The 57,671-nt window shown below is 49.4% G+C and carries 37 protein-coding genes and 1 CRISPR repeat array (1 of these 38 running past the window's edge); of the genes, 17 read left to right on the forward strand and 20 right to left on the reverse strand.

Going from position 1 to position 57,671, the window contains the following annotated elements:
* A CRISPR array of direct repeats spans positions 1 to 10,353; the repeat unit is 37 nt; unit sequence GTATCTCCCGGCCAAACAGCCGGGAGCGGATTGAAAC (it extends 3,300 nt beyond the left edge of the window).
* A gap of 809 nt (positions 10,354 to 11,162) precedes the next feature.
* Positions 11,163 to 11,333 (reverse strand): hypothetical protein, encoded by a 171-nt coding sequence (locus WJM45_RS08350; protein WP_341328493.1) that lies wholly within the window; start codon positions 11,331 to 11,333, stop codon positions 11,163 to 11,165.
* 401 nt (positions 11,334 to 11,734) lie between these two features.
* Here WJM45_RS08350 and WJM45_RS08355 point away from each other — a divergent pair, with 401 nt between their 5' ends.
* The gene (locus WJM45_RS08355) at positions 11,735 to 12,748 is read left to right on the forward strand and encodes a L,D-transpeptidase family protein (RefSeq protein WP_341328494.1); all 1,014 of its coding nucleotides are present in this window, start codon (positions 11,735 to 11,737) and stop codon (positions 12,746 to 12,748) included.
* Positions 12,749 to 12,958: 210 nt separating this feature from the next.
* Here WJM45_RS08355 and WJM45_RS08360 read toward each other — a convergent pair whose 3' ends face one another.
* The 9 genes from WJM45_RS08360 to edd all read right to left on the reverse strand — a co-directional run bounded on the left by WJM45_RS08360 (position 12,959) and on the right by edd (position 25,888).
* Positions 12,959 to 13,153 (reverse strand): hypothetical protein, encoded by a 195-nt coding sequence (locus WJM45_RS08360; protein ID WP_341328495.1) that lies wholly within the window; start codon positions 13,151 to 13,153, stop codon positions 12,959 to 12,961.
* Positions 13,150 to 13,353, reverse strand: coding sequence for a hypothetical protein (locus WJM45_RS08365; protein ID WP_017840345.1), 204 nt, complete (start codon positions 13,351 to 13,353; stop codon positions 13,150 to 13,152). The genes WJM45_RS08360 and WJM45_RS08365 overlap by 4 nt, the downstream gene beginning before the upstream one ends.
* A 951-nt stretch (positions 13,354 to 14,304) precedes the next feature.
* Complete coding sequence (locus WJM45_RS08370) at positions 14,305 to 14,889, reverse strand: phosphoribosylglycinamide formyltransferase (protein WP_341328496.1); 585 nt, start codon at positions 14,887 to 14,889, stop codon at positions 14,305 to 14,307.
* A 390-nt stretch (positions 14,890 to 15,279) separates the two neighbouring features.
* Entirely contained in the window at positions 15,280 to 16,719 is a 1,440-nt protein-coding gene (lpdA, locus tag WJM45_RS08375) for a dihydrolipoyl dehydrogenase (RefSeq protein ID WP_341328497.1), read from the reverse strand.
* Between the two features lie 100 nt (positions 16,720 to 16,819).
* Positions 16,820 to 18,133 carry a dihydrolipoyllysine-residue acetyltransferase gene (aceF, locus tag WJM45_RS08380; protein ID WP_341328498.1) on the reverse strand — a complete coding sequence of 438 codons (1,314 nt, stop codon included), beginning with the start codon at positions 18,131 to 18,133 and terminating at the stop codon, positions 16,820 to 16,822.
* A 16-nt stretch (positions 18,134 to 18,149) separates the two neighbouring features.
* Complete coding sequence (gene aceE / locus WJM45_RS08385) at positions 18,150 to 20,828, reverse strand: pyruvate dehydrogenase (acetyl-transferring), homodimeric type (protein WP_341328499.1); 2,679 nt, start codon at positions 20,826 to 20,828, stop codon at positions 18,150 to 18,152.
* A gap of 901 nt (positions 20,829 to 21,729) precedes the next feature.
* Positions 21,730 to 23,028: a citrate synthase gene (gltA, locus tag WJM45_RS08390; protein WP_341328500.1), complete on the reverse strand. Its 1,299-nt coding sequence runs from the start codon at positions 23,026 to 23,028 to the stop codon at positions 21,730 to 21,732.
* Between the two features lie 333 nt (positions 23,029 to 23,361).
* Positions 23,362 to 24,012 (reverse strand): bifunctional 4-hydroxy-2-oxoglutarate aldolase/2-dehydro-3-deoxy-phosphogluconate aldolase, encoded by a 651-nt coding sequence (locus WJM45_RS08395; RefSeq protein WP_341328501.1) that lies wholly within the window; start codon positions 24,010 to 24,012, stop codon positions 23,362 to 23,364.
* Between the two features lie 55 nt (positions 24,013 to 24,067).
* On the reverse strand, positions 24,068 to 25,888 hold the full coding sequence (edd, locus tag WJM45_RS08400) for a phosphogluconate dehydratase (RefSeq protein WP_341328502.1): 1,821 nt from the start codon (positions 25,886 to 25,888) through the stop codon (positions 24,068 to 24,070).
* A gap of 528 nt (positions 25,889 to 26,416) precedes the next feature.
* Here edd and purE point away from each other — a divergent pair.
* From purE to WJM45_RS08415, 3 genes are all read left to right on the forward strand, one after another.
* Positions 26,417 to 26,911, forward strand: a complete 495-nt coding sequence (purE, locus tag WJM45_RS08405) for a 5-(carboxyamino)imidazole ribonucleotide mutase (RefSeq protein ID WP_341328503.1) — start codon at positions 26,417 to 26,419, stop codon at positions 26,909 to 26,911.
* A complete protein-coding gene (locus WJM45_RS08410; protein WP_341328504.1) occupies positions 26,911 to 28,005 on the forward strand; it encodes a 5-(carboxyamino)imidazole ribonucleotide synthase in 1,095 nt (364 codons plus the stop codon). The genes purE and WJM45_RS08410 overlap by 1 nt, the downstream gene beginning before the upstream one ends.
* A gap of 82 nt (positions 28,006 to 28,087) precedes the next feature.
* Complete coding sequence (locus WJM45_RS08415) at positions 28,088 to 28,843, forward strand: peptidase (protein ID WP_341328505.1); 756 nt, start codon at positions 28,088 to 28,090, stop codon at positions 28,841 to 28,843.
* Positions 28,844 to 29,032: 189 nt separating this feature from the next.
* On the opposite strand, the gene WJM45_RS08420 is transcribed toward WJM45_RS08415, so the two are convergent.
* The 3 genes from WJM45_RS08420 to WJM45_RS08430 all read right to left on the reverse strand — a co-directional run bounded on the left by WJM45_RS08420 (position 29,033) and on the right by WJM45_RS08430 (position 32,151).
* Positions 29,033 to 30,289, reverse strand: coding sequence for a hypothetical protein (locus tag WJM45_RS08420; protein WP_341328506.1), 1,257 nt, complete (start codon positions 30,287 to 30,289; stop codon positions 29,033 to 29,035).
* A 163-nt stretch (positions 30,290 to 30,452) separates the two neighbouring features.
* Entirely contained in the window at positions 30,453 to 31,331 is an 879-nt protein-coding gene (locus tag WJM45_RS08425; RefSeq protein WP_341328507.1) for an OmpA family protein, read from the reverse strand.
* On the reverse strand, positions 31,324 to 32,151 hold the full coding sequence (locus WJM45_RS08430; RefSeq protein ID WP_341328508.1) for a MotA/TolQ/ExbB proton channel family protein: 828 nt from the start codon (positions 32,149 to 32,151) through the stop codon (positions 31,324 to 31,326). The genes WJM45_RS08425 and WJM45_RS08430 overlap by 8 nt, the downstream gene beginning before the upstream one ends.
* A gap of 706 nt (positions 32,152 to 32,857) precedes the next feature.
* Here WJM45_RS08430 and WJM45_RS08435 point away from each other — a divergent pair.
* Positions 32,858 to 33,499, forward strand: a complete 642-nt coding sequence (locus WJM45_RS08435) for a response regulator (protein ID WP_341328509.1) — start codon at positions 32,858 to 32,860, stop codon at positions 33,497 to 33,499.
* 34 nt (positions 33,500 to 33,533) lie between these two features.
* Here WJM45_RS08435 and WJM45_RS08440 read toward each other — a convergent pair whose 3' ends face one another.
* Both WJM45_RS08440 and WJM45_RS08445 read right to left on the reverse strand, forming a co-directional pair.
* On the reverse strand, positions 33,534 to 34,430 hold the full coding sequence (locus WJM45_RS08440) for an NAD(P)-dependent methylenetetrahydromethanopterin dehydrogenase (protein WP_341328510.1): 897 nt from the start codon (positions 34,428 to 34,430) through the stop codon (positions 33,534 to 33,536).
* A 24-nt stretch (positions 34,431 to 34,454) separates the two neighbouring features.
* Positions 34,455 to 35,363, reverse strand: a complete 909-nt coding sequence (locus WJM45_RS08445; RefSeq protein ID WP_341328511.1) for an NAD(P)-dependent methylenetetrahydromethanopterin dehydrogenase — start codon at positions 35,361 to 35,363, stop codon at positions 34,455 to 34,457.
* A 221-nt stretch (positions 35,364 to 35,584) separates the two neighbouring features.
* Between WJM45_RS08445 and WJM45_RS08450 the strand changes: the two genes are divergently transcribed.
* From WJM45_RS08450 to WJM45_RS08460, 3 genes are read left to right on the forward strand one after another with little or no spacing between them, the layout of a single operon-like run.
* Positions 35,585 to 36,187, forward strand: coding sequence for a 5-formyltetrahydrofolate cyclo-ligase (locus WJM45_RS08450; protein ID WP_341328512.1), 603 nt, complete (start codon positions 35,585 to 35,587; stop codon positions 36,185 to 36,187).
* Between the two features lie 2 nt (positions 36,188 to 36,189).
* Complete coding sequence (locus WJM45_RS08455) at positions 36,190 to 37,341, forward strand: carboxynorspermidine decarboxylase (protein ID WP_341328513.1); 1,152 nt, start codon at positions 36,190 to 36,192, stop codon at positions 37,339 to 37,341.
* Positions 37,342 to 37,375: 34 nt separating this feature from the next.
* Positions 37,376 to 38,368, forward strand: coding sequence for a zinc-dependent alcohol dehydrogenase family protein (locus WJM45_RS08460; RefSeq protein WP_341328514.1), 993 nt, complete (start codon positions 37,376 to 37,378; stop codon positions 38,366 to 38,368).
* A 263-nt stretch (positions 38,369 to 38,631) separates the two neighbouring features.
* Here WJM45_RS08460 and WJM45_RS08465 read toward each other — a convergent pair whose 3' ends face one another.
* Positions 38,632 to 39,495, reverse strand: coding sequence for an HDOD domain-containing protein (locus tag WJM45_RS08465; protein WP_341328515.1), 864 nt, complete (start codon positions 39,493 to 39,495; stop codon positions 38,632 to 38,634).
* Positions 39,496 to 39,634: 139 nt separating this feature from the next.
* Between WJM45_RS08465 and WJM45_RS08470 the strand changes: the two genes are divergently transcribed.
* The 7 genes from WJM45_RS08470 (at position 39,635) to arsS (ending at position 51,719) form a co-directional block, all read left to right on the forward strand.
* The gene (locus WJM45_RS08470) at positions 39,635 to 41,464 is read left to right on the forward strand and encodes a bifunctional diguanylate cyclase/phosphodiesterase (protein ID WP_341328516.1); all 1,830 of its coding nucleotides are present in this window, start codon (positions 39,635 to 39,637) and stop codon (positions 41,462 to 41,464) included.
* 506 nt (positions 41,465 to 41,970) lie between these two features.
* Positions 41,971 to 44,340 carry a penicillin-binding protein 1B gene (gene mrcB / locus WJM45_RS08475; RefSeq protein WP_341328517.1) on the forward strand — a complete coding sequence of 790 codons (2,370 nt, stop codon included), beginning with the start codon at positions 41,971 to 41,973 and terminating at the stop codon, positions 44,338 to 44,340.
* A gap of 634 nt (positions 44,341 to 44,974) precedes the next feature.
* Positions 44,975 to 45,799 (forward strand): YbgA family protein, encoded by an 825-nt coding sequence (locus tag WJM45_RS08480; protein WP_341328518.1) that lies wholly within the window; start codon positions 44,975 to 44,977, stop codon positions 45,797 to 45,799.
* 827 nt (positions 45,800 to 46,626) lie between these two features.
* Entirely contained in the window at positions 46,627 to 48,777 is a 2,151-nt protein-coding gene (locus tag WJM45_RS08485; protein ID WP_341328519.1) for an FAD-dependent oxidoreductase, read from the forward strand.
* A 221-nt stretch (positions 48,778 to 48,998) separates the two neighbouring features.
* Positions 48,999 to 50,045, forward strand: coding sequence for a methyltransferase domain-containing protein (locus tag WJM45_RS08490; protein WP_341328520.1), 1,047 nt, complete (start codon positions 48,999 to 49,001; stop codon positions 50,043 to 50,045).
* The gene (locus WJM45_RS08495; RefSeq protein WP_341328521.1) at positions 50,045 to 50,749 is read left to right on the forward strand and encodes a TIGR04282 family arsenosugar biosynthesis glycosyltransferase; all 705 of its coding nucleotides are present in this window, start codon (positions 50,045 to 50,047) and stop codon (positions 50,747 to 50,749) included. The genes WJM45_RS08490 and WJM45_RS08495 overlap by 1 nt, the downstream gene beginning before the upstream one ends.
* A complete protein-coding gene (arsS, locus tag WJM45_RS08500; protein WP_341328522.1) occupies positions 50,742 to 51,719 on the forward strand; it encodes an arsenosugar biosynthesis radical SAM (seleno)protein ArsS in 978 nt (325 codons plus the stop codon). Before WJM45_RS08495 ends, arsS begins: the two co-directional genes overlap by 8 nt.
* Before the next feature lie 773 nt (positions 51,720 to 52,492).
* Here arsS and WJM45_RS08505 read toward each other — a convergent pair.
* The 4 genes from WJM45_RS08505 to WJM45_RS08520 all read right to left on the reverse strand — a co-directional run bounded on the left by WJM45_RS08505 (position 52,493) and on the right by WJM45_RS08520 (position 55,678).
* Positions 52,493 to 53,440, reverse strand: coding sequence for an MBL fold metallo-hydrolase (locus WJM45_RS08505; RefSeq protein WP_341328523.1), 948 nt, complete (start codon positions 53,438 to 53,440; stop codon positions 52,493 to 52,495).
* 343 nt (positions 53,441 to 53,783) lie between these two features.
* Entirely contained in the window at positions 53,784 to 54,665 is an 882-nt protein-coding gene (locus WJM45_RS08510; RefSeq protein ID WP_341328524.1) for a poly(3-hydroxybutyrate) depolymerase, read from the reverse strand.
* A gap of 43 nt (positions 54,666 to 54,708) precedes the next feature.
* A complete protein-coding gene (locus WJM45_RS08515) occupies positions 54,709 to 55,329 on the reverse strand; it encodes a hypothetical protein (protein WP_341328525.1) in 621 nt (206 codons plus the stop codon).
* Positions 55,330 to 55,351: 22 nt separating this feature from the next.
* A complete protein-coding gene (locus WJM45_RS08520) occupies positions 55,352 to 55,678 on the reverse strand; it encodes an EthD family reductase (RefSeq protein WP_014148296.1) in 327 nt (108 codons plus the stop codon).
* Positions 55,679 to 55,795: 117 nt separating this feature from the next.
* Between WJM45_RS08520 and WJM45_RS08525 the strand changes: the two genes are divergently transcribed.
* Positions 55,796 to 56,671 (forward strand): LysR family transcriptional regulator, encoded by an 876-nt coding sequence (locus WJM45_RS08525; protein WP_341328526.1) that lies wholly within the window; start codon positions 55,796 to 55,798, stop codon positions 56,669 to 56,671.
* Between the two features lie 53 nt (positions 56,672 to 56,724).
* The gene (gene def / locus WJM45_RS08530; protein ID WP_341328527.1) at positions 56,725 to 57,276 is read left to right on the forward strand and encodes a peptide deformylase; all 552 of its coding nucleotides are present in this window, start codon (positions 56,725 to 56,727) and stop codon (positions 57,274 to 57,276) included.
* The last annotated feature ends 395 nt before the right edge of the window (positions 57,277 to 57,671 follow it).

The raw sequence follows: 57,671 nt of genomic DNA on the forward strand, positions 1-57,671 counted from the left end.
CAAACAGCCGGGAGCGGATTGAAACCGGCTTACGGTTCACAGTCCGGTGAACTTATAGAAGGTATCTCCCGGCCAAACAGCCGGGAGCGGATTGAAACAGGTTCCATAAGGTTTATTTTGTCGATGTCGAAATGTATCTCCCGGCCAAACAGCCGGGAGCGGATTGAAACTCTTGGTGCGTTAATAGGTGTAGTCATGCAATATAGAGTATCTCCCGGCCAAACAGCCGGGAGCGGATTGAAACGCGAAGATTCAGGAAGGATTAGCCAAGATTACATTGTATCTCCCGGCCAAACAGCCGGGAGCGGATTGAAACTCGTCTTTTGCCTGTTCCGCTCAACAACCTTCCGGTATCTCCCGGCCAAACAGCCGGGAGCGGATTGAAACTTCAAGCAACCTTTAATGGCGAACCACACGGGCGAGTATCTCCCGGCCAAACAGCCGGGAGCGGATTGAAACCTCGCTACCAGCGAGATCCAGAGCGATTTTGTGAGTATCTCCCGGCCAAACAGCCGGGAGCGGATTGAAACTTCGTTGCTACGATGATAAGGCAATCACTAGCAATGTATCTCCCGGCCAAACAGCCGGGAGCGGATTGAAACATTTCGATTGAAACCGCCAAGAAAGCTGAGTCATGGTATCTCCCGGCCAAACAGCCGGGAGCGGATTGAAACACTAATACCGCTGCTACGGGTGTTTTTGCGCTCATGTATCTCCCGGCCAAACAGCCGGGAGCGGATTGAAACCTAGCGCCGACATGAAGAACGGTGCACCACCGATGTATCTCCCGGCCAAACAGCCGGGAGCGGATTGAAACTTGCCGCTGCACGTCCAGACGTTGGCCCAGTAAGTGTATCTCCCGGCCAAACAGCCGGGAGCGGATTGAAACCGTGTTGATGGTGCCGAATATGCTGCATCTTATGTGTATCTCCCGGCCAAACAGCCGGGAGCGGATTGAAACCGCCAGTAAAAACGGCCCTCAGTGTACGTTGAAGCGCGTATCTCCCGGCCAAACAGCCGGGAGCGGATTGAAACAGCTCGGCTTCTGCTTCGTCCGGTCTTGCTGCATGTATCTCCCGGCCAAACAGCCGGGAGCGGATTGAAACCTTTTCGGGTAAGCCTTTGCCTGAAAAGCCCTTAAGTATCTCCCGGCCAAACAGCCGGGAGCGGATTGAAACAAATCGGCAGCCGCCGGCGCATCACCGACATAATGTATCTCTCGGCCAAACAGCCGGGAGCGGATTGAAACAATCACTGGACGCTGTACAAGTGGATCGGCGAGGCCGTATCTCCCGGCCAAACAGCCGGGAGCGGATTGAAACATGCGCGGTGGCGGCATGGTCCTATCTAAAATACGTATCTCCCGGCCAAACAGCCGGGAGCGGATTGAAACCTTGCCTTACAATTTTTAAAACATCGGTAAACGTATCTCCCGGCCAAACAGCCGGGAGCGGATTGAAACAATCAGCGATTGATTAACGCCAAAATTGGCATAGGGTATCTCCCGGCCAAACAGCCGGGAGCGGATTGAAACCTGAACGACATGCACGGTTTCAATGCGCCGCAAGAGTATCTCCCGGCCAAACAGCCGGGAGCGGATTGAAACATGGTCGCACGATATGTCAATCTGTGCACCCGGGTATCTCCCGGCCAAACAGCCGGGAGCGGATTGAAACATGCACGGATACGGCGCTGGGGAATGAATGAAACGTATCTCCCGGCCAAACAGCCGGGAGCGGATTGAAACAAGTCGGCGCTAAAGCACAATGCCGCTGCCGTAAGTATCTCCCGGCCAAACAGCCGGGAGCGGATTGAAACACCAGCTGGATGTTTCGTCTTTTGCCGGTTCCGCTCGTATCTCCCGGCCAAACAGCCGGGAGCGGATTGAAACGATATTACCCCTGTCTACGCCTTTTCCGTGCGCGGTATCTCCCGGCCAAACAGCCGGGAGCGGATTGAAACATTGAGCCGGAAAACAAATCCGCAGTTCAGGCTGCGTATCTCCCGGCCAAACAGCCGGGAGCGGATTGAAACAAACATTTACAACAATAGGCTAAACCAATGAGCGGTATCTCCCGGCCAAACAGCCGGGAGCGGATTGAAACCTATTTTCCCTGTCGCTTGATTGCCCTTGTCAATGTATCTCCCGGCCAAACAGCCGGGAGCGGATTGAAACTTTCTCCGGACTGAAACATCACATCGACAATCCGCGTATCTCCCGGCCAAACAGCCGGGAGCGGATTGAAACACTAACACATTAATCAATGACGTGGTGGTCAGATTCGTATCTCCCGGCCAAACAGCCGGGAGCGGATTGAAACATGTTTAGCTCTCCGGGACCGGATAATAGGAACCTGTATCTCCCGGCCAAACAGCCGGGAGCGGATTGAAACTTGGAGCCGGTTAAGTTTGCCGTTATCGATCTCGGTATCTCCCGGCCAAACAGCCGGGAGCGGATTGAAACTTGTGAGCGTAGTTCTTTCGCCATGATTGCCGAGTATCTCCCGGCCAAACAGCCGGGAGCGGATTGAAACGCTTTAAAACCGTCGAGTTGATAATCAATGCCAGCGTATCTCCCGGCCAAACAGCCGGGAGCGGATTGAAACAGTTTACGCCGGTCGCAGACGGTACGATTCGCCAGCGTATCTCCCGGCCAAACAGCCGGGAGCGGATTGAAACAGTTGATTATACCGTAAAGTCAACGATTCATAAACCGTATCTCCCGGCCAAACAGCCGGGAGCGGATTGAAACGGCTTCGACAACGAGCAATGCGGAATTATAGCGATGTATCTCCCGGCCAAACAGCCGGGAGCGGATTGAAACATCCCTCAGCTTCGGTCCGCCGCGCGTTTTTAGGAGTATCTCCCGGCCAAACAGCCGGGAGCGGATTGAAACGTTGTTCTTGAGTGCTTGCGACAAGTCCAGGCAGAAGGTATCTCCCGGCCAAACAGCCGGGAGCGGATTGAAACAATGGCAATTGATCTACAAGATTGACACTCTCATGTATCTCCCGGCCAAACAGCCGGGAGCGGATTGAAACTTTAATTTCAATTACGTTTGTTACATGGTTTGGCAGTATCTCCCGGCCAAACAGCCGGGAGCGGATTGAAACGTAGAACCTGAAAACAAAGCCGCAGTTCAGGCTGCGTATCTCCCGGCCAAACAGCCGGGAGCGGATTGAAACTCCTCTTTGGTTAATTGATTTTAACTAATAGCAGTGTATCTCCCGGCCAAACAGCCGGGAGCGGATTGAAACTATAAGCCAGCGTAACCACGAAAGGGTCACAGAGGGTATCTCCCGGCCAAACAGCCGGGAGCGGATTGAAACTTGAAACGGCTTAACAGCGCACACGCCGCGCCGCGGTATCTCCCGGCCAAACAGCCGGGAGCGGATTGAAACACGCGCCTCTGCTTCACCGGCTAATCTTCTATATTGTATCTCCCGGCCAAACAGCCGGGAGCGGATTGAAACTACCCAGGCAAGATCATCTTCGGAAGCCATTTGAGGTATCTCCCGGCCAAACAGCCGGGAGCGGATTGAAACAAATTTCTTAAATGACGGGTATCTTGCATCTATCGTATCTCCCGGCCAAACAGCCGGGAGCGGATTGAAACTTAGCTTGCGTGTTAGCATCGTCGGTAATTTCATGTATCTCCCGGCCAAACAGCCGGGAGCGGATTGAAACATGATGATACCAATTCGGCGTGGCGAGTTTAACGGGTATCTCCCGGCCAAACAGCCGGGAGCGGATTGAAACATCAACGGGGCAGCTGTACTTAATGCGCTTAAAAAGTATCTCCCGGCCAAACAGCCGGGAGCGGATTGAAACACTGAGGGGTTTGATGCGGATCGACGCGCGGCAGTCGTATCTCCCGGCCAAACAGCCGGGAGCGGATTGAAACCTTAACCGGTATAGGCATGGAGCCAAAAAAGTCGGTATCTCCCGGCCAAACAGCCGGGAGCGGATTGAAACATACAGCGTTGCGCTATCGGCTAGAGCGATACGCGTATCTCCCGGCCAAACAGCCGGGAGCGGATTGAAACTTGTTGGGTAAAAAGATACGCTAACGTATTAAATGTATCTCCCGGCCAAACAGCCGGGAGCGGATTGAAACGTTTATCTGTGCGGAACATCAGCTATGATCTCCGCGTATCTCCCGGCCAAACAGCCGGGAGCGGATTGAAACGTCAATTTCATAAACAAAAAGTTTACAGGTTGACGTATCTCCCGGCCAAACAGCCGGGAGCGGATTGAAACCCTTCTCGCGTCGCAATAGCCGTGCTGGTATGCGGTATCTCCCGGCCAAACAGCCGGGAGCGGATTGAAACACATCGGGCATCGTTGCCAGTTGGGGGCCGGCTGTGTATCTCCCGGCCAAACAGCCGGGAGCGGATTGAAACACCGTAACCGATCACCCGGCCAATGCCAATAGTCGAGTATCTCCCGGCCAAACAGCCGGGAGCGGATTGAAACCCGGACGGCGATGCGCGATATACCGACGCGATGTTTGTATCTCCCGGCCAAACAGCCGGGAGCGGATTGAAACTTTGCTGAACGGGCAAGCAGCATCGGGCTTGGTGCGTATCTCCCGGCCAAACAGCCGGGAGCGGATTGAAACACAGTATGATTTCGACAACATTTCTAGCGCTGCCGTATCTCCCGGCCAAACAGCCGGGAGCGGATTGAAACTGAGCGTTTTGCGCAGTAGGATCAGCGTTATACGGTATCTCCCGGCCAAACAGCCGGGAGCGGATTGAAACTTTCATCTTCAAAACCTCTTAAATAACAACGGCCGTATCTCCCGGCCAAACAGCCGGGAGCGGATTGAAACATAAGCTCGATAATAGTTTGTTCCTTTATAAACTGTATCTCCCGGCCAAACAGCCGGGAGCGGATTGAAACCTAAAAGGTGAATCGCGAAAAACAAAAAGTAATAGTATCTCCCGGCCAAACAGCCGGGAGCGGATTGAAACTACGATAAGGCGTATGAAATGGAAAACGGTAAAGGGTATCTCCCGGCCAAACAGCCGGGAGCGGATTGAAACACTTCTATCTCTACACCGTTGATGGTTCCTGTATTGTATCTCCCGGCCAAACAGCCGGGAGCGGATTGAAACAGATCGTAACTGACAATCAGACATTGCACCGTTTGTATCTCCCGGCCAAACAGCCGGGAGCGGATTGAAACTATTGGTGCCGATGGCCGGCACTACCCGCCTCTTTCGTATCTCCCGGCCAAACAGCCGGGAGCGGATTGAAACATTCACAACCAAGGCCGAGTCGAGGCTGCTGAAAGTATCTCCCGGCCAAACAGCCGGGAGCGGATTGAAACTCATTCAGGTTGCCGATTCTGGAATGGTCACGATCGGGTATCTCCCGGCCAAACAGCCGGGAGCGGATTGAAACTTATGTCCGGGGGTAAGCTATGGTGACCGGATTTGTATCTCCCGGCCAAACAGCCGGGAGCGGATTGAAACATTCGCCTTGACTAACCCACCCAGGCCAACATCAAGTATCTCCCGGCCAAACAGCCGGGAGCGGATTGAAACAGCAATTAAATCGACAGCGCAGACCATCCGCGCCGAGTATCTCCCGGCCAAACAGCCGGGAGCGGATTGAAACATCAAATAAGGTAATAATACCCGTTATTTTACCAGTATCTCCCGGCCAAACAGCCGGGAGCGGATTGAAACATAATCGGGCAATCACGCAGACTTGAATACGATGGTATCTCCCGGCCAAACAGCCGGGAGCGGATTGAAACAGCAAACTTGGCACCGAAGCCGGAAGAACTCCACGGTATCTCCCGGCCAAACAGCCGGGAGCGGATTGAAACACATTGGTGCCATTGTTGCAGTCGAACAGGCGTGAGTATCTCCCGGCCAAACAGCCGGGAGCGGATTGAAACCTCAAAGGATGGAAGTTCGGTTGCACCAAGCATCGTATCTCCCGGCCAAACAGCCGGGAGCGGATTGAAACATTTCCGGTCGTGTGGTTCGTGATAATGAGATAACGTATCTCCCGGCCAAACAGCCGGGAGCGGATTGAAACTTGACTTCGAGCGGTTTGTTCTTATCGCCTTGCAATGTATCTCCCGGCCAAACAGCCGGGAGCGGATTGAAACCCTGAATGTGTTGCGGGCAAAACTAAAACACTACGTATCTCCCGGCCAAACAGCCGGGAGCGGATTGAAACACGGTCAAGAAGGCCAAAAAAGAAGAAATTCGACGGTATCTCCCGGCCAAACAGCCGGGAGCGGATTGAAACTCATCCGTCCGGAACGTATTTTCGCATCGGCGAAGTATCTCCCGGCCAAACAGCCGGGAGCGGATTGAAACTTTGATATCGCCCCAGGACGTGCGAATGCCGACAAGTATCTCCCGGCCAAACAGCCGGGAGCGGATTGAAACCTTAATGAGCATGTTGTCATAACCAGTACCGACGGTATCTCCCGGCCAAACAGCCGGGAGCGGATTGAAACCCGTATTCTCCCGCTGTACCAGACGTCGTATCCATGTATCTCCCGGCCAAACAGCCGGGAGCGGATTGAAACTTTTGGTGGTTGCGCCGCAAGGAGTATCGTGAACCGTATCTCCCGGCCAAACAGCCGGGAGCGGATTGAAACGTCCGTCAAGCCGGCTCGTAATTACAAGTTCCTGAGTATCTCCCGGCCAAACAGCCGGGAGCGGATTGAAACAGCAATAAAAAAATCCGTCAATTGATCCCGTTCCTGTATCTCCCGGCCAAACAGCCGGGAGCGGATTGAAACGTTGAAACTTCAACCCAAGAGGGCGATTTATATCGTATCTCCCGGCCAAACAGCCGGGAGCGGATTGAAACTCGAACATTCGCGGTCTTAACTCGATTGATCGAGTGTATCTCCCGGCCAAACAGCCGGGAGCGGATTGAAACAAGCGACTCAAGCTTGAAATCTCGACGATCAGGGGTATCTCCCGGCCAAACAGCCGGGAGCGGATTGAAACTTGAAATCCGTTGTCGACCGACTGGAAAATATGCGTATCTCCCGGCCAAACAGCCGGGAGCGGATTGAAACACAGAAGGCGGGTGTGTCTACACTATTGAACGAAGTATCTCCCGGCCAAACAGCCGGGAGCGGATTGAAACAATCAGGTACAACATTTCTTCCTGGATATTATCGAGTATCTCCCGGCCAAACAGCCGGGAGCGGATTGAAACTTTAACAATGATGGGCCTAGTTTTGAGCGCGTCAGTATCTCCCGGCCAAACAGCCGGGAGCGGATTGAAACGTCCATAGTCGCCCAATGTCGGACTTCCAGCCGGTGGTATCTCCCGGCCAAACAGCCGGGAGCGGATTGAAACACCAGTCGATTGAAATTTGTGATGTACTCATCAAGTATCTCCCGGCCAAACAGCCGGGAGCGGATTGAAACATTTCGCCGGTACTCTTGGTAATTCCAATTCAGAGTATCTCCCGGCCAAACAGCCGGGAGCGGATTGAAACCTATGATTTATAGTTATCTTTCACCTTGGCATTTGGTATCTCCCGGCCAAACAGCCGGGAGCGGATTGAAACAAATTCCGACGGCCTTTCCTTTGTTGTTGTCGTGCGTATCTCCCGGCCAAACAGCCGGGAGCGGATTGAAACATTTGTATTTGACTCATTAACCCAGCTCTTTGACGGTATCTCCCGGCCAAACAGCCGGGAGCGGATTGAAACGTGACACACGTCAATGACAAACCGCTCAAATCGTGTATCTCCCGGCCAAACAGCCGGGAGCGGATTGAAACGATTAAAGGAGTTGATATGTCTTATTTCATAGAAAGTATCTCCCGGCCAAACAGCCGGGAGCGGATTGAAACCCGCATTACGAGTTAATCAAGCACCTCGTCGGCGGTATCTCCCGGCCAAACAGCCGGGAGCGGATTGAAACGTCAGAAATTACAACGAAGGCAGGGGCGCAATGGATGTATCTCCCGGCCAAACAGCCGGGAGCGGATTGAAACTCTGATGCGTGTTTTATTCGTATAGCTATACGCGCGTATCTCCCGGCCAAACAGCCGGGAGCGGATTGAAACCCGGAACCGATCAAACCGGATCCGGAACCCGAGCGTATCTCCCGGCCAAACAGCCGGGAGCGGATTGAAACTCAATTCCGAGACGGAAAAAAGCCAGTCTTGACCGTATCTCCCGGCCAAACAGCCGGGAGCGGATTGAAACGAGTATCTGCTCGAATACAAGGCGCGTACGGTATCGTATCTCCCGGCCAAACAGCCGGGAGCGGATTGAAACGGTGTAGATCGTGCCGTTGCGGTCGTCGAAGGTTGTATCTCCCGGCCAAACAGCCGGGAGCGGATTGAAACCCAGATTGCGCAGCGCACGCGCGGCGGCCTGGCCGGTATCTCCCGGCCAAACAGCCGGGAGCGGATTGAAACCTTTTGTTCTGCTCATGTGCAAAAATCCGTAAAGTATCTCCCGGCCAAACAGCCGGGAGCGGATTGAAACACTCAGAACGCCGGCGGGGCTGAGCAAGCACTACAGTATCTCCCGGCCAAACAGCCGGGAGCGGATTGAAACACCGATGTCGATGTCGTCGAAACCGTTTTCAGCGGTATCTCCCGGCCAAACAGCCGGGAGCGGATTGAAACGAAGAATATTTACAAATGATTAACCCTATCGACCGGTATCTCCCGGCCAAACAGCCGGGAGCGGATTGAAACCGTCAAGGCAAGAAATACAAGGGGTTGCCTTATAGAGTATCTCCCGGCCAAACAGCCGGGAGCGGATTGAAACGTCAGCTCCATGGACGATCTCAACAAAGCAGTAAGCGTATCTCCCGGCCAAACAGCCGGGAGCGGATTGAAACGATAACGGCTACACCGCAGCTGATGCCGATTTCAGTATCTCCCGGCCAAACAGCCGGGAGCGGATTGAAACAATATACTCAGGTGTCCACAATGCCATGATTACAGTATCTCCCGGCCAAACAGCCGGGAGCGGATTGAAACAGCTTAGGCGTTATACGGATAACACCGTTTCCGGTGGTATCTCCCGGCCAAACAGCCGGGAGCGGATTGAAACGTTGAAGCGGCATACTTTAATGCCTGGATCGCCGGGTATCTCCCGGCCAAACAGCCGGGAGCGGATTGAAACGTTGATCTTCAGCAGTACGATTCAATTACAGAGTATGTATCTCCCGGCCAAACAGCCGGGAGCGGATTGAAACCACGTTGCTGCATCCTGAGTGCGGACGATTTTTTGTATCTCCCGGCCAAACAGCCGGGAGCGGATTGAAACATAGACGAACTTGGCCGAGATCAAGGAATAGAGATGTATCTCCCGGCCAAACAGCCGGGAGCGGATTGAAACTCAACGCCGCCAGCGGGTTTTCAAACCCTAGCATGTATCTCCCGGCCAAACAGCCGGGAGCGGATTGAAACAGTTCAACGTCTTGACGTAAACGCCCCAGAGCATCGTATCTCCCGGCCAAACAGCCGGGAGCGGATTGAAACAAATTCGGCTGCTGCCCTTCCCGTGCCCGTTTCAGTATCTCCCGGCCAAACAGCCGGGAGCGGATTGAAACATAGTCCAAATATGAGTTCCGACTTGAACCGGAGAGTATCTCCCGGCCAAAAAGCCGGGAGCGGATTGAAACCACAAAGTTTAGCCGCCGCGTACAGGTCGCCTTGGGTATTTCCCGGCCAAACAGCCGGGAGCGGATTGAAACTTTACGGCGCTGGACCATTGTTGGAATTTGGCCGATGTATCTCCCGGCCAAACAGCCGGGAGCGGATTGAAACATAAATCGACAGCAACTGGTCAGCATACTGAATCGGTATCTCCCGGCCAAACAGCCGGGAGCGGATTGAAACTCCAGTATGGTGCTGCGAATATTTCTGCGGCGGGGTATCTCCCGGCCAAACAGCCGGGAGCGGATTGAAACAGTTGTATTAGTCCGTCGATGTTTTTCCAGGCGTGTATCTCCCGGCCAAACAGCCGGGAGCGGATTGAAACAGTCGACAGAAAGCGCAGCTCGGCGCCGTTGGACGTATCTCCCGGCCAAACAGCCGGGAGCGGATTGAAACCCGAAATTCCCACTAACAGTCGAATGAACGCTTAAGTATCTCCCGGCCAAACAGCCGGGAGCGGATTGAAACTCGCTCAGTTGCGAGGAATCGATTACGCCACTGGTGTATCTCCCGGCCAAACAGCCGGGAGCGGATTGAAACCGCTTCGACTCACCGTTTGCCAGCGCAAGCTATGTATCTCCCGGCCAAACAGCCGGGAGCGGATTGAAACATCCGCGTAAAACGCCTTAACACCACGCAATAAAGTATCTCCCGGCCAAACAACCGGAAAAATATAGTTAATCAAAGAGTTGTCGAAAGTAGTCGATTCCACATAAAAAAATGGAAGAAAATAGTGCGAATCTAGTTGAAATAAAATGATTTTTTTGAATCCTTTGGTAGAATACGCGCCGATCGTCTTTGCGCCGTTATCGTTTCGAGTTAGATAGGCTGTTTGCGTTTTAAAACAGGTTCATTTAATGCGTTCGGTGTAATGATTGAGTTATTTCGCTGGGTGCTTAATTCGGCAATTTTGTAGATATACTTTGTAAGCTTTCAGCCCCACGGCCATTCTCGGTCCCATGCTCTGTGCTCATCGTTATACATAAGTCTTGAATTACGCTTTTGCAATCTTAACCAATGAGGCCTCGATACCATTGATTGTCGCTTAACACACTAGGCTTCGAAATCGCGATCTGGGGATCGCTCCCACAGAGCATCCGACCCTTTGTGGGAGCGACGCCTTCGTCGTCCCTCACCTAATGCTAGGCGAGAGAAAGCCATTGACTTTCAATATCCATTGATTTTTCAAACAGTAGCGTTCCCAGGTATTCGATAAACTCTGTTCAGCACCTTTACCGGTACTTGTGTATAACGGCGAGCTCCGGAGCGTGGGAACGATAGCCGGTAGTAATAGCGACTACGCGACACGCCGGTTAACGCGCACTGACAACTCAATGAGGGTCCCGGGACCGGTTCCAGCCACTGGCGCCGTTCGCTTACAGGGACAGCCCGGACTTTTTTTAAGCCAGTTCAACTCGACTTTCAACTGCCCGATTTGGCTATACAGCGCTTCCTGGTCGGCTTCATGTTGCCGGTTCTTTCGGCCTCGTTTAACGGTAAAGCACTCGACCAGCCCGGCTTGCGCTTCTTTTTTCCAGTTCGACACCTGTTTCGGTGTGGACCTGGTGCGCGCCGGCAATCTCATTGATGGTCTTATCGCCTTTTAAGGCTTCTAGCGCCACTTTGGCTTTAAATTGGGCACTGTGTTTCTTTCTATGCATGATTTTTTCCTCTACACTTTCTCGGGTTTATACATGCAGGTTACCACCTTAATTAGTTGTTCAGTTTTTGGGGTCCATTATAGGGATACACCCAATTTAGAATTTGGAAATTAGGGTTTTAATGCCAAAATCATTTCTGTAAATGACCCCGGCAATTTAGACGGGCAGGATAGACAATATTGGTTCGCGAATCTAGTTGAAATAAAATGATTTTTTTGAATCCTTTGGTAGAATACGCGCCGATCCTCTTTGCGCCGTTATCGTTTCGAGTTAGATAGGCTGTTTGCGTTTTAAAACAGGTTCATTTAATGCGTTCGGTGTAATGATTGAGTTATTTCGCCGGGTGCTTAATTCGGCAATTTTGTAGATATACTACTTTTGCTGTTGAGATAGTGAATTTGATGAATACGCGCGTATTATTCGCTTTGTTGGTGGTGGGTTTCTTGGGTAGCGCCCATGCTGTAACTTATTCTTGGCCGGATGATCCTAACGATAATTTGGTTACCGAGCATGCCGACGATTTTCCTTTTACTCGCGCTAACCAGGATGAGACTTTATTAGATATAGCTCGACGTTTTTCATTGGGTCAAGTCGAAATTGTGCGTCTGAATCAGGATGTGGATCGTTGGTCGGTCAAGCAAGATGAGGTTGTGCGTTTGCCTAATCGTCGTGTGCTTCCCGATACACCGCATGAAGGTATTGTGCTGAATATTGCCGAATATCGCATGTATTATTATCCGCCGGCTCAAGCCGGTATGCCGCGTACGGTAATGTCGTTTGCGCATGGCGTCGGGCGTCAGGATTGGCAGACGCCGTTGGGTTTAACCAAAGTCGTCAAAAAAGTTAAAGACCCGTCTTGGTATCCTCCGGAGTCGATTCGCCGGGAACATGCGGCGATGGGCGATCCGCTGCCGGCCGTGGTGCCTCCGGGGCCGCATAATCCTTTGGGCGCTTATGCCTTGCATTTGGCTTTAAAAGGGGAATATCGGATTCACGGTACCGATATCGATAAGATTTACGGTATCGGTATGCAAATTACTCATGGTTGTGTTCGCATGTATCCCGAAGATATCGAACAGTTATATCATTCGGTTTCAGTCGGTACGCCCGTGCGAATCGTGCAGCAACAGATTAAAACGGGCTGGCTCGATAATCAACTCTATATCGAGGCGCATCCGGATTTAGAGGGTGTTGAAACGACTTTCGAACAGCGTCTCGATATAGCAATGCAGCTCATTGCCAAAGCGAATAACGGGGTGATTCCTGAGTTGAATGAAGCGGTTTTGAAAAAAGCGCTTACCGTTCTCGATGGCGATCCTGTGCCGATTTTTGAACGTTTGCCGGATATGCCGGATTTTGAGGAGGAAATCGGTTTACGAGAAGCGGCGGTCGAATCGACTTATCGCTTGCAGTAATTTTTTGTTTTAGGTCTAAAACACATGCTGTCTGATCTTTTATGCGGTTACCCAAGCTGGAACTTGGCAAAGAGTATGATGCGGGTTGGCTGTTTTTAGCTTGATGCGCGTGGGTGCTAGGGGTAGTTTGAGATAATGATTTGGACCGTTTTTGCTTCGACTTGGTTCGGCACGAACGGTCTACAACACATGAAGTCTGCTTTTTTAGGTTTATAGGTCTTGTTTAACATCTTCTTTTAAGTTAGGCCAATGACAGAAAGCAAAAACCCATATCATGAAGATGTTAACGATCGGGATCAATAAGCATAAAACCCAAGCTTTGTGTAGTCCGGCTTTGTCCATGATTTTCGTGCCTAGCCACATAACCAAGAGCACCATTAGCGTGATTAGAAAAACTTCCATCATGAGCTCCTATCGTTTGTTTTTTGATTAGGCCATGGCAATAAGGCTAATTGTAAAAAAATCAGCAGCAAGCCGAATCCCGGTAAAAAAACCAGTAATGCCCAGGCAGGATGAAAGCCGGCTTTTCGGTAAATCAACATCACGGGAATGACAATCATTAGCGCGACAATGATGATGCGGCCCATTTCAGGAAATACGTACATAAGCGTCTCCTTTTCGATATATCGGCGATAGTACACCGACTTTTCGGTTAATGAAAGTCACTCGATTTACCCGATTGTAAGAATTCAGATCCTTTTTTCACCAAACCTGTGAAAGTGTTGTAGAACCTTCATGCTTCGACTTAGCTCAGCACGAACGGTCTACAATACACTCCAACTGTTCTTTTTCGGATAATCCTAAATTCGGCAGTTCAACCATGAAGCACATGAAGTATTTCAATAGATTACCTAAACATTGCAGCTAACCTTTCGGGTGAGCGAAAGTTGTTCATAAACGAATGACAAGTTATTGAGTTAACTTCTTATTCTTCATGATCTTCATGGTGAAATGCTTTTTCTAGGATAATGAAAGAGCTCTGGGTTTAGCATTACGCCGAATAGCGTACAGTAAGGCAAAGCAGGCGTACATGTAGCCCGTATGCAGCGTAGCGGAATACGGGACTGGCGTGGCTCCGAACTTCCCGGATTGCGCTACGCTGTTTAGGATCGCCGGAGGTTGGTAGTGGAAGTGGTCGGATAAATCACAGGGAAAAGTGCGATATCGAAGGCAATGAATCTGATGATAATGGGTGAGTTTTAATAAAACCACAAACGTTTAACAACGGCAGCCCTTGGAGCTGCTAACAACCGTCAAGCCCTCCGCTTTGCGGGGGCCATATGACTTGTTTTATACCCATCGCAGATCAAAATTCGGCACCAGGGTGTCCGTCAAAGGACGCCGTAAACCCAGCACCTAAATTAGCTATAATATTAAACATAGCTAAAGGGCTATGGAATTTAGGTGCTGGGTAAATACATCCCTGTAGGCTCTATGCCAGCTCCATGCTGGCAAAGCCTTTGCCGCACACCCTGGCGCCTCCTCAGGCACTGCCGAAATTTGAAGTGCGAAAGGTATAAATACAGGGCTGAACAATTACCATGGCGGCGTTTGCGTTAAGTATCGGCAGTCGTTGGGAGTCTTTTGAGAGCATTTATATATAAATCACCCTCGATCGCGCGGACTCTTTGACCGAGCGATTCGACCGTGTCGCCGGATAGCACAGGAACTTCCTCTTGTAAGAGCAAAGGCCCTTCGTCATAGGCGTCGGTGACGAAATGTACTGTGGCGCCTGATACGGTTTCACCCGCCTCGAGAACGGCGGCATGCACAAAATCGCCATACATGCCACGGCCGCCGAATTTCGGCAGGAGAGACGGGTGAATGTTAAGTATTTTGCCTGAATAGGCCGATAATGTTTGCGGCCCGATTTTTTTCATGTAGCCGGATAATACGATCAATTCGGTGTCGGCGGATTGTAAGGCTTTTTTGATGGCTTGGTCTTCGTTGTCGGAGTGGGTTTTACTGCTGATATGGAAAACTTCGATGCCGTGAGTCAAGCACCAATCATAAATTGCCGAATCTTTGTTGTTCGTGATTAATATGCCGATTTCAAACCCGGTCAATCCCCCGTGTTCGATCGTTTCGATGATTTTCCGTGCGGAACTGCCGCCGTGTGAAGCTAAAAAGCTTATTTTCATAGATGTTATGATTTAACTAATGGTTCGTAGCGCACCTTGCTCTCCCTCACCTAACGCTAGGTGAGGGACGATCTGGGGATCGCTCCCACAGAGCACCCGACGCTTTGTGGGAGCGACGCCTTCGTCGCGATTTCGAGGCCGAGAGCGTCAAACGACAATAATTGATGTCGAGGACTCATTGGCTAAGTAACTGTTTAAAACCTGCCTCCCGTTTTTATCGGGCGAGTTACGTTAAACTTCGGTAAGTAAATGATGGACAGTTACTAGGCATTGCCATCCGTGGCACTGGATTCCGCCAATCCCTGGCGGAATGACGCGTTCTTTCCTTTAGTTGGCGCTTATGCGGTACATATCCTACTATGCTTTTTTGTCTTACCTTCTTTTGAGGAATCAACGTTTTTTGCCGAGATACAGGTCTGTGATCGTGCCGGCGACGACTTCGGATGCGAAAGCAAAGGTTTCCGATAAAGTCGGGTGCGGGTGAATCGTCAATGCGACGTCTTCGGCGTCGGCACCCATTTCCAACGCCAATACGGCTTCGGCAATCAAGTCGCCGGCATGCGGGCCGACGATGCCGGCACCGAGGATGCGGCCGGTTTCCTTGTCGCAAATGACTTTGGTCATGCCTTCGCTGCGGCCCATGCTCAACGAGCGTCCGCTCGCCGCCCATGGGAATACGCCTTTTTCGATCTCGATGCCTTGTTCCTTCGCTTGGTTTTCGGTCAGTCCCATCCAGGCGATTTCAGGGTCGGTATAGGCAACCGATGGAATCGTCAGTGCATCGAATGCGGCTTTGTGACCGGCGATGACTTCGGCGGCAATTTTACCTTCATAAGCGGCTTTATGCGCCAGCATCGGATTGCCGACGATGTCGCCGATCGCGAAGATGTGCGGAATGTTCGTACGCTGTTGTTTGTCGACTTCGATAAAGCCTTGTTCGGTGACTTGAATGCCGGCATTTTCCGCGCCGATTTTGTTGCCATTGGGACGACGACCCACGGCAACCAGCACGGCATCGAAAACGGCGGACTCGGGGGCTTTATCGCCTTCGAACGAGACCATGAGGCCTTCTTCGAGGGCTTCGATCGCAGTCACGCGGGTTTCCGTCCAGATGGCCTCATATTGCTTTTTGATGCGGTTGTGTAATGGTCGAACCAGGTCTTTGTCGCAACCGGGAATAATCTGATCCATTAATTCGACCACGCTGATTTTGGAACCCAGGGCATGATAGACCGTTGCCATTTCAAGGCCGATGATGCCGCCGCCGACAATCAACAGTTTTTCCGGAATTTCGCGTAATTGGAGCGCTCCGGTCGAATCCCACAGACGCGGGTCGTCGTTCGGGAAAACCGGGATTTTTGTCGGTTCGGATCCGGCTGCGATAATGGCTTGATCGAAGCTAATCAATTGGGTGCCGTTATCATTATCGACTTGCAATTCATTTTTCGATACGAACGAGCCGTTTCCCTGTATACGCGTGATTTTGCGTTGTTTTACCAGGCCGTCCAACCCTTTGTTCAGGCCCCCGGTAACGCTTTCTTTCCAGCTTCTGATTTTATCCAGGTCAAATTTCGGTGCGCCGAAATCGACGCCATGGCTTGCGAACTCCTGCGCTTCATGAACGATTTGGGCCATGTGCAGCAGCGCTTTGGAAGGAATGCAGCCGACATTTAGACATACCCCGCCCAATACCGGGTAGCGTTCGACGATGACGACTTGTTTGCCCAGGTCGGCCGCACGGAATGCGGCTGTATAACCGCCTGGGCCACCGCCGAGGACTAGGACTTCGGCATGGAGTTTGGATTCGTTTGCAGCAGCATTTGCAGTCATGAGTATTCCTTATCAAGTATGCGTTTTGACGCCGAGCATCTTTTCGTTACTCGGTGTGTATCCGGCGAACGGTGCTCGACGTTTGAGTCTAGGCGCTTTTTTAAAGTATCAACCGTCTGATATCGGTCAAAAAATCTGTTAATTTGACCATAAAACGCGCCGCTTCGGCACCATCGATGACTCGATGGTCATAGGTCATGTCTAGCGGCAACATCAAACGCGGTTGGAATTCCTTACCGTCCCAAACCGGTTGCATTTTGGCTCGCGTGACACCGAGTATCGCGACTTCCGGTGCGTTAACGATCGGTGTGAATGCGGTGCCGCCAATGCCGCCGAGACTGGAGATCGTCATTGAGCCGCCTTGCATTTCGTTCGGCACCAGTTTGCCGGCGCGGGCTTTTTCGCTCAATGTTGCCAGTTCCGCCGATAATTCATAAATGCTTTTTCGGTCGACGTCGCGCAGTACAGGTACGACAAGACCGTTAGGCGTGTCGACGGCGATGCCGATGTGGCAGTATTTTTTTAGGATCAGGCTTGCGCCGTCCGGCGACAACGAAGCATTAAAATTCGGAAACTGCTTCAGCGCGTTTGCCAATGCCTTGATGATGAAGATCAAGCCGGTGACCTTACCGTTTGGACTGTTTTCGGCATTGATCTGTTTGCGAAAGGCTTCCAATTCTGTGATATCCGCTTCGTCATGATGGGTCACCATTGGCAGATTCAGCCAAACCCGGCTCATGTTTTGCCCGGTCAGGCGTTTGATTTTACTCAATGGCAAGACTTCGGTTTCGCCGAACTGCGAGAAATCCACGGCAGGGATCGCCGGGATGCCTGCTCCGGAAGATTTGACGCCTTCGCTGAGGGTTTGCTTGACATAGGCTTTGACGTCTTCTTTTAGAATTCGTCCCTTTCGGCCGCTGCCTTGCCTAATAAGACTCAGGTCGACGCCCAATTCACGGGCGAATAATCGAATAGCAGGCGTTGCATGCGGAAGGTGTTGGCCGCTCGGTTCGGAATCGATCGAAGCGGCCGGCGTCGGAGCAGGGGAGGCGGCTGGTGCCGAAGCGGCACTTGCAGCCGGTTTTTCCTCGATTGGCTTGTCTTGCTTGTTTGTGGCTTCGGTTGCCGGTTTCGGTTCTGAAACCGGAGGCTTCTGTTCAGGTTCGGAGGGTTCGCTAGCTTCGACGGTCGCGATGGTTATCCCTTGGGATACTTTGTCACCGACTTTAATTTTGAGTTCCCGAACCGTGCCGGCAATCGTCGATGGCATATCCATCGTGGCTTTGTCACTTTCCAAGACGACCAAGGGCTGTTCGATTTCTATCGTGTCGCCGGGTTGAACAAGGATTTCGACCACGTCGACTTCGCTAGAGCCGCCGAGATCGGGTACTTTAATCTCAATCAATTCACTCATGTGCCAATTCCTTTAATTAAAGCCGCCACGGGGCAACAGTTTCCGGGTTAATGCCGTATTTGGCAATGGCCGTTTCGACTTTTGCGAGTTCGAATTCGCCGATATCCGCAAGGCTTTTCAGTGCCGCGACAGCGATATGATAACGGTTGACTTCGAAGAAGCGGCGCAAGGATTCGCGAGTATCCGAACGGCCGAAACCGTCGGTACCCAAGACAGTATAAGGCGCCGATAGGTAAGGGCGAATTTGTTCGGCATACAGGCGAACGTAGTCGGTTGCGGCGATGATAGGCCCTTTGGCATTTTCAAGGCATTCGGTGACATGAGGCTTTTTAGGGGCTTCGGTCGGATGTAGCCGGTTCCATCGTTCGCAAGTTTGTCCGTCGCGTGCCAATTCGGTAAAGCTCGTGCAGCTCCAGAGATCGGCTGTTACGTTCCAGTCGTTTTGCAAAAGTTCGGCTGCGGCGATGGCTTCGCGGAAAATCGTGCCGGAACCCAGCAATTGCACGCGCGTTTTGGCGCGGCCGTCGCCTTTCTTGAACGAGTACATACCTTTAAGGATCGATTCCTCGATACCTTTCGGCATTGCCGGATGTTCGTAATTCTCGTTCATTACGGTGATGTAATAGAAAATGTCTTCTTGATCGACGTACATCCGACGCAAACCGTCTTGAATGATCACCGCGATTTCATACGAAAAGGTCGGGTCGTAGGAAATGCAGTTCGGGACGGTTCCGGCAAAAATATGGCTGTGTCCGTCTTCGTGCTGTAGGCCCTCGCCGTTGAGCGTCGTTCTTCCGGCCGTTCCGCCAAGCAAGAAGCCGCGTGTGCGTTGGTCGGCAGCCGCCCAAATCAAATCGGCGACGCGTTGGAAGCCGAACATCGAGTAGAAGATGAAAAACGGAATCATCGGCACGTTATGGGTCGAATAGGATGTTCCGGCCGCGATCCAATCGCACATGCCGCCCGCTTCGTTGATGCCTTCCTGCAAGACTTGGCCGTTTTTGTCTTCTTTGTAAAACATTAATTGGTCCGCATCCTGCGGGGTATAGAGTTGTCCGACTTGCGACCAAATGCCTAATTGGCGAAACATGCCTTCCATTCCAAAAGTACGCGACTCGTCCGGCACGATCGGTACGATGCGTTTACCGATGTTTTTGTCCTTGACCAAAATATTCAGCATTTTGACGAAAGCCATTGTTGTCGAAATTTCGCGTCCTTCGCCGGTAGCTTCCAATAGGGATTTGAAGTCCGATAGAACGGGAACATTCAAAGCGTAGGATTTCGTTCTTCTGTTCGGCAGGTAGCCGCCCAATTCGGCGCGGCGCTCTTTCATATAGGCCAGTTCTTTCGAGTCTTCAGGAAACTTCAGGTAAGGCAGCTCCTGAATTTGTTCGTTGGTTACCGGCAGTTCGTAACGATCTCTAAAACGAGTCAGGGAGTTGATGCTCATTTTCTTTTGTTGGTGCGAGATATTCTGGCCTTCGCCCGACTCGCCCATCGAATAGCCTTTGATCGTTTTTGCCAGAACCACGGTCGGTTGCCCTTGGTGGTTGACTGCGGCATGGAAGGCTGCATAGATTTTTGCAGGATCATGGCCGCCTCTATTGAGTAACCAAATGTCCAAATCGGACAAATCAGCAACCATCGCTTTCAATTCCGGCGTGTTGAAGAAGTGCTCGCGGACATAAGCACCGTCTTTGGCTTTGAACGTTTGATAGTCGCCGTCTACGCATTCCATCATGCGTTTGACGAGTAGGCCTTGATGGTCTCTAGCCAACAGCTTATCCCAATGGCGGCCCCAAACCAGTTTAATGACATTCCAGCCGGCGCCTCGGAAGGTGCCTTCCAATTCTTGAATGATTTTGCCGTTGCCGCGAACTGGTCCATCCAGTCGTTGTAGGTTGCAATTGACCACAAAAATAAGATTGTCCAGTTTTTCGCGGCCTGCCATGCCGATTTCGCCGAGAGACTCCGGTTCGTCGGTCTCGCCGTCGCCAAGGAAGCACCAGACTTTACGATTGGAGGTGTCGGCTAGGCTTCGATCTTGCAAATAGCGCATGAATCGGGCTTGGTAGATTGCCATAATGGGGCCTAGGCCCATCGACACGGTCGGGAATTGCCAAAACTCAGGCATCAGCCATGGGTGCGGATAAGATGAAAGTCCGTTACCGTCGACTTCCTGGCGGAAATTGTCCATCTGTTCTTCGGTCAGTCGGTCGAGTAAAAAAGCTCGGGCATAATCGCCGGGCGCCGAATGACCTTGCACGAACAATAGGTCTCCGTCATGTTGCTCGGATGGCGCTCGCCAGAAATGATTTTGGCCGACATCGTAGAGCGTGGCCGCCGATGCGAAACTGGCGATATGACCGCCGACATTGGTGTTTCTGTTGGCGCGAAGCACCATCATCATGGCGTTCCAACGGACATAGGACCGTATTCTTTGTTCGATAGTGGTGTTGCCGGGAAATTGAATTTGTTGATCGACGGGTATCGTGTTGATGTAGTCGGTGGTCGCGCTAAACGGTATATTAGAGCCCGATTGTCTGGCGACGGCGACCAGTTTCTCAATCAGATACTGAACGCGGGTTTCGCCCTCGATTTCCATCACTGCTTTCAGTGCATCGATCCATTCCTGAGTTTCGATAGGATCGACATCTTCCTGTTCGACAACCGCAGGACTTTTATTGTTTTTCATTTATAACTCCACTTATCAGGTAGGTTTTCCTATCTGAAAATCGCTGTTAGTTTGGTGATCATTTGTCGTTAGTAACGTTTAGAACGCGAATTTTATAACGGCCAAGGGTCGCTTGTCTTGTTATTCGCATGTTTGTCTAAGTTGTTAGGGATCGACCGGTGATGTTTTTGGTATTCATTATACTGATTGCTAACAAAATTTCGGCGCCGTTGTGCATCTAAACTTTAGCTTATCCTGGGGTATACGCAGATTTCAGATGGTTTCGTTGAGCTCAAAGCATAAGGGAGGTGCGTTATGCGCATCTTCTTAGGTGGTAAATGTCAACGTGGTTGTCGCATAAGTTAAAAAGAACGGAAGTGTCGGTATTTTTCACTGCATTATCGGTCTGTTTCTCAGGGCTTAAACAAAATCCCGCCTGCCAATCTCAGCTTCGGGTGTTATGACACCAGCGCTCCGGTTTGTTGAGTCTTAGCGGCGGAGGATGCGGCAGCGAAACGGAAGCCCGTCGCATTGTTTGAGCGCAGGTAGAGTTGTGGTAACGCAGCCATTAACCAGTCCCGCGATTTATTACAATTTGGCAGGGCGGGGCATGCAACCCATTTGCATCAAGTTAAAAACGGCCGACCCACATCACGCTCTTTCCCAAGCTCCAGCTTGGGAAAGACACCCCGGAAGCTCCAGCTTCCTGAGACCGACACAACCTCTGCACATTCTCAATCAACTTCTGACCCGCTCGTTCAATCTTCCTTGATTGTCGGGAAGCTAGAGCTTCCTGAACAGGTTACCCAAGCTGGAGCTTGGGTAACAGCATAAAAGGGGGCAAAGTTCTAACTTGCTTTAAATGCAGGAGTCTGAATAGCTACTTCCATGATGGGTTTCGCTCCGCTCTACCCATCCTACATTAGCGCGCGCTGATTGAAACGACATCGCGCTGTGTGTGACCTTTGTATAGCTGGCGCGGACGCCCGATTTTTTGCTCATCGTCGGAAATCATTTCATCCCAGTGAGCAATCCAGCCGATTGAGCGGGCCATCGCGAAAATGGCCGTGAACATCACTGTTGGAATGCCCAGAGCTCTCATGACGATGCCGGAATAAAAATCGACATTCGGATAGAGTTTTTTCTCGATGAAGTATTCGTCTTCCAAAGCGATGCGTTCCAATTCCAGTGCCAACTTGAATAGCGGATCGTCATGGAGTCCGAGTTCGTTAAGCACTTCATGGCAGGTTTCGCGCATCAGTTTGGCGCGCGGGTCGTAATTTTTATAAACCCGATGCCCGAAGCCCATCAATCTAAAGGGATCGTTTTTATCCTTCGCTTTGTCGATGAATTCGCCGATTCTCGAAACATCGCCGATTTCGAGCAGCATTCTGAGTACCGCCTCGTTAGCACCGCCGTGAGCGGCCCCCCACAGGCAAGCAATGCCGGAGGTGATGCACGCATAAGGATTGGCGCCGGATGAGCCGGCTAGTCTGACCGTGGAGGTTGATGCATTTTGTTCGTGATCGGCATGCAGAATCAAAATTCTGTCCATTGCTCTGACTAAAATAGGGTTTTGTACATAGTCTTCGCAAGGTGTCGCATGCATCATATACATGAAGTTTTCGACATAACCCAATTTGTTTTGCGGGTACATGAACGGCATGCCGCTACTATATTTGTGGCTCATCGCAACGATCGTCGGCATTTTGGCGATGAGGCGGATGGCGGACAAGTTTCGGTCTATCGGACACCGAATGTCCAGTTCATGGTGATAAAACGCGGATAGCGCGCCCACAACGGCCACAATGGTCGCCATCGGATGGGCGTCGCGACGGAATCCCTTATAAAAGTCGTTCAGTTGATCATGTACCATTGTGTGATAGGTGATGTCATTGACAAACTCTTGCATTTGCCGGCCATTCGGCAATTCATCATGCAGCAATAAGTAGCAGACCTCCATGAAATCGCATTTTTCGGCGAGTTGTTCGATAGGGTAGCCTCGATAAAGGAGAACCCCCTTGTCGCCGTCGATGAAAGTGATTCTAGAACTACAACTAGCGGTGGATGTGAAGCCCGGGTCGTATGTGAATACGCCCGTATCACGGTAGAGTGTTCGGATATCGATGACATCGGGACCGATAGTACCTTGTAGAACAGGTAGTTCACATGAAATCCGGTCGTCCTCATTTCGTATCGTTACTTGGTTGTGGTTTGTCATGGTATTACCTTTCTGTTAAGTATTCGTGATATCACGGCCTGTTAAATTTATAACCATTAACGCGCGGGCGTACTATTGTCAACAATAATAATGCAACGGCACAAACGTAAGACGCTACGTATTTCTTTTTAATGTCGGGAATTCAAAACACCGATTATAAAGAAAGTTTCCATAAACTATTTCGTGGTTATGCAATCGTAACTATTCAGTCCCCCGGCAATTAGCGTTACCACGCTCTGCGTGGGAACGATAGGGGGTGTGAATAATTACGTGCAATCAGTTATCGTAGTCCGCCAGGCAGCATGTTTAAAAATAAATAGGCCTTGAAGTGCATTATTTTTTTACGGCATTCTCGATTGCAGTTTTAGCTAATTCGGTAATTCTGGGCCAGTTTTTGGCTGCGACGGCATCATCCGGTGCTAACCAGGACCCGCCAACACAGGCAACATTCGGTAAGCTTAGATACTCATTATAGTTACTCGCCGATATTCCTCCGGTTGGGCAGAATGTTACTGAAGGAATGGGGCCGGCAATACCTTTTAACATATTGACGCCGCCGGCTGCAGCCGCAGGAAAAAACTTAAAGTGATCCAAGCCGTATTCCATGCCTAACATGAGTTCTGAGATCGTTGAGATTCCAGGGATTAATGCGATGTTACTATTTGCCGCGGCATTCAGTAATGTCGGCGTCAGTCCGGGACTAATTGCAAATACGGCACCGGCATTTTCGGCGGCTTGCAATTGCTCCGGAGTAGTGACTGTGCCTACGCCAACGATGGCATCCTTGACTTGTTCGCTGATAAGCTTAATGGTATCGAGCGCAATCGGTGTGCGTAACGTGATTTCAAGGACTTTGATGCCGCCTTCGGTCAATGCTTGCGCTAGAGGTACTGCGTCCTCGAGGTTTTTGATGACCATGACGGGCATGACGGGCCCCGCATTCAGCACTGCAGAGGGGTGAAGTTTCCAATTGTTCTGTGTCATTTAAATTGAGTTTCCGATAGATTAGTTATGTGTTGTCAATCGATTGACAAGGCGGTTAGTCGTTGAGGAACACGTTGGTTGCCCCGGTTTCTGCCGAAGAGGCATTCAAGCGGAAACCAGCAAACAATTCACGGCCCATGCCGTGATGGTGGTCTTTGGCGTGGTTTGCCGCCGGGCGGCGCGCATTGAATTCGGCATTGTCGACCAATACATTGATTTCGCCGGTTTGTGCATTTAAACGAATCATATCACCATTACGAACTTTTGCTAGTGGGCCGCCGTCTGCGCATTCCGGACACATATGAATCGCCGAGGGAACTTTGCCTGAGGCGCCGGACATGCGTCCGTCTGTCACCAGAGCTACTTTGAACCCTTTGTCTTGTAATAAACCCAGCGGCGGAGTCAGTTTATGCAGTTCCGGCATGCCGTTGGATTTCGGTCCTTGGAATCGTATGACCGCAATAAAATCTTTTTCCAGTTCACCGCGTTTGAAGGCATCCATTAGGTCATCTTGATCATCGAAGACAATGGCCGGTGCTTCGACGATTTGATGTTCTTCTTTAACGGCGGAAACTTTTGAAATGCCGCGTCCCAAATTACCGTGCATGACATGCAGGCCACCGCTCTTGGCAAAAGGTTTTTCCACGGTAGACAATACTTCGGGGTCAAGCGAGGTTGCCGGGGAAGGCTCCCAAGTTAATTGGCCGTCGATGAGTTTGGGCTCCTGAGTATAGTGTTGCATGCCCCGTTCGTCGGCGACAGTGATGATGTCTTCGTGCAGCAAGCCGTTGCGTAATAGCTCGCCGATCAACACACCCATACCGCCGGCGGCTTGGAAATGATTTACATCGGCAGGGCCGTTCGGATAGATTTTGGCAATTAACGGCACTACTTTCGATAGATTATCGAAATCGTCCCAATTGATCACGATGCCCGCTGAGCGTGCGATGGCGACTAAATGCATCGTATGGTTCGTAGAACCGCCGGTGGCGAGCAGGCCGACGATGGCATTGACAATGGCTTTTTCGTCGATGACATGACCGATGGGGCGGAAATCGTTGCCTAGTGCCGTGAATTTCAGTGCCTGCTTAGTAGCCGCTTTAGTCAGTTCGTCACGTAGCGGCGTGTAAGGATTGATGAATGAACTTCCGGGAAGGTGTAGGCCCATGATTTCAACCATCATTTGGTTGCTGTTCGCGGTACCGTAAAAAGTGCAAGTGCCGGGGCCGTGGTAGGCTTTCGATTCGGATTCAAGCAGTTCCTTGCGCCCGATTTTGCCTTCGGCGTATTTTTGGCGGGTGCGTGCTTTTTCTTTGTTGGTAATGCCGCTGGTCATTGGGCCGGCCGGCACGAATACGGCGGGAAGATGACCGAAGCTCAATGCGCCTATTAATAAGCCGGGTACGATTTTATCGCAAACTCCCAAATATAGGGCGGCGTCGAACATGTTGTGGCTTAAGCTAATTGCGGTCGACATCGCTATGACGTCACGGCTGAACAATGAAAGCTCCATGCCGGGTTGGCCTTGCGTGACGCCGTCGCACATTGCAGGAACGCCTCCGGCAAATTGCGCGACGCCGCCGGCTTCTTTCGCTGCATCTTTGATTAGAGTGGGAAAATCTTTATAAGGCTCGTGGGCCGATAGCATGTCGTTATATGCAGATACGATTGCGATATTGGCTTTTTGGTCGCCGGCTAGGTCTGCTTTTTCCGTAGCGGCACAAGCGGCGAAGCCATGCGCGAGATTGCCGCAGCCAAGCACCGAGCGATGAGGGCCTTTTTTGACCGCCGAATCAATTCTAGCTAAATATATGGCGCGGCTTTCACGGCTGCGTTCGATAATCTCTTCGGTAACTGAATTAAGAATAGGATGCATTTTATCTTCCTGCTGTTGGAGGTCGCGTATGAATCGCCAATTATCATCAACGATGATAAAGAGTCTTTATCACTTCGCTCGAAAAGTGACTGCCGTTAAGTTATCGTGTCTTGGGAATGGCGTCGGTAACTTTGTCGGATAAGACTAAGTCGCGTTGTTTTAAAGTTTTTTGCGATTGCATAAGCGATAAGGTAAAAGTGTTATTTAGCAGAAGGCGATTGAGTTATTGTTCTATCACTTTAAGCAAATATTGGGCCGGTAGAATAATTTTGTAAGCCTTTGTTTTTTATGTATTCTTGTTTCGCACTCGCTTGTGTCTAAATCATTGGAAGGGCGAATTTAGGCTGTAATTATACATCTAAACCGGTGCTTGCACCAAAATAGCCAAAAATCGTCCAGGCGTACGTGCCGGATGGTGTAGGTAGGGAAGCTGGAATCAATGACAGATTTTAAACTTTATCGATGTCGGGTACAATTGCCGGCCTTTGTTGATCCGGTATCGGAAATGGCGCTTAGAGGAAATCATAAATGACTGTTTTAGTTGGAATCATTATGGGGTCGACTTCCGATTGGGAGACGATGCGGTTTGCGACCGAAAAGCTTGAGCAGTTTGGTATTGCTCATGAAGTTGAAGTCGTCTCCGCGCATCGAACGCCGGATAAATTATTTGCTTATGCCGATGCTGCGGAAAGCAGAGGATTGGAGGTGATCATCGCCGGCGCCGGCGGCGCGGCGCATTTACCGGGTATGGTCGCTGCAAAAACGGCGGTTCCGGTATTGGGCGTGCCGATCCAATCCAAAGCGCTCAACGGCATGGATTCTTTATTGTCGATTGTGCAAATGCCGGCCGGTATTCCGGTCGGAACACTAGCCATCGGAAAGGCGGGAGCGATTAATGCGGCGTTGCTGGCGGCGGCAATAGTCGGTAATAAATATCCGGAATACCGGGAAGTTTTACAGCTATTTAGACAACAGCAGACTGATTCTGTATTGGCGAATGCCGATCCGAGGAGTGTTGAATAATGATAATTGGTATCTTGGGCGGCGGGCAATTGGCAAGAATGCTGGCATTGGCGGGAAAACCCTTGGGCTTGCAATTCATGTTTTTGGATCCGGCGGACGAGGCTTGTGCGAGCGAATTAGGCGAGCATTTGCAAGGTGACTATACGGATCGTACTCTATTGACGCAAATGGCCGAACGCTGCGATGTAGTGACTTACGAATTCGAAAACGTTCCGGTCGATATTATCGATTTTATTGCGGAAAAAACGCCTGTTTACCCGTCGGCTAAGGCCTTGGCGGTAGGCCAGGACCGCTTGACCGAAAAGGATTTTTTTCGAGAGCTGGGTATTCCGACCGCGCCTTATTATGCTGTCGATAGTTTCGAGCGCTTGCAAGAAGTTATGCCGGAAATTGGGTGGCCGGCGATTTTGAAGACTCGAAGATTTGGCTATGACGGGAAAGGTCAAGCCATTTCGCGTTCTGCGGCCGATTTACAGGAAGCTTGGCGGGAACTGGAAGGATCGCCGGTCATTGTCGAAGGTTTCGTGCCGTTTCGCCGAGAGGTTTCTATCATCGCCGCGCGCAATGTTTCAGGAGCTATCGTTTATTATCCCTTATCGGAAAATCAGCATCGAGGCGGTATTCTTCGTTTGGCCAAGAGCTGCGATAACGATCCGTTGCAATCCCAAGCAGAGTCGATGATAGCAAGATTGTTGGAAGCCTTGAATTATGTTGGAGTACTGGCTCTAGAGTTGTTCGATCTCGACGGGCATCTAGTCGCTAACGAATTTGCACCGCGCGTACATAATTCGGGTCATTGGACGATCGAAGGCTCTGAAACCAGCCAATTTGAAAATCATTTGAGAGCGATACTCGATCAGCCCTTGGGCAACACCAAGACACGCGGTTTTGCCGCAATGCAAAACTTTATAGGCGGCGTGCCGAGCCTGAAAGAGGTGTTGGCTCTGTCCGAAGTTCACATGCATTTATATAATAAGACGCCAAGAAAAGGCCGTAAAGTCGCGCATGCCACAATCAGATCGGATACTCCGGAAGCTTTATCCGGGCGGATAGCTGCGTTGGCAAAGCTGGCCGAGCAGACCGACGATTCTTGAAAGCAGGCTTCCGGCATCCGTTTCTGGACCCCGTCCTTATTTATAGGATAGACTGACGGGATTATTTTTTTAGATCTTGATTATGACTTACTGTATCGCCGCTTCACTCAATGAAGGTCTCGTTTTGGTGTCCGATTCAAGGACCAATGCCGGGATCGATAATGTCAGCACTTATGGGAAAATGCATGCGTTCGATACGAATGCCGATCGCAAAATCGTTTTGTTGAGCGCGGGTAATTTGGCAACGACGCAGGCCGTTTTAGAGCAGTTGAAGCGCGATAAGCTCAAGGATGCCAAGGTTAACATTAATTCTGTGGACTATTTGTCGGATGCGGCCAATTACCTCGGTCAAGTTAGTCTCGAAAAACAAAAACAGCATCTCGATACCGAAGGGCAATCGGCGTTCAATCCGTCCGCCACGTTTATTATTGCCGGTCAAATCGGTAATGAGCCGCCGGGGGCTTATATGGTCTATGCCGAAGGCAATAGCATTACAACTTCTCCGCATACTCCGTTCCTGCAAATCGGCGAAATTAAATACGGTAAACCGGTGTTGGATCGTTTTTTGAAGCTCGATACGCCATTGGACGAAGCCGCGCGCTGCTGCTTGGTCTCGATGGATTCGACGATACGCAGTAATGCCAGCGTCGGACCGCCGGTCGAGATGTTGATTTATCGTAAGGATAGCTTCCGTCTGGATGAGTACTATTGTTTCGAGGCTGAAAATCCTTATATGGTTAATCTAAGAAAAAGTTGGGAAAGTACGTTGCGTGATGCCTTTGCGAAGTTGCCGCCCTTAATGCCGCAGTACGCTAAGCCATTGGAGCCCGATCTTTGAGTCGTATTTATTTACGCCTCTATCGTTCTCATCCTCCAGAGCTCGCCGTTATACACAAGTAATGTCATGCGTAACACACACGAGCTTCGATAAAAACCATGGTTACCAAGCGTTAATGGCTCCGATAGTCGCGACGAAGGCGTCGCTCCCACAGAGAGCGGCGGATGCTATGTGGGGGCAATCCTAGTCTTATCGCCACCGACGTCCTAAGGGTCTTGCTACTGCCGCTTCCCACCAATTTAATTCGCGTACGATCGGATTTTGACAGTATTCATAACCGCTGTATTCGATGCCTTTAAATATCTCTTTCTGTAACCAGGCATAGGCTTCCGGCGATTCGCTTTTCAATCGCTGCGGAATCAAAATATACTGACTAATCAGTTCTGCAAGTTTTTCATTGATTTTGCCGTTATAACGGCCGTCATTGACTTCCCATAGAAATTCAAAGGCGTCGAACCAGCGCGATGGCCATAACGCTAAATCAGCATCCTTGATCATATGCATATAGACGATATCGGTCGAGAGTTTGCGATACCAAAAGAAAAAATACAGCGATTCATGTCCGTCCCAAAAATGAAAGTTGTCGATCACATGAGCCAGTTCATGCACGATCAACGGAATTCTAAAATCTACTAGATATTTCAGCCCGATATCCTTATAAAACTGACCCTCTTTGGCTTTATCGAAATTCTTGATCGTGAAAACAATGCGATTAGTGCCGCTGTACACCTGAGCGACGACTTGGTTAATAAAACCGACGCCTGGAATGATAGTTAGGGGGTGGGTGTTGTCCGCCCAAACTTGGCTTTCGGTGTCGTCCGGAAATGCGTCGAGGATCAATCGCCGAGTTTTTTCCGGGATGTTAGCGTTAACGAATACGTTATCGAGATCCCTGATTGGCTTGGCTTTGACGATGAGGTCGCGCATGAACGGCGGAATCTTTCTTAGGCCTTTTTCAAATGCATATAAATGATCGGCTTCAAAACGCGGCAGGCGGTAATGGTTACTATGCTTGATTGCGGTTTTGGTGTCGTAAAACAGCGCTAAAACGCGAAGCGCATTTTCTTTATCATCCCAATAACCTTCCAGAATACATAACTCGTACTGGCTTTGATTACGGCAATTTTTCTTGATTTGCTTTAGGTCGTCGAGGTGATCGGGGTGGGTGTGTTGGGTTAGGAAAGCGACTGCCGCTTGCCGGAGTCCTGGGTTATCGTTTTCGTAATGGTGAATGATTTCATTAAGTCGCTCGATCGTCAAATAGCCGGATTCGCTTGTGGTGCATAATAATTCGGAGTCCTGGGAAAGTGTGAAGAAGCGGTTTTGGAAAAGGCCGCTAAACGTTGGTTCTTGCGCCGATGCCTGTAGATGCATGGCGGTCAGCAGAATGAGCCCCATAATTCTTAAATTCGGCAGTTTAATCATGAGGCACAAGATGTCTTTCAATTGCTTATCCTAAAATTTTGAATAATCTTTTAGTGAAGCAAAAATGATTTGCATAGGCGGAATAAGCTATCGAATTAACTTCCTTGAATTCAACTATTAACGGGAACATAGCCTTTTTTAAGGTTTATGTTTCAGGGTTCGTAATAGAAATACTTTGATAAAATCATCGAGCGGTTTGTTCCTTAACCTTAATCAAAATATTCACGCGTCGATTCATTTCCCTACCTTCAGGGGTGTCGTTGTCGGCAATCGGTTGCGTGTCTGCGTAAGTCACTGCGCGCATTCGAGCGCTCTCGAGGCCTTGTGTCGTCAAGTAGTGCAAAACACTTGTGGCTCTCGCTGCGCCTAATTCCCAGTTTGACGGAAATTGAACGGTTTTAATCGGACGATCATCGGTATGACCTTCGATGAAAATCAATCCGACAGCCTGTTGTAACAGAGGTACTAGATCGTCTAGTAAATGTTTGCCTGGGTCGGTCAGGTTGGCTTGCGATGACTCGAATAAAATATTGTCTTGGATTTCCAGTTGTGCATAATCCTCTGTTACCTTGATCGCTACCGACTTATCCAAGCCCATTTGTTCTAGTTTTTCCGATAATTTTGAGTGTAGTGTTTCCTGTGGCGTTGTTTCCGGGCTGGGTATTAAAAAAGCTTCTTCCGGTTCAGTGTTGGGTGTTATTTTGTCGCTCACAATCGGCTCCTCCGGTGTTTCAGTCGAAGGGCTGGGAGGCTCTCTATGTGGTTCGTCAGCCGGTTCGGGCTTTGTTCTGATAGTTGGAGGCGGTTCTTTGATAACCCGTTCGGTTTTAGGTAAGTCCGATTTAGGTTTTTTAATCGGTTGGGGGGTAACGATCAATACCTTCGGTTCGGTCTCAATAGAAAAATCGCTGAGTGCTATGAGCGTAATGATGAACATTAGAATCAATACGAATACGTCGAGATAGCTGATGAGCCAGTTTTGATTTCCCGGCTTATGACTATCTTCCATTAATTCTTCAAATGTTTGCGAAGACTGCAGTTTGAAAAAAGGGTCTTTATTCATCGATTTTCAGTTCATTGTCATAATGAGCAATAAATGATTTGAGCGTTTCTCGAACAAACGAAGGGCTGCGATTGTCGGCGATTAACGTGATGCCCTCCATGACCATGCTCATAATCATTACGCGATGTTCGGTGCGTCTTTCTAGTTTGATTGCGATCGGGGTAAAAACGAGATTGGCTAGTATCAAGCCGTAAAATGTCGTGATTAGAGAAACCCCCATATTGAAGGTGATGGCGCCAATATCCCTCATGTCGATGATTTGCAGCATGTTAATCAAGCCGATCAATGTGCCGAGCATGCCGAAGGCCGGTGCAAAGGCTGCCATGCTGTGGAAAATATTGGCTTCAGCTTTTTCTTTGGCTTTCAGTCGAGCGATCCGCCATTTTAATAACGATAATATATCATCGACAGGCGTTTGATCGACAACCAGTTGAAAGCCTGTTTTCAGATAAGGGTTATTGATCGTATCGATAATGTTTTCAATGGCTAAGAAGTTTCGTGTGAACCACATTTTCGAAACATTGATGATTTCATCGGCTTCATGTTGAGGGTTCAAGCTTTCATAAAGAAAAATCAGTTTGACCGATTTTAATCCATTAATGATATCTCTTAAGGGGTAGCTCAACAGTACCGAAGCAATCGTGCCGACGATGACAATAAAAAGTCCTGTCCAATTCATGAATGACTTGGAGTCATTGGCTGCATAAAGACCGATAAATAAGCACAGCACTATGCCGCATAAAAAGCCTAGACCAGTCGAGTAATTTAGTTTCTTTTTGGTATTCTGAAAAGTGTGGTTTAGCAAGTTGCTTTTTTTCATCGGCTTATTTTAGGCAATGCTATGCAAATGGTTTAAGGAAAAAAGGGACTTTGCGAAATGCTGAATTAAACATTCGAAGCTATTTGTCGTCTCTGGTCGGATTGGTTTCAGTATTGATTATAAATCAAGGCCCTCCATAGATAGGGAAGTTATTTACGCAAAAGTGCTTATGCTGAATAATTACAAACATTCGCTCATTGTAACTATTCAGTCCCCTGGAAATAAGCATTCCCACGCTCTGCTTCACTGCCATTAAGTTAAGCCTTTTCTGGTTCCCACGGTCCTCCGTGGGAATCCGTACCTTGGCTGTCGAAACCAGATCGGTATGCGTTCCCACGCTGGAGCGATGGGAACGAGGAAAAATCTCCCCCAGCCACTCTTTTTCAAAGAGGGGAGAAAACTCCAAGGATCTTAACTTAATGGCATTGACGCTCTGCGTGGGAATGCTTGAGTACCGCTGCTCATTAGGTTATGAAATTTTGGCAGCGCTTGGTTAGGAAATATTCCTTTAAGTAGGTTGGGCGGATGATCCAAGCAATCAGTAAAGACAATTGTCATATGAATTGAAATATAATATCGATTTTGGCACACTAGAGTAAAAAAGAAATCGGATGTTTCTTTTTTACATGTCTATCGAACGAGCCTAGGTAAAATTAGGGTTTTCTCATCCTATTTGGTTTTATATTACTTTTAACGAATTATTAATATGATAAAAGTCTTGCTTGTTGATGATCATGAAATTGTTCGTTCCGGAGTTGAAGCGCTTTTAAATAAAGCCGGTGATATTCAGGTTGTGGCGGTGGCAAAAACCGGTGAGGAAAGCGTCGAGGCGGTGACGGAGTTGCATCCCGATGTGGTGGTCATGGATATCAGCATGCCGGGTATTGGCGGCGTTGAGGCTTGTCGGCGAATTCTGCAAGATAATCCGGATATGAAGATTATTGTGCTGTCTGTTTGTAACGATGGACCGATACCGTTGCAGCTTTTGAAAATGGGGGTGTTGGGCTTTATTTCCAAAAGTTCGCCGGTCGACGAAATGGTCGCCGCGATTCGAAAGATTATGGCCGGGCAGCGTTATTTGTGCGCGGAGGTGGCAAACAATTTAGCATTCATGAAGTTGCCCGGTAATGATTCTCCTTTCTCAAAGCTTTCCCAAAGGGAGTCGGAGGTCGTCTCATTAATCTTGCAAGGTAAAACAATAAAAGAAATGTCGGGTATGCTGACGCTTAGTGATAAAACGATTAACACTTACCGCTACAGGCTTTACGATAAACTAAAAGTGAAGAACGATGTCGAATTGACGCGGCTCGCCATCAAGTTCGATTATATCGATTCCGCATCGATTTAATCGATACGGAATCATGGAGCAAGAGAAAGGTTGTTTATAAAATTTCCCTTGCTTTGGCAAAGGCATTTCTAAAGTCTAAAAATAAAGGCTTATCGGTAGTCAGCATTGATGCGAGCAGTAGGTGTTGTAATTGATATTTGACGTTACCTACGGCTAACGCGCCGATACCGACCGCGTTTGGCGCATGTGCTATGGGTTGGCCGAAATCGTTGAGTTTTATGCCTTCGATACCGGCCGGAGGAACTGCGTTGACATCGCCGGCCACTTTAAGTGCTTTGGCATGGCTCAGTACTTTGCCGTTGATGACTTGTATTCCGGCTTTCGCGGTACAGAAGATGATGTCGGCATCGGCGATCAGTTCGGCTTTTTGTTCGTCAGACGAAGCGCTGGCGCCTTTTAGATTGGATTTAAAGCGTCTATTATATTCTTTGGCCAAATCGTTTGCGGTTTCGGCTGAAAGATGATCTATCAAAATTGTTTCGGCGCCTTCTAGCGAAGCGATGACGCCTGTGGCTATGCCGACCGGGCCGGTGCCGCCGAACACCAATGCTTTCGCGTTTTTTAAGTCAAGGTTATGCTTGGTTTTCAGTTCTTTTTCGACGCAGCCGACTAATGCCGCTGCGGTTGTGAATGCGCCGCTTGGATCGGCGAATACCGAAATTTCAAACGGCGGCACCATCGCTTGTTCCGCGGCGTTCAGCATGTCTATCGCCAAGCCGATATCTCTTCCTCCGATAAACAAACCGGTGCGTTTCACACCGGTGGGCCCTCTGGAGAAAACGGCATCTTGCGTCAATCCGTGAACGCCGTCCAATTTGACATTGCTGTAAGGTATTAAAACATCGAATCCCGCGTCCAAAGCCATATTGACATCGAAAGGGCTGTTATTGGGCATCGGGTCCAGCATGTGCAGGATACTGCGCTTCTCCATTGAATTTCCTCTTAATTTAAGTCGTTAAGCGTTGGCTTTGATGAAATCGCGGGCAACTTCGAATGCATGGGTAAAATGCAAGTAGACCGGTTTTTCGGAGTCGATCATGATCTTGAGCAGTTTGTTTTGCGCTTGGTATTTGACATTGCCGATAGCCAATGCGCCAATGCCGACCGCGCCGCTTTTCGATTCGGGCAGAGGCGCACCGTTATGGAATGCGTCGAGTCCGGCGATTCCTGATGGCGGAACGGCGTTGACGTCGGCCGCGACTTTTAATTGCGGTGCCGAAGATATTTGCTCGGCGCTTAACAGTTCAATTCCGGCGGCACCTGTCGCGAAGACGACATCGGCGGTTTTCATAAATTCGGTTTTGTCCGCATCCGCGCCGGCCATGATTTGAATGGTACCTTCGCCGAATTCATTGCTGCAAAGATCGGCAATACGCTGGGCTTTTTCGAGTTGGCGTCCGACGATTCTGACGTTTGCACCGGCCTGAGCGGCGATAACGGCTGCTGCTTGACCCACTGGTCCGGTACCGCCCAAGGCAAGCACGTTTTTGCCTTCAAGAGTAGTGTTGAAGGTTTTTTGCAATTCGTGTTCGACTGCCGCGACCATGCCGGCTGCCGTCGTAAATGCGCCGCTCGGATCGGCGAAAACGGAGACTTCAAAAGGCGGGACCATCGAGTTTTTGGCGGTTTTAAGCATATCGAGCGCTTGTTTGGTATCCCTGCCGCCGATAAAAATGCCGGTTTTTTTCAAGCTTTTAGGGCTGCGTGAAAAAATAGCGTCTTGCACTAGGCCGCGAACTTCGCTGGGTTCTACATTGATATAGGGTATTGCCGAAACCCAACCCGCATCGAGTGCCATATTGACGTCGAACGGACTTAGGTTTTTAGCGGTTGTGAGCATATGTAAAATAAATGGTTTTTCCACGGGTTCCCCCCTCCTTAAAATTTAGCTACCCAGTATAAAAGAAAATAAAGTATTTTAAAAATGGCTAGCGCTTTTTGTGAGCGGTGAATGACGAGTGGGTATTTAGACTTGGTGTGCTTTTGTTCATTTATGGTTTGCCATGATCGGGTTAAAAATGGCGGTGCCCCTTAAGGTTGCAGCCGGTATAATTGACGTTAAATCGAAAATCATTCTGATGAACCATGATGCACATTGATAAAGCCCAACAGCGCCGACAAGCTTACGATGCGCGAAACGCTCAGCGCGATAAGGATGCGGTTAGCCGGGAGATAGTCGATAAATTCCTAGGGCATGCCGCTTATCGGCAGGCCAAGACGGTTATGTTTTATCTACATTGCCGCTCCGAAGTTAGAACGCGCGATAGGGTTCGCGAGCAGTTGTCGGGCGATAAGCAGATAGTTGTTCCTTATTGCACCAAGGATGCCTATGGTCAAAACCGATTGGGTCTTTGGAAACTCGAGGACTTGCAAGAATTGCAGCCTGGAATGTGGGGCATACTCGAGCCGCCGAAAGAGCGGTGGGGAGAGTCCGGGAAGGAAATAGCGCCCGAAGCTTTGGATTTAGTCATGGTTCCGGGTGTTGCTTTCGATAGAAGCGGAGGGCGCTTAGGCAATGGCGCCGGTTATTACGATCGTCTATTTAAAAGTGTCGGAAAAGATACGGTGCTAATTGGGGTTTGTTTCGAAGCGCAGATAATGCCTGAAATCATCATGGAGGGACACGATATTTATATGGATTATGTTATAACCGAATCTGAAGTTTATCGGGGTAGGGGTGGATTTTGACGATGCGATGGACGCGATTAAAGGAACAGCTTGAAGAAACGCCTGCCTTTGTTTACGACCTCGATGCGATTGAAACAACATTGCAGACCTTGAGCAATATTCGCGATCGGTCAGGTTGTAAAGTTTTATATTCAATCAAGTCTTTACCCTTTTTACCGATTTTGCATAGGATGAAGCCTTATCTCGACGGCTTTTCGGTAAGTTCTTTGTTCGAAGCGAGGTTGGCTTCTGAAGTATTGGCTGGAATTGGGTCGGTGCATTTGACCACGCCCGGCATACGAGCGGACGAAGTCGAAGAGCTAGCGCGGATTTGCTCACATGTGAGCTGCAATTCCTATCGTCAGCTAGATTTGTTTACAAAGTACTGGGAACAAGGCGCTTCGATCGGTTTGCGTTTGAATCCTAAGCTCTCTTTTTTGGATGATCGGCGCTACGATCCATGTCGGCTTTATTCGAAACTCGGCATCGATTTAAAGGGATTGGATATGAATGCCTTGACCGGTCGGATTAAAGGATTGCATTTCCATAACATCTTTTCGGCATCGGACTTCGAACCGCTGATTCAAACCTTGACGGCGATAAGAAATAGGCTCGGTAACGGTTTTTCCGGATTGGAATGGTTGAATCTCGGTGGAGGTTATTTATACGATCAAATCGGGCAGTTCGATATTTTTATCGATTCGGTCAAGCAATTGCACGAGGATTTCGGACTCGAAGTGTTGATCGAGCCTGGCAAGGCCTTGGTTGGAAGGGCAGGCTATTTGGCGACTTCGGTGGTCGATTGTTTCGTCAGCGACGGCAAATCCATCGCGGTATTGGATACCTCGGTCAATCATCATCCCGAAGTCTTCGAATACCAATGGCATCCGCCGTTGCTCGAACATTGCCCCAATGGGCGGTATTCGGCGATTTTGGCGGGATCCACATGTCTGGCCGGGGATATTTTCGGGGAATATCGTTTCGATCGACCGTTGCAAGAGGGAGATCGATTGGTGTTTTCGGATGCCGGCGCCTATGCCTTGGTCAAAGCGCATCGTTTCAACGGCTATAATCTACCGGATATATACGGCATGACTTCGGGAAATGCATTTTTGCTGAAGCGCCATACCTATCAACATTACTATGATCAGTGGTCGGGACTTGCGCTGGCTTGAACTATGCGCAGTATATCGACAGGAGAAAAATCAGATGAAGGCAGTTTTAATGACCGGAGCCGGCGGCCCCGAGGTGTTGCAATGGGCGGATATCGCGGAGCCCGATATTGTTAAACCGACCGAATTGAAAGTCAGGCTCAAGGCGGCCGGCATCAATCCGATCGATACCAAGGTTAGAAGTAATGGTTTGTTTTATCCGGACGCCTTGCCGGCAGTACTGGGTTGCGACGGCGCAGGGGTGGTTGTCGAAGTGGGCGCCGAGGTACAAGACTTCAAGCCCGGTGATGAAGTTTGGTTTTGCAACGGTGGGTTGGGGCGGGAGCCCGGCAATTATGCCGAATATACCGTGCTCGATAGCCGTTGGGTCGCGCTTAAGCCTAAGTCTTTGTCATTCGTCGAGGCGGCGGCTTTGCCATTGGTGTTGATTACCGCATGGGGCGCGTTGTTCGATCGCGGCGGTTTGCAGGAAGGCCAAATCGTCTTGATTCATGCCGGGGCCGGCGGCGTCGGTCATGTCGCGGTACAATTGGCCAAATTGAAAGGAGCCAGGGTTTTAACGACGGTGAGTTCCGAATCGAAAGCCGATTTTGTCTTAAGCTTGGGCGCGGATCAAGCAATCGATTATCGCCAATGCAACTTCGCCGAAAGAGTCAATGAATTAACCGGCGGGCGAGGTGCCGATGTCGTCTTGGATACGGTAGGGCCCGAAGTATTCAAGAGCAGCATCGAAGCCACTGCGCATTTCGGAAGTTTGGTCACGCTGCTCGATCCCGGAGCCTTGGATTGGTCGGAAGCGCGTATGCGAAATCTCAAAATCGGTTTCGAATTGATGTTGACGCCGATGTTGCGAAATTTGGATTCGGCGCGCGATCAGCACATAGAAATTCTAAATCGTTGTGCCGAATTTATCGAATCCGGTCATTTGCGAGGGCTTGTCTCGCATTGCCTGCCATTGGAACAAGCCGCTGAAGCGCATCGCTTGATCGGAGAAGGGCATACGCAGGGCAAGGTTGTATTGGAAATATAATTTATACCCTTCGCACTTCAAATTTCGGCAGTGCCTTAGGAGGCACCGGGGTGCTCGGCCCCTCACCTAGCGTTAGGTGAGGGGCCAGCATGGAGCTGGCATAGAGACTACAAGGACGTATTCACCCAGCACTTAAATTCCATAGCTCATTGGCTAGGATTAATTGTCCAGGATAATTTAGGTGCTGGGTTCACGGCGTCCTTTGACGGGCACGCCGGTGCCGAATTTTGATCTCCGATAGGTATAACCGGCGTAATGGCGCGTTACCGGTGCGGGTAAAATATGTTGAAAATCTCCTCGAATTGATCATGGACTTTGTCGATGATATTACTTAACTGCTCGTCGGAAATACCGGCTTCCGACAGGTCGGTTTCAGTATCGAAAAAGGCCATTTTAGCGATCCGGTTGGCCGATCTCACAATTGCGGCTGCGGTTTGATAACGACTAGCGCTGTTGGGGTAGGCATGGAGGGCAATCGTTGCACTGATGATTTCGGGTAGCTTCCACAATTTTGCGAGTTCCGCCCCTGTTTCATAATGATCGAAACCAATTAGGTTTCGTTCGGTTTCGATTTCATCGGCATCGGTCGATTCGACTAGTAGCCCGACTTCTCGGGCTAATTCGGGAATGCGGCGATAAAATACCAGTTTGCCGATTTCATGGAGTAAGCCGCAAATAAAAATCGCTTCGTCGTTTTCGTCAGTATCCCAATGGTCTGCTAGTTCTTTAGCCGTTAATGCGCTTCTTAGGCTCATCGCCCAAAAATCATGCATCGAAAGCATGCCGTTCGGCAGCATCGAGAAGCGATCGATGATTAATGTACTCAAGACTAGGTTTTGCAGTTCTTGCGTGCCGATTAGCGTGATGGCGTGGCTGATCGTGACGATGCGGGATGGGAAGCCGAAGAAAGCGCTATTGACCAATTTTAATAATCGTATCGATAAGGCAGGGTCCTTATTGATGATTTCGCCGGCGTCGATGATCGATTTATGCGGATCTTCAAGCGTTTTTTTTAGCTCGAAATAAATCGCCGGCGGCGATGTTAATTGAAGATCGCCTTTCAATAAATCGGCTGCGGTTAAATTGGGCGAGTCGGAATGCGGCATTGGCAAAACGGATTTCTTCATTATACTTGTTAAAATTTTGAAATTTTATAGTGTATTTCAGTCAAGCTTAGGTGAGGCTTGCGATAAATCAAGGGCTTCATCGAGAAATAGTCCGTATAGGAAGCCCGTCAAGCATTTACCACATCAACCAGTGAGCACGATGTTAAATAACTCTCAGCGACAAAGTAAAATCATCATTGCCGGAATAGATCGGAAAACTGTCGCAAAAATTGAAACGATTTTGATAGATAAAGGGTTTTCTAATTTTGCGATTGCCGCTGAATGCGGAGATATTTATCGCATCATTCGGCCCTATGTAGACAACGCCGAAGAGTTAGGCTTGATTATTGTCGATGAAGATTTGCCCGGCGGGCACGTTAGAGATATGTGTCATTCACTTTCGGGTGAACAAGCGGGCGTTTTTTTACCTTTTATAATTCTTAAAAACGAACGCCCAAGTCAAGTGCCCGATGCTTCCGCGTCATCGTCGCTGATCTACGAACTATGTAAGCCGCTTCGTGGGCCTGAGCTTATCATTTTAGTAGAAATGTTATTGCTACTTAAAAGCGAACGTTCTATACGCTACCAACAACAGGAAAGGTTGATCAATGAGTTGGCGACGCGAAAATTGCTCGATGCTAAATTAAAATATTTGGTCGCTCATGACGAATTGACCGGCTTGATGAATAGAACGCAGCTAGAAAACTATATTCGTTTGAGTTTGACGCGGAATCAAAAGCTGCAGCAAAACGGCGCATTGTTGTTGATTGATTTGGATCGGTTCGGTTTGATTAACGATTTGGAAGGCTTCGATATGGCCGATAAATTGATTATCGATGTCGTGGCAACGATTCGAAAGCTGGTGAGGCTCGAGGCTTGGTTTGCCCGCATCGACTCGGACGAGTTTTGCCTGTATTTCGATACTATATCCGGTCTTCAGGCTCGCGAAGTTGCCGAAGATATCCGCAAAGGGCTCAATGAAAGCCGATTTCAAACCGGCAATGTTTGCTACAGTATTACTGCGTCGATCGGCATCGCAACATTGCAATCCGCTAAAGTTATCCAACATCCCGAGGAATTGATATCTAGAGCGCACCAAGCTTGTTCCTTGGCGAAACAAAACGGCCGAAATATGGTCTGGTTTTATAACGAAGAAGATAAAGCCATAAAAGAACGGCATCGCGATGTTTATTGGGTCCCTTTGATTAGGGATGCTTTGTTAATGCGAAATTTCTTTTTGATGTTTCAACCGGTAGTGAATCTTAGAACAGGCGAGGTTTCGCATTATGAGGTACTAATTCGAATGCGGGGGCATGAAAACAAGGTCATTAGCCCTTCCGAGTTTATTCCGGTTGCCGAACGAATGGGTTTAATACACAGCATCGACTTGTGGGTGGTTGAGAATGCGATTGATTTTTTAGCTGAGCTTCCCCCCGAATTGTCTAACGTATCGTTGTCGATCAATTTATCCGGAGTCGCTTTCCAGGACGATGCTTTATTGCCGACCATCAAAAGAAAACTGGAATTGTCTTGGGTCAATGCCGAGCGGATTACCTTTGAGATCACCGAGACCTCGGCGGTCGATAACTTCGAGCAAACTCGGCAGATGATTAATCAGATCAGAGCGTTGGGTTGTCATTTTGCATTGGACGATTTTGGCGCGGGTTTTTGTTCGTTCAATTATTTAAAGAAGTTTCCGGTCGATTTTGTAAAAATCGATGGACAATTTATTCGAAATTTAGTCAATGACGATACCGATCAAGTACTGGTCAGATCAATGAGCGAAATTGCCAAGCAACTCGGTAAAAAAACGATTGCGGAATTTATCGAGTGTCCTCGGGTGATTAAAATTCTGATTGATCTTGGTATCGATTATGGACAAGGTTATATTTTCGGTAAGCCAAGCCAGCTATTGATCGAGCAAGGTTACATTCCGCTGCAGCAACTATTAATAGAAGGCGATAAAAGCACGCGTTTTCTATATAATTAAGGCTCATCCTAAGTTCAAATAATCCTAAATTCGGCAGTTTAACCATGAAGCACATGAAGTTCACGAAGGATTTCAAGAAATTACCTAAACATACTCGCTAGCCTTTTTGGTGAGCGAAAGTTCGATGCAAACGTATAATAAGTTATTGAATTAACTTCTTACTCTTCATGATCTTCATGGTGAAATGCTTTTTCTAAGATAATACCTCGTTGAGTCATACAAAGGTTCGGCAGAGGCACCAGCCCAGCCTTAAGAAATTTAGTGTTTATGGACTGAGGTATTGAAAATTATGGGGTCACCCAGCTTTTAAAATTTATGGTCGGAAAATGTTAAAGCTGGGCTAGGATAACGCTTCTTTAAGCAATCATCGCTACTATAGTCATAATACTCGCGTCTTCCGGATTGTCGATAGTTTCCTCTTTTCAAAAAAGACTGGTAAGTCATAGGCTTACTATTCGTGTGGGCGCATATTTAAATGACTTCTTGGTAATTAAAACCGCAACATCATGGCAAGACAACCCAAAAAATCCGTAACGCCCAAGAAAACGACCAGAAAGCCGCGTAGGCGCGAGACTCGCAATAAAAAGCGCCCGGAAACTCATCGCCGTTTCGGGTGGTTTAAAAAAATCCTGTTATTAGGCTTTGTATTTGCTGTATTTATATTATCCAGTTACATCGGTTATTTGGATTATAACGTTCGTAGGCAATTCGAAGGCAAGCGTTGGGCGATTCCGGCGCGTGTCTATGCTAATCCGGAAGAGCTTTATGCCGGATATAGAATGAATATCGCCGATTTTGAAATGCTTCTGCAGCAATTGCGATATCGCCAGGATTCGCAGTTATCTTCCGAAGGGACCTATTATCGTTCGGGATTATTTATCAATGTTAAAACCCGTGCATTCGATTTCTGGGATCAGTCTCAAGATAGTCGCGCATTACAAATTCGATTCTCCCCGGGTGAAATTACCGATATCGCCGATTTGTCGGGTAGGGGAACGGTTGCTGTTGCCCGTTTAGATCCCATTCAAATAGGCAGCTTTTATCCGACTCGTAAGGAAGACCGGATTTTGATTAAACTATCGGAAACTCCGAATACCTTGATTCAAGGTTTGCTCGCGACAGAAGACCGTGATTTTTATAATCACTACGGCATTTCGATCAAAGCGATTCTGCGGGCGATGCTGGCGAATGTCAGGGCGGGCGGCATTGTTCAGGGCGGTAGCACGATCACCCAGCAATTGATCAAGAATTTTTATTTGACGTCCGAGCGTAGTTTTTGGCGTAAGATCAATGAAGTATTTATGTCGTTGATCATCGAGTATCGTTACGGTAAAGACGAAATTCTTGAAGCATATCTGAATGAAGTCTATCTGGGGCAAGATGGTGCCAGTGCCGTCCATGGTTTCGGCTTGGCGAGCGAATTTTATTTCGGCAGAAGCCTAAATGACTTACCCTTGGCGCAGATGGCGACTCTAGTCGCATTGGTTAGAGGCCCCTCTTATTACGATCCGCGCCGGCATGCCGAACGTGCATTGAAAAGGCGGGAGTTAGTGCTCGATAAAATGCATGAGCAAGGTTTTATCACGCTAAAACAGGCTGAAGAAGCGAAAAAACAGCCGCTGGAAGTGATGCCGCAAACCCATCGAGCGGTCAATCGTTATCCGGCTTTTATGGACTTGGTCAAGCGTCAATTGCAGCAAGAATACAAAGACGACGACCTGACTTCCGAAGGCTTGAGAATATTCACCACATTGGAGCCTCGAGTGCAAAAAGCCGTGGAAAGATCCTTGGCGGTAAAAATGCGCGAACTTGAAAAAAATCCTCGCGCGAATGAATTGGAATCGGCAGTGATCGTGACGCGTCGGGAAGGCGCGGAAATTGTTGCGATGGCGGGAGGCAGGGATAAAACCTCGGCCGGTTTCAATCGGGCACTCGATGCGGTGCGCCCGATAGGGTCGTTGATAAAACCGGTGGTATATCTGACAGCGCTGGAATATCCGGCTAAATATACGATAACGACTCCGGTCAGCGACACTCGGATTACCGTAAAAAGCGGCAAAGGTAATTGGACGCCGAAAAATTATGATAATACCGAACATGGTGAAGTGCCGCTGCATAAGGCCTTGACGAACTCTTACAATCTCGCGACCGTTCGAATCGGCATGGATGTCGGTATCGCGAGAGTGGCAAAGACCTTAAAGGATCTGGGCGTGAATCGGTCTGTCGATTTATATCCTTCTCTGTTATTGGGTGCCTCGCCGCTGTCGCCTTTAGACGTCACGCAAATGTATCAAACCCTAGCTGGAGACGGTTTTGTCACGCCGCTCAGAGCGATACGCGGCGTTGTCGACGGCAACGGCAAGCGCTTACAAAGTTACCCGTTTAACGTGCGGCAATCGGTCGATCCGTCGGCGACTTATATTACCAATACCATATTGCAGGAAGTGATGACTGACGGTACCGGCAGATCGGCCTATAATTATTTGCCGAGAGATTTCGGGTTGGCCGGCAAAACCGGAACGACCAATGAATTGCGAGATAGCTGGTTCGCCGGTTTCAGCGGCGATTATCTGTCGGTCGTATGGGTTGGGCGCGACGATAATAAACCTTCGGGATTAACCGGCTCGACCGGTGCGTTGAAAATTTGGTCCGACGTGATGCAACAGATTTCCAGTATTCCGGTCGTTTTGACACCGCCGGATAATGTCGACACGGTTTGGATCGACCCGTACACAGGGCTATTGGCTAATCAGGACTGTGAAAATGTCAGGCAATTTCCATTCATTCGCGGATCGGCGCCTACTAGCAGTTCCCCATGCGTACAAACCGAGGTGGAAAAAGCGAAGGATTGGTTTCAGGATTTTTTTAAGTTTTAGCGAAGAATATATTCTTTTCATGGTTCAAAATTCGGCGCCAAAATTGGACCTGATTAGCAAGATGCTTCAGCTTGCCGAAGCCAAGTGTCCGATCAGGGGCCAGTCGTAGTCGCAAAAACTACAATATGCTGTTACCCAAGCTCCAGCTTGGGTAACTTGTTCAGGAAGCTCTAGCTTCCCGAAAATCAAGAAAGATTGAACGAGTGAGTCAGGGAATGTGCGGAGGTTGTGTCGGTCTCAGGAAGCTCTTGCCCTGAGCCCTTCGGCTGCGCTCAGGAGAGCCTTGTCGAAGGCTTGCCCTGAGCGCAGCCGAAGGGGGGAGCTTCTAGGGTGTCTTTCCCAAGCTGGAGCTTGGTAAAGAGCGTGATGCGGGTTGGCCATTTTTAGCTTGAAGCGTATGGGTTTGTCCCCCCTTCCGAGACGTGTTGGGAACGGGTTAAATAACTTGTCCCGCAGGAGGAAGTTTATTCATCTCTCAATGGAATAGAAAAACACTCTTATTGATGATGAATCGGTAAATAGTAGGCAATTTTCATGACCCCAGTTCCCGACCGAGTGGCTCAAGGAAGCATACTCATTATATTCCCGCTAAAACCGAAAATTTCCAATATGATTCAATTAGGTATCGACTGCTATGAATAAAATCCCATTGGGCATCAGTGGTTGTTTGCTTGACCAACCCGGAGAAAAAGAAGTGGCTAATCGCGATAGTGTGATTAGCGAAGTGCTAGAGAGTTTTTTTGAGTGGAAGCCATTTTCTGACGAGGAAGAAAAATCGCTATTGGCTCAAGACGTTTCGGCTATTTCCGATTTCGGCACGGATATGATGGTTGGAGTTTGCGGTTATATTATGAAAAGACCGGAGCAAGCAGTTACAACAACGGGGGGCGCATTTGAGGGTTTGGCGATCGAAACATTGAGAATCATGCATCGATTTCCGTTGGTACCTATCGAAGAATCTATCCGGCTACAAGATCCTTGTTTACGCGATCTTTTTTTCAAGCGGGTTTATGTTATGTATCGCTGGCAAAGGTTGTTGAAAGAAGGTCTTAGCGCCCGTGTCTTGATAGATTTTCATGCGAGGCATAAATTAATCATCATGAGTCACGGCGACTATCGGGATCTCGGGCAATTATTGGCTGGCTTGAGCAAAGACAATTTAACCGAGATTGCCGATCAATATATTTTGCAGCTGATGAGCATGTTATTGACGATGCCGACCCGGGCTAATCACGTCAATGTTTTGCAACATATTCAAGGACATTTAAAAAAAGACATCAGTCGCGACGATAAAGCCGAACTGTGCGAATTGATCGACAGTTACCGGAACTACGAAGTACCTCTCATTGCTCCAATAATCTTGTTGAAGCATCATTTTCGAAAATCGCCGGATCCCTATATTCAATCGTCGTATTATTTTTCCCCTTATCCGAGCGCATTGGGTTCTGTTAATCCTTAAAAATAGCTATGTTCGCGTTAATAGTCGAAATTAATACTACACCAATCTTGAAACTTGAAGACTGTAGGGTACGCTGTGCCTACCACAGTAGTCTCTTCTATAGTTTAACGTGCTCTAACGTGTAGCTCTACGCCGATATAAGGTAGGCGTAGCATACCCTAAGGAATATGCACAAAATAACTTATACAAGTAGTAGGCTTTGCGGCGGTTTGGTGACTCGCTTGACAGGACGCCGTGAACCCAGCACCTAAATTATCAAAGGAAGTTAACCATAGCCAACGAGCTATGGGATTTAGGTGCTGGGTGAATGCAGATTTTGCAGGAGCAAAAATCTGCCCTGTCGCCGACACCTGTCAATCGAGCCACCAATCCCCCTTCCGACAGTTTCGCTGTAAGGAACTTGCAGTCACAGTCGACTCAACTATTAACCTAAATTCGGCAGCTCAACCATGAACCTGAATTCGGCAGTTTAACCATGAAGCACATGAAGTTCATGAAGGATTCCAAGAACTTACCACATCCTTCTCGCTAACCTTTTTGGTGAGCGAAAGTTCTATACAAACGCGTAATAAGCTATTGAATTAACTTCCTATTCTTCATGATCTTCATGGTGAAATGCTTTTTTTAGGATGAAGCACATGAAGTATTTCAATAGATTACCTAAACATTGCAGCTAACCTTTCGGGTGAGCGAAAGTTGTTCATAAACGAATGACAAGTTATTGAGTTAACTTCTTATTCTTCATAATCTTCATGGTGAAATGCTTTTTCTAGGATTAAACACTCCTTTTGGAGACTCCAACCCTTGCAACGACCAGGAATTACACGATGAAAGTCCAGAAGTTGATAGTGATAACGGTGATCGCGCTGTTGATCGGCGCCTTTTTTTATTTCGGATATCACGACTATCTAACACTGCATGAACTGAAAACGCACCAGGCCGCGATCGAAGCCCGCATCGCCGCGCAACCAGTCGCCACGGCCTTTGTTTATGCACTGATTTATGTTCTGGTCACGGCACTGTCTTTACCCGGTGCGGCAGTAATGACCTTGGCCGGAGGCGCGCTATTCGGCATACTGTGGGGCACCGTGATTGTATCGTTTGCTTCGACGATCGGCGCGACACTGGCTTTTCTGGCGGCGCGCTTTTTGTTTCGCGATTTCGTCAAAGACCGCTTCGGCTCGGCGATACGAACGATCGATGCCGGAATCGAACGGGACGGTCCGTTTTATCTGTTCACGCTACGCTTGATTCCGTTGTTTCCGTTTTTCATGATCAATCTGGCCATGGGCTTGACCGCCATTCGCCTATCGACATTTTACTGGGTTAGCCAAGTCGGCATGCTGGCCGGCACGTTGGTCTACGTCAATGCCGGCACACAGCTTGCGCGGATCGAATCGCTGTCGGATATTTTGTCGCCGGCTTTGCTCGGTTCGTTCGCGTTATTAGGCCTTTTTCCGTTACTGACCAAGAAAATCGTCGAGCAGATACAAGCCCGAAAAGTCTTCGCCGATTGGCCGAAGCCGGCGCGTTTCGATAACAATATCGTCGTGATCGGTGCCGGCTCGGGCGGATTGGTGACCGCCTACATTGCCGCGGCGGTCAAGGCCAAGGTCACCCTGGTCGAAAAGCACAAAATGGGCGGCGATTGCCTCAATACCGGTTGCGTGCCGTCGAAAGCGCTGATTCGTTCGGCAAAATGGCTGGCCCAGCACCGGCGCGCCGAAGAGTTCGGCATCAGACAGAGCAGCGCCGATTTCGATTTCGCCGATGTGATGGCGCGCGTGAAATCGGTCATCGAAAAGGTCGAGCCGCACGATTCGATCGAACGCTATACCGAACTCGGCGTCGAGGTCGTGACCGGCGAGGCGAAAATCATCTCGCCCTGGGAAGTTCGGGTCGAAATGGCCGAAGGCGGTAAAACGCTGACGACGCGAGCGATCGTCATAGCCGCGGGCGCCCGACCTTTCGTGCCCCCGATACCCGGTATAGACAGCATCGAACCGCTGACGTCCGACAACTTGTGGAACATGCGCGAATTACCGAAACGCTTATTGGTACTCGGCGGCGGACCGATCGGCTGCGAATTGGCGCAATGTTTCGCCCGTCTCGGAAGCCGGGTGACGCTAGTGGAAATGGCGCCGCGCCTGTTAGCCCGCGAAGACCCGGAAGCGTCGGAAGCGGTGGTGGCAAGTTTTAGACAGGATGGCGTCGATTTGAGATTGGAACATACCGCGAAGGAATTCATCATCGACAACGGCGAAAAAATCCTGATCGCCGAATACGAAGGAAACACGGTCAACATCCCGTTCGATCAAGTGCTGGTCGCGATCGGACGGGCCGCGAATATCGAAGGCTATGGCGTCGAGGCACTGGGCATTACGCTGTCGCCGCGCAAAACCATAGCAACCGATCCGTTTCAGGCTACCAATTATCCGAACATCTATGCGGTCGGCGATGTTACAGGTCCTTATCAATTCACTCATGTCGCCGCGCATCAGGCTTGGTATGCCGCCGTCAATGCCTTGTTCGGCACGTTCAAGAAATTCCGTACCGATTATTCGGTGATTCCGTGGTCAACCTTCACGGACCCCGAAGTCGCGCGGGTCGGCCTAAACGAGCAAGAAGCCGAGCAGCAAAACATTCCCTATGAAGTCGTGACTTACGGTATCGACGAACTGGACCGAGCGATCGCCGACGGCGAGGCGCACGGCTTCGTCAAAGTGCTGACCGAGCCCGGCAAGGACAAAATTCTGGGCGTGACGATAGTCGGCGAGCATGCTGGCGATTTGATCGCCGAATTCGTTTTGGCGATGAAACACGGCATCGGCCTGAACAAAATTCTCGGCACGATCCATGTCTACCCGACCCTCGCCGAAGCCAACAAATACGCGGCCGGCGTTTGGAAGCGCGCGCATGCGCCGAAACAACTGCTGCGCTGGCTGAGTTGTTATCATGCATGGCGTAGGAACGGCTAAGGTTTTGCTTATACCATTTGCTAGTCGAGATTCGGTGTTGGGGCGTCAAAGGGTGCCATGAATACATCCATATAGGCTTTGTGATAGCATTTGAACGTCACGGAGGTTGGTAATACCGATTTTGCCGAGAGCAAAAATCGGTCCTGCTAGCAAAGCCTTTGCTGAATACGCCGGCACTTCCATAGGTTAATGCCGATATTTGAAGTTTGATAGGTATAGTCATGAACGAAACCGCGATAACCGATTCGATAAAAAACTACTACGGCAAAGTGCTGGGCTCCAGCCAGGATTTGAAAACCAGCGCTTGTTGCACGGCCGATGCCTTTCCAAAGCATTTGCGCACTTTACTCAAGGATGTCCATCCCGAAGTCGTCGAGCGCTTTTACGGCTGCGGTTCGCCGCTGCCGCCAGCGCTCGAAGGCCGCACGGTCTTGGACCTGGGCTGCGGGACCGGGCGCGATTGTTATTTGTTGTCCCGGCTGGTCGGCGAGAACGGGCGGGTCATCGGCGTCGATATGACCGATGAACAACTCGATATCGCGCGAACATATCGCGATTGGCATGCCGAACGTTACGGTTATGCACGTTCGAATGTCGAGTTCAGGCAGGGCTATATAGAGGATTTGGCCTCGCTCGGTATCGCCGACAACTCGATCGACGTGGTCGTGTCGAATTGCGTCGTCAACTTGTCGCCGGACAAGCGGCGCGTGCTGTCGGAAATTTTCCGAGTACTCAAGCCCGGCGGCGAATTGTATTTTTCCGATGTTTATGCCGACCGGCGCATCCCCGAAGCGCTCAAACTGGAACCGGTATTGCTTGGCGAGTGTCTGGCCGGGGCGTTTTATTGGGAGGATTTTCGCCGCGCCTTGCAGGATCTCGGTTGTCCCGATGTGCGTATCGTCAGCGAAAGCCCGATCGATATCGATGATGACGAGGTGCATGCCAAAATCGGCATGATCGAGTTTCGTTCGATCACGATACGGGCATTCAAAATGCCGCTCGAAGACCGCTGCGAAGATTTCGGGCAAGTCGCGACTTACCGAGGCACGATCGCAGGTCACCCGCACTTTTTTGATCTGGACGATCATCATCATTTCGAAACCGGAAGGCCCTTGCGCGTGTGCGGCAATACCGCCGACATGCTCGGCGGCAGCCGCTACGGCCGTCATTTCGAGCTATTAGGCGACAAAAGCGTGCATTTCGGCCTGTTCGACTGCGCACCGCCAAACAGCAGCACGAATCTAACTTCCGGCGCGGCGTGTTGCTGATGACCGCACGCGGCGCGATAGCCTTATTCGTCAAAACCCCGAGGCTCTCGCCGGTCAAAACGCGCTTGGCGGTCAAAATTGGGACCGATAGGGCCGAGCAGTTTCATTGGCTGGCCGCTCGGACGACGGCGGCGATTATCAACGCAACGGAGCGGCTGGCTACGATGCAAGGTTATTATGCCGTGGCCGAAGAAATCGCGGCGACGAACGGAATCTGGCGAGGCATGCCGTGTCTGTGGCAAGGCGAGGGCGGTTTGGGCGAGCGTATGCGTCGAGTGTACGAGCACTTATTGCAAAATCATGATTTCGTCGTGTTGGTAGGAGCGGATATCCCGCAAATGACCGTTGCCGACTTGCAGCAAGCTTCAAGCTGGCTTGCTCACGACGAGCAAGCCCGGTTTGCGTTCGGGCCGAGTCTTGACGGCGGCTTTTGGCTGTTCGGCGGCAATTGCGCGCTGCCCGGTCGGTTGTGGACCGATGTCGAATACAGCACCGCCGAGATCGGCGCGCATTTTTTCAATGCCGTCAAACAATGGGGCGAAGTGCAAACGCTGCGAACCTTGCAAGATGCCGACGAACCGTCCGATTTACCGGTGCTGCTCAAAGCGCTGCAAGCATTGTCGGTACCGACACGGGAACAGGTCGAGCTCGCACGGTTTTTGTCCGGACCGGCAGCGCTACCCGACGAGGCGGTTTATGTATAACGTCAAACCTTTATTGTTGAATAGCCGGTTTCCGGCATTACGCAGAGCGCAGTTGACGACGCTGCAGATGAATCTGGGTTATCTCTGCAATCTGAGCTGCGTCCATTGCCATGTCAACGCGGGGCCTAAGCGTACCGAGTTGATGACGCGCGAAGTCATGGAAAAAACGTTGCAATTCGCCGAAAAACAAACCATACAGACCTTGGATCTGACCGGCGGATCGCCGGAAATGAATCCGGATTTTCGCTGGCTGGTCGAGACCGCTAGGCGGCAAGGCCTGCACGTCATCGACCGCTGCAATCCGACCATTTTGGTCGAGCCGGGTTACGAATGGGTCGCCGAATTCCTGGCCGGACAGCAGGTCGAAATCATTGCGTCCTTGCCTTGCTATATCGGCGATAACGTCGACGCGCAGCGCGGCAAAGGGGTATTTTCGGCCTCGATTGCCGCGCTCAAACGACTCAACGAACTCGGTTACGGCCACCCGGACAGCGGCTTGTCGCTGAATCTGGTATTCAATCCGCAGGGCCCGGTGCTGCCGCCGCCGCAGGAAGCGTTGGAGCAGCAATACCGGGATCATTTGTTACAGGAATTCGGTATCGTTTTCAATCGCCTGTTGGCCATTACCAACATGCCGATACAACGTTTCGGTGCGGTACTGATGGCGGGCGGCAAGCATGAAACCGATAGCCGGCAGATCTTTGACGACTATCTGCGATTGCTCAAGGACGCCTATCGACCGGAAAACCTTAGCAAGGTCATGTGCAAAAGCTTGTTGAGCATCGATTGGCAAGGTTTCGTCTATGACTGCGATTTCAATCAAATGTTGGATTTGCCGCTGGGCGGCAAAAATCCGGTTCATATCGGCGATTTGTTGTCTGAAGACCTGGATTCGGCGCCGATACAAGTGGCCGATCATTGTTTCGGCTGCACCGCAGGCCAAGGTTCGAGTTGCGGCGGTGCGCTCTAATCCAAGCGGTAAATATCTCGTTGACGACATCAAACGGTTCGGCTAAAAACGCGCTCGATTGCATGATCCAAGCTCCATTTTTCCGCGCCGCCGAACAACAATGGCAGGAATATATACTCATCGCAGATTAAAATTCGGCGCCGGGGTGCCCGTCAAAGGACGCCGTAAACCCAGCACCTAAATTCCATAGCCGATTGGCTATGTTTAATATCATGACTAATTTAGGTGCTGGATGAATTCCATAGGTCTTTGGCAATGATTCAAAATCATGGCTTATTTAGGTGCTGGGTAAATACGTCCATGTAGGCTCTATGCCAGCTCCATGCTGGCAAAGTCTTTATCGGACACCCAGGTGACTCCTCCTGGCACTGCCGAAATTTGAAGTGCGAAAGGTATAATCCTGAATTCGGCAGTTTAACCATGAAGCACAAGAAGTTCATGAAGGATTCCAAGAACTTACCAAATCCTTCTCGCTAACCTTTTTGGTGAGCGAAAGTTCTATACAAACGCGTAATAAGCTATTGAATTAACTTCCTATTCTTCATGATCTTCATGGTGAAATGCTTTTTCTACTCCCTTTTGATTGAAAAATCGTCTTAGAATAAAAGGTATGGGATGTGTCTATCGAGGACCGCCGTAAACCCATCCATGGGGGCTTGACGGCAGCGTTCTCTGCTGCCGACATCCTCGCTAGCCACACCCCATACCTTCATAAAGTTAACTAATTTTTGAGTATAAAGGGAGTAGGATAATACCTTAGAAACGGTCAACAGCTATTTTCCACAGCCGGTCAATGGGTAATTCTCCAAATCGTCGGCAAAATCGATCGGTCCCGGAAAGTGCTTGCGTATGATTGCCGAGGTTTCTTCTTCCGAACCTTCGGTTCGCCGCATGCGGTGGGATAAGACTAAATGCTTGACCTTTGCGGCTCGTGCGATTTTGCCGATTTCCGAAGGCGGCATGTGCAGATTACGAGCGGCTCCAGTAGCCTGTTCAGGGATGGCATGATGGGCGATCAGCAGATCGGAGCCTTCAGCAAGCTTAATTAAGGTATTGTATTCATTGCTGCTGTCGCCTGAGATGACGATGCTGCAGTCTTCTGCGTCGATACGCCAGGCTAAAGCGGGCAAGGGGCCATGATGTACGGATATGGCGCTGATGGATAAATTCGGTGAAATGTTGAATGTTTGTATCTTATTTTTAGCGAAACGGACGTTGTGAGCTTGTATTTTATAATTACTTTGGCTGTCGGGGTTGATGTATTCGTTTAAATAACGGTAGATGCCGCTTTTACCGAACAATTTATCTATAAATTCCTTTGTCGAAGGCATAAGGTCGTTGCCTGATGGACCATAGACAGGTAAGTCTTTTTTTCGGTCGGTAAAATAGGAGCCTTTTACCAAGGCTGGAAAATCGCTACTGTGATCGACATGAAAATGCGTGTATAACAGGGCCTGCAAATCGTTGAAATCAGCGCCGGCTTTTTCGAAATTAAGACTGCTACCGGGGCCGGTATCGATCATGACTACGGCTTTATCGTCGATCCGCAGCAAATAAGAGCTCCCCGCGCGACGGTCGTTGATTTCAGGGCCGCCGGCACCCAACACTTGTAATTGAACCTTTGATCGAGAGGCTGCAGTTGATGAATAAGCGACCAAAACTAAGATCGTCAGGCTAATCGTCAAGGCGAATGCTAAAGTTTGGAGTTTGGCTCGATTCATGTTCGTCTCCTGAGTGCTGTTTTCGGATGATTTGGGTGCGGCTCGAATTGACAAAGGAAAGGTCGTATATTACTCATCGGAGATCAAAATTCGACGCAGGGTGGGGGGCATCAAAGGGCGCCGTGAACCCAGAACCTAAATTCATAGCCAACGACCTTTGGAATTTAAGTGCTGGATGAATGCAGATTTTGCATTACGCCATGGATGGCGTGTATTAGGGCAATGCAGGGCAGAAAAATGCTCCTGCATTTTCTGCATTCATTACATCCATGTAACTCAGCAATTGCCGAGGAGCAAAAAATCTGCCATGCCGCCGACACCTGCCAATTAAGTTACCAAATCCTTAGTCTGATGAAACAAAGAAATCGATCAATATCGCGTTGATATCCGGCCATTGCGAATGCGGTTTATCGCCTTCGCAATACCAGGTTTTTATACCGCTAGCGCAGTTCGTGTAAGCACTACATCCGTTATCGAGAGGTTCGGGAATCGGGTCGCATTGGTTGCATGTCGCCCACCACCCCGCCGATTCCTTTCCATAACCCGGAAACAGCTTGTCTTTTGCGCTATGCATGATCATGGCCGGTATCGGGTCGGGGCAGCGGCGTTGGCGCAAGTCCTGATAATTGATACCGGCCGCGCTGGGAGCAATGGCGCTTGGAATATGTTTGGTGCCGGACATGAATGCCAAGGCCATGGCGGAGGTGCCTCCGTCGGAATGACCGGTGATATAGATTCTTTTATCGTCGATACACCATTTTTTGGCGATGAGTTCGGGAATAGTGCCGAGTTCAACGGTCGAGGTGGGCGATAGGGGCGGATGGTCGGCATAGGCGACAATCATACCGGCGGTTGTTGCCGCCAGTGTTAGATCGGTCGTTTTTTCGGTTTTGGCTCGATTGGAACCGGCAGGCGATAATACCAATAACAACGGGTGAGGGAATGTCGGATCGTAATTTAAAGGTGTGCGTACGTTATACTTGATACCGTCCGCAGTGGATTCGCCATGGGTGGCGCCGGCAGATCCCCCTTTAAGCTGTTGTATTTGACATCGGCCTTGAATTGACTCGGGTCGGTAAACGGCATTGCCCATCTGAGCATAATCACTGCTCCCGATTTCCATCAACAACATGATTAACATCAACAGAATGGGTGGCAGAAAAATCGCTGCCAACCACATGTTTCGTTTGGTCAGGTGGAGTTTGATAGTCGAGAAATCAATCATTGGCGGATTCCGGATTGTGAAATTGGGTTAAATGCGCTTCAGATTAGGCTTCCGGCGTGTCGCTTGGTTTATCGTTATCCTTACTCACATACATAAATGCCAGCACCACAAAAGCCGATAAACCGAATACGAACAGTAATGGCTTAAAATTGAAGCTGTCGGGATCTTCGAGGCCTACTGAAAAAGGGATATGCGAATCGAGTTGCTTATCGTTGTCGACGATCGTGATATGGGCTAAATAATTTCCCGCGCCGTACTGGCTAAAGTCGACAATGCCGCTAAACGATCCGGTTTTGACCTTTTGCGGTTCTTGATGAAAAATTCGGGTGCCTTCCGGCTCCTTTGTGATTTCGAATTCCACGTCGATCGTGCGTAACGCCTTGCCGCCGTAGTCAAAGACTAAATGTGTTTGACCGACTTCCGGAATCGCATTGCAATAGCCTTTGCTGCCCGATAACTCAGGGGTGTAAGCGGTGAAATGGACGCTATCGACTCCGACACGGATATTGCAGGCGTCGATTTCATCAACCGCCCCCCGATGGGCATGCGCCGGTGAAACGATAATCAAGCTCGAGAGTAAAGGAGCTGCGATCAACAACTGCTCGAAAAAAAGACGATAGGTTAAGATCCGTGAACGTTTTGTAGTTATTATGCCTTTGTTCATCACAGTCTCCTGTTGGGGTTGGCTAAAAGTCGACAGTTTCGACTTCGGAAATTAGGAATAAAGGTGCGCCGCCGCTGGAAATTTCAACGGCATGTTTAGCCGTTTCCTGCCCGCCGATTGAATTTAAACAGGCTTCCAGAGCCGGCATCGACGGAAAATAAACTTCGGCTATTCGGTGATAGGGCGCCGGCTTGCCATCGGCAGTCGAAGTTATCAATGAGGCGACGAAGCGTGTTTTACCAACCATTTTTTCTACGGCCATAGGTACGTGCTCTTCTGTATAACGGTGTTCGAAGACATCCAGGTCGGTCGGTTTAGGATACATGACAATTAACTTTGCCGCTTGCATAAGTATCTCGTATAGTTCTTTAATAGCTTGCGTTATATAACAACTATTTATTAATTATGTAAAATAGCCGCTTTCTATGAAAGAATAGTTTTTCTCTATGCAATTAGGCTAGCTGTTATGGAAATGCATCAGATTCGTTACTTTCTGGCGGTTTGCGATAAAGGCACGTTCACACGCGCAGCACAAGCGGTCTATGTCTCACAGCCATCGATGACACAAGCAATTAAAAAGCTTGAGGAGGAGTTGGGCGGCGAACTTTTTGTAAGGGATAGAGGGGGATGCCATTTAACTGCGTTAGGTCGTTTGGTCGAACCGAATCTTCGCCGGATTTTTCTTGAAGCGCAGGCCATCAAGGCTGAAGCGATACGATTTACCCGTTTGAATACTGTGCCTATTCGTGTCGGCATGATGAATACGATCGGTTCGCAGAGCTTGAATCCGGTGTTCGCTGATTTTCAACGCGATTTTCCTCGTATCGAGCTGGAGTTGATTGTCGATACCGAGAGTAATTTACTGAGGCAATTGGATGCGGGTTATCTCGACCTGGTGATCAGCGCGCCGATTGCTTTGCCGGTCCGGCCCTTTCAGTCGTTATTGCTATACCGGGAGCGTTACGTTGTCGCTTTCAGTCATCAGCATCGATTTAAACAAATGCAGAACATCGATTTAAAAACTTTGCAATCCGAACCTTATCTCGATAGGCTCAATTGCGAGTTACGAGAAAAACTTAAAAGTGTGTGTCGGGATTTACATATTGAATTATATGCGGCCTATCGGAGTAATAGCGAGGAATGGATTTTGAATATGGTTCGTGCCGGCATGGGTGTTGCCTTGATGCCTGAATTTTCTGTCCCTAAAGATACTGAACTTGTCGATTATCGCAACTTGATAGATCCTGAAATAATTCGCGATATCCATGCGATATTTCAAACGCAAGTGTCGCCAAAGCCTGAACGGCAAGCCTTGATCGCAAAATTACAACAAGGCTTTTAGACGAACGGACTTTTGAGTCGGCTTTTTTTGTAGGATTTTTTAGACTAACGAAAATGATGAATAGAAATATGAACATCCGCGCTATCGAGCAAATCGGCGCACAGGTCCTAAGGCGAATTGCCATGCCGGTCGAACGAGTCGACGATCCGTCTGTGATAGATGTAATTGCTGCGATGCAAGCAACATTGGCAAGTACCGAGGGGGTTGGTTTGGCCGCTCCGCAAATTGGCGAATCGCTTAGGATAATGATAGTCGCTTCGCGTTCTACCCCTCGATATCCTAAGGCCCCTACTATGGATCCAACTGTGATGGTCAATCCCGAATTTAATGCGTTATCGAACGAGATCGCAAAGGATTGGGAAGGTTGTTTGAGTATTCCTGGTATTCGGGCTTTAGTGCCGCGCTTTCGAAGTATTAGTGTTAGTTATCTTGATGATTCGGGAGCCCGTCAGACGCAAATATTGGAAGGCTTTGTCGCGAGGGTTTTTCAACATGAATACGATCACCTGGATGGTTTGGTTTATCTCGATCGTGTCGAAACGAATCGTGATATCGTTTCGGAACTGGAGTTTCAGAAATTGATTACCGAATGTAGTACGGCGTAATAATTAATTTTTAAAATTAAAAGAACGGCGAACAGGGTCAACGAACAGGGTCAGGTCCTGAGGTATCCCCACGAAATAGCCAAATAAAACAATTTGCTATGGCTGAAAATTGATAGATATATTAATTTTTTTCATCGTTCCTACGCTCTGCGTGGGAATGCATCCCGGGACGCTCTGCGTCCCCAGAGGTCGATAATCCCGACAAGAGCAACGATACATTCTCTACAGTTTCTTAATCCGATTGCCCGCTGCAGTCGACGCAGAGCATGGGAACGAGCGTTTTGTGGTACATCAGGGTACATCAGGGTCAGGTCTATATTTTATGCTAAATCCTCAGGTTAGGGTTTCCAAGTAATTAAAAGGTAGGATCAAAATAGCGAAATCGTTTCCAGCCT

The sequence above is a fragment of the Methylotuvimicrobium sp. KM2 genome (assembly GCF_038051925.1).
In the GTDB taxonomy this organism is placed as follows: Bacteria; Pseudomonadota; Gammaproteobacteria; order Methylococcales; family Methylomonadaceae; genus Methylotuvimicrobium.

Excerpts from the sequence above, each read along its gene's own strand:
- WJM45_RS08350 (WP_341328493.1), bottom strand. The coding sequence starts at position 11,333 with ATGCATAGAAAGAAACACAGTGCCCAATTTAAAGCCAAAGTGGCGCTA.
- WJM45_RS08355 (WP_341328494.1), top strand. The coding sequence starts at position 11,735 with ATGAATACGCGCGTATTATTCGCTTTGTTGGTGGTGGGTTTCTTGGGT.
- WJM45_RS08360 (WP_341328495.1), bottom strand. The coding sequence starts at position 13,153 with ATGATGGAAGTTTTTCTAATCACGCTAATGGTGCTCTTGGTTATGTGG.
- WJM45_RS08365 (WP_017840345.1), bottom strand. The coding sequence starts at position 13,353 with ATGTACGTATTTCCTGAAATGGGCCGCATCATCATTGTCGCGCTAATG.
- WJM45_RS08370 (WP_341328496.1), bottom strand. The coding sequence starts at position 14,889 with ATGAAAATAAGCTTTTTAGCTTCACACGGCGGCAGTTCCGCACGGAAA.
- lpdA (WP_341328497.1), bottom strand. The coding sequence starts at position 16,719 with ATGACTGCAAATGCTGCTGCAAACGAATCCAAACTCCATGCCGAAGTC.
- aceF (WP_341328498.1), bottom strand. The coding sequence starts at position 18,133 with ATGAGTGAATTGATTGAGATTAAAGTACCCGATCTCGGCGGCTCTAGC.
- aceE (WP_341328499.1), bottom strand. The coding sequence starts at position 20,828 with ATGAAAAACAATAAAAGTCCTGCGGTTGTCGAACAGGAAGATGTCGAT.
- gltA (WP_341328500.1), bottom strand. The coding sequence starts at position 23,028 with ATGACAAACCACAACCAAGTAACGATACGAAATGAGGACGACCGGATT.
- WJM45_RS08395 (WP_341328501.1), bottom strand. The coding sequence starts at position 24,012 with ATGACACAGAACAATTGGAAACTTCACCCCTCTGCAGTGCTGAATGCG.
- edd (WP_341328502.1), bottom strand. The coding sequence starts at position 25,888 with ATGCATCCTATTCTTAATTCAGTTACCGAAGAGATTATCGAACGCAGC.
- purE (WP_341328503.1), top strand. The coding sequence starts at position 26,417 with ATGACTGTTTTAGTTGGAATCATTATGGGGTCGACTTCCGATTGGGAG.
- WJM45_RS08410 (WP_341328504.1), top strand. The coding sequence starts at position 26,911 with ATGATAATTGGTATCTTGGGCGGCGGGCAATTGGCAAGAATGCTGGCA.
- WJM45_RS08415 (WP_341328505.1), top strand. The coding sequence starts at position 28,088 with ATGACTTACTGTATCGCCGCTTCACTCAATGAAGGTCTCGTTTTGGTG.
- WJM45_RS08425 (WP_341328507.1), bottom strand. The coding sequence starts at position 31,331 with ATGAATAAAGACCCTTTTTTCAAACTGCAGTCTTCGCAAACATTTGAA.
- WJM45_RS08430 (WP_341328508.1), bottom strand. The coding sequence starts at position 32,151 with ATGAAAAAAAGCAACTTGCTAAACCACACTTTTCAGAATACCAAAAAG.
- WJM45_RS08435 (WP_341328509.1), top strand. The coding sequence starts at position 32,858 with ATGATAAAAGTCTTGCTTGTTGATGATCATGAAATTGTTCGTTCCGGA.
- WJM45_RS08440 (WP_341328510.1), bottom strand. The coding sequence starts at position 34,430 with ATGGAGAAGCGCAGTATCCTGCACATGCTGGACCCGATGCCCAATAAC.
- WJM45_RS08450 (WP_341328512.1), top strand. The coding sequence starts at position 35,585 with ATGATGCACATTGATAAAGCCCAACAGCGCCGACAAGCTTACGATGCG.
- WJM45_RS08455 (WP_341328513.1), top strand. The coding sequence starts at position 36,190 with ATGCGATGGACGCGATTAAAGGAACAGCTTGAAGAAACGCCTGCCTTT.
- WJM45_RS08460 (WP_341328514.1), top strand. The coding sequence starts at position 37,376 with ATGAAGGCAGTTTTAATGACCGGAGCCGGCGGCCCCGAGGTGTTGCAA.
- WJM45_RS08465 (WP_341328515.1), bottom strand. The coding sequence starts at position 39,495 with ATGAAGAAATCCGTTTTGCCAATGCCGCATTCCGACTCGCCCAATTTA.
- WJM45_RS08470 (WP_341328516.1), top strand. The coding sequence starts at position 39,635 with ATGTTAAATAACTCTCAGCGACAAAGTAAAATCATCATTGCCGGAATA.
- mrcB (WP_341328517.1), top strand. The coding sequence starts at position 41,971 with ATGGCAAGACAACCCAAAAAATCCGTAACGCCCAAGAAAACGACCAGA.
- WJM45_RS08480 (WP_341328518.1), top strand. The coding sequence starts at position 44,975 with ATGAATAAAATCCCATTGGGCATCAGTGGTTGTTTGCTTGACCAACCC.
- WJM45_RS08485 (WP_341328519.1), top strand. The coding sequence starts at position 46,627 with ATGAAAGTCCAGAAGTTGATAGTGATAACGGTGATCGCGCTGTTGATC.
- WJM45_RS08490 (WP_341328520.1), top strand. The coding sequence starts at position 48,999 with ATGAACGAAACCGCGATAACCGATTCGATAAAAAACTACTACGGCAAA.
- WJM45_RS08495 (WP_341328521.1), top strand. The coding sequence starts at position 50,045 with ATGACCGCACGCGGCGCGATAGCCTTATTCGTCAAAACCCCGAGGCTC.
- arsS (WP_341328522.1), top strand. The coding sequence starts at position 50,742 with ATGTATAACGTCAAACCTTTATTGTTGAATAGCCGGTTTCCGGCATTA.
- WJM45_RS08505 (WP_341328523.1), bottom strand. The coding sequence starts at position 53,440 with ATGAATCGAGCCAAACTCCAAACTTTAGCATTCGCCTTGACGATTAGC.
- WJM45_RS08510 (WP_341328524.1), bottom strand. The coding sequence starts at position 54,665 with ATGATTGATTTCTCGACTATCAAACTCCACCTGACCAAACGAAACATG.
- WJM45_RS08515 (WP_341328525.1), bottom strand. The coding sequence starts at position 55,329 with ATGAACAAAGGCATAATAACTACAAAACGTTCACGGATCTTAACCTAT.
- WJM45_RS08520 (WP_014148296.1), bottom strand. The coding sequence starts at position 55,678 with ATGCAAGCGGCAAAGTTAATTGTCATGTATCCTAAACCGACCGACCTG.
- WJM45_RS08525 (WP_341328526.1), top strand. The coding sequence starts at position 55,796 with ATGGAAATGCATCAGATTCGTTACTTTCTGGCGGTTTGCGATAAAGGC.
- def (WP_341328527.1), top strand. The coding sequence starts at position 56,725 with ATGATGAATAGAAATATGAACATCCGCGCTATCGAGCAAATCGGCGCA.